The following is a 57671-nucleotide window of genomic DNA, read 5'->3' on the forward strand; positions in this document are numbered from 1 at the left end:
GACCGATGAAACAAAAACGGATTCAACAGTAATTGTTCAGAATGAATTATCTGAATCAAATGATTCGGTTTCTCTTGCTTCGGCTTCTGTCGAAACAGCTGATAATGAAGACGAACCTATTGAAGAAGAAAAAAAAGGGCTTTGGGGAATTTTCTGGCTCGGTGTTTCCGGCGGCTTACTTGCTTTGGTTATGCCTTGTATTTTCCCCATGATTCCACTTACCGTTAGCCTATTCACCAAACAAAGTAATTCGCGTAGTCAGGGAATTTTTAAAGCTTTGATTTACGGACTTTCCATCATCATCATTTTTGTAGGTCTGGCCTTCATTGCTTCAAGATTTTTGGGTCAGTCTGCTCTCAATGAATTTTCAACCAATCCCTGGGTAAATGTAGGATTCTTTGTGATCTTCATTGTTTTTGCCATTTCATTTTTTGGTGCTTTTGAAATTACTTTACCTTCAAAATGGGCAAATTATACAGACAAACAAGCTGATAAAGGCGGATACATCGGCATATTTTTCATGGCACTGACCTTGGTTTTGATTTCATTTTCATGTACAGTTCCCATTATCGCCGGACTGATGGGCGAAGCCGTCAGAACCGGAAATTATATGTCCTTAACCGTAGGTTCTTTAGGATTCTCATTGGCCTTGGCTATCCCATTTGTATTGTTTGCGATATTCCCAAGTTGGCTTACTTCCCTTCCCAAATCTGGTGGATGGATGAACGTGGTAAAAGTTTGCATCGGATTTTTGGAATTGGCTTTTGCCTTTAAATTCCTTTCAAATGCCGATTTGGTTTGGCAGGCACATTGGCTGGAAAGAGAAGTTTTCTTAGCCATTTGGATTGCAATATTTGGATTAATGGGACTTTACCTTTTAGGGAAATTCCGATTAAAAATGGATGCACCGGAAGACAGAATCGGTGTTCCGAGATTGTTTTTTGCGATTCTGACCTTTTCATTTGTGATGTATATGATCCCCGGAATGTGGGGAGCGCCGGTTAATTTACTAAGTGGATTAACACCGCCTATTCATTATGCAGAATCACCCAACGGAGTCGGGAGAGCTTCGGTTGCCGTTGCCGGAGGTGAGTCTGCAGTAGAATTATTACCCGGACAAAAATACGGACCACATCAGATTCCGGCATTTTTGGATATGGCGGATGCCATTGAACATTCCAAAAAGGTGAAAAAACCGATTATGATTGACTTTACCGGTCATGCCTGCGCCAATTGTCGTAAAGTTGAAGAGCGCGTTTGGTCCGATCCGAAAGTTAAAAATCTGCTTTTGAACGATGTTGTTTTGGTTTCTCTGTATGTAGATGAACGCACCGAATTACCCAAAGAAGAACAAGTTTATTCAGAAGCTTTGGGAAGAAACCTGAAAACAATCGGAAATAAATGGACAGCTTTTGAAATTGAAAAATACCATAATAATGCACAACCTTATTACATCATCGTAGATGAAGATTTGAATAATTACAATGAGCCATTGGGTGCAATTTACGATGTGGACGAATACCTGAAATGGATGAAAAAAGGCATCGACGCTTATAATTCAAAAAATAATTAATTTAATGCTGGTGACCTAAAATGGTCAGATAAGCAACCAAAAAGCCCAAAAGGACTGTCAAAACCTTTTGGGCTTTGAATTTATGGCTGTCTGTACTTTCAAATAATATGACGGTTGCAATATGAATAAAAATTCCGGCTACAAATGCCGATGCATAATGTTGGTAATCGGCCAGAATCGTTTTGCCAAAAAGAGCTCCCAATGGGCCTGCCAATGCAAAAGCCAACATGAATCCCCATTTGTAAATACTGGAAATTTTCATCTGAGAAACCGCACCATACAAAACCATGGCGACCGGAATATTGTGAATGAAAATTGCCCAGAGCAGATTATGCGAATGCTGATGCAGTAAAGGCATCCCTTCAAAAAAGGAATGCAAAAACAACCCCAAAAATATACTGAACGGAAAAGATTTGTTATGCGAAAGATGAACATGTCCGTGCTCTGCTCCCTTACTCAGAGATTCTACAATCATCTGAAAAAACAAACCGGCCAGAACAAAAAGTCCGATACTGTGGTCGTGCACCTCGTAAACAGTCGGAAATATTTCTAGAACAGCAGTTGCCAGAAAAAATGCGCCACTGAAGATTAATAAGAATTTTGCCAGATTCTTGTTTCTGATAAAAAAGTGTCCCAGTAAACTCCCGATGAAAACCGAAAGAATTAAAATTAAAATTTCAAACATCTCTGCAAAAATAATTCAACAAAGTTAATTTTTTGACTAAAGGAAAAATAATCGTTAAATTCGTGAGTTTAACACACGTAACATGAGGTCAATTCTATTTTTTATATTATCTGTATTAAGCATTTCTCTATACAGTCAATCGATTGTAGTGAATCCTACGGAAGCTCCGGAATCCGCTCTGGACGCAGAAAATCTCACAAGAGAGGTGCTGATTGATGGTGGTGAATGCTCAGATATCAGTAATTTTGAACTCATAGATAATCCCCAAGCACAATTTCCAAATAATAACAGAAGCTGGGGATATTTTGAAAAAGGAACTTCCGATTTTCCTTTTGAAAGTGGAATTGTTATGACTTCAGGTTTTGCCAGACGTGCAGTCGGCCCCAGCGGAGGTATTGTTTCGGATGGACCTGGCACCGGTTGGGCAGATGGTTCGGCAGGTCAGCCAATGGACCCAGATGCCAGCACTCTTGCCGATTGGGATACAGAAAATACAACCGTTTTTGAATTTGATTTTGTTCCGTTCGGTAATGAAATATCTTTCAATTATATTTTTGCTTCGGAAGAACATCCTACTTTTTCCTGTAGCAGTACTTTCAATGATGCTTTTGGATTTATCATCAGTGGACCGGGCATTACACCTGACCCGGGGTTAAGCGGAAAGAATATTGCAACACTTCCAAACGGCGATTGGGTAACCATTAACAATGTAAACAACCAAGGATGTGGTGATGATACCTATTATGTTCCTGGACCGTTTAATGATATTCAGTATGGCGGGAGAACCACTCCTTTAACAGCTTATTCTGAAGTAATCCCCGGAGAAACATACCATATACGCCTTATTGTTACTGACGCCGGAGATCACCAATATGATTCTGCAGTATTTCTCGAAGCAGGCTCATTCAGTCTGGGTGGAACTATTATTGACATGACCGGAGCCGAAGTCGGTGAAGACGAAACGCTTTGCGATCTGACACAATATTCGCTGATTGTAAATGTTCAGGCTCCGGATGCCGAATTCCAATGGTTTTTCAATGGAGAAGAAATCCCCGGTGCCAATACACAGATTTATAATGCTACCGAAACAGGCTACTATGAAGTTTTGATTACATCCGGTTCATGTTCCACTACCGTGGGTGTAAACCTTGTTTTCAGCAATTCACCTGAAACTGAAAATGTCGAAGATTTCCAATGTACGGAAGATGGAATTTATTTTTATGATTTGTCTTCTTACAATGAAAATATAAGCTCTCCAGAATATATTTACACCTATTACAACACCCTGGAAGGAGCCGAAGAGGAAATTGAACTCGACCAGATTTTAAATTTTGATAATTTTGAAGTCAATTCAGCAGGTGGGCCTGTCACTGTATATGTAAGAGTGGAAAATGAAGACGGTTGTTATGAAATCGCTGAACTTACTTTGGAAGTCGGAATCGGTCCTGAGACTGCTCCCGCCAGCTATCCTGAATGTGACGATGATGGTGATGGTTTTGCAGAATTTAATATGCTGGACTTTGCTCCCAACCTGGTGTTGAGCTCTACCGTGGGGCTCATTTATGAATTTTATCTGGATGAAGCTGGTACCCAACTGATTCCAAATCCGGAAGCCTACACAAACGAAACTGCTTATTTACAGGTAGTTTATGTAAAAATCTATAATCCGGCTTTGGGAGATGAAGCTTGTCCTAAACTGGAAGAACTTTCGCTGGAAGTAGGTGAATTCCCATTATTACAAGCCGATGAACTTATAATTTGTGACAATCTGAATGATAATTCTGAATTTGTGGATTTAACAAACAATGAGATTGTTCAGACAGACGGAATCAATGTTACTTACGAATATTATACAGCTGCAGGAACACTCATAACCAATCCTGCAAATTATGAAGTTACTTCCTCTCCCACTGTCATAACTGTTTTAGTGAAAAACCAGGCAGGAACCTGTGAAGGCAGTCAGACTTTTACAATAGAATTTATACAGTCACCGGAAGCAGTAGATGTAATTATGCCTATCGTAAACTGTAGTCTGAACGAAATCGCTAATTATGATCTAACAACTTTAAATGAGTTTTTAGTTACCGGTTCTACAGCAAATCTGACTTTTACTTACCACTTGACACAGAACGATGCTTTTAACAATACCGGTGCTTTGCCTGAGAATTATACAAACGTGGAACCCGATCAAATCCTCTTTGTACGTATCGAAAATGAAAACGGATGTTTTGATATCGCCAGAATTATGTTGGATACCGAATTGATTCACAATGAACTGGAAGATTCACTTCGTGCATGTGATGATCCTTATGAAATTAGTGATGGTATTACTGTTTTTGATCTGACTTTAATGCATGAGGACGTTGAAAATTCATTAGGCGGAGATAATTATACAATAAAATATTATACAAGTTTTGATGATGCTCTGATGGGGATAAACGAAATCACAAATCCTACTCAGTATCAAAACACAACTTCACCTCAAACAATTTATGCAGTTGCAAGCGACGGAATAAACGGATGTGCTGGCGTCGTGGATTTCCGTATAGAAGTTCTTCCTGTGCCAGAATTTGAATTACCTGAATCAGTGGTTTTCTGTAATTATGATGAAAAAAATTATGAATTCCCGGGTGTATTTACTTCTTACACATGGACAGATTCCGTAGGAAATATTGTGAGCACACAAAACACAGTGAGTTTTGAGTCAGAGGGAACTTATACGCTTGAAGTTATCGGTGATTTAAATGAATGTTCTGCAAAACGCGAAATCGAAGTAATTTTTGATACGCAACCCATCATCACCAATATTGAAGTAAATGAAAATACAGTTATAATATCTGCTACAGGAGCATTGGCACCTTATCAGTACAGCATTGACAATGGTCTGACCTGGAGCAACAATTACATATTGCAAAGCGTTCCGGGTGGAATCTATGATCTGATTGTAAAAAGCAAATACGGATGTATTTCTGAGGCCAAAACTTTCGGAGTTTTGGGTGTGCCCAATCTGATTACGCCAAACGGAGACGGTAAAAATGATGTCTGGGAGATCAGAGCATTGGAAGCTTATCCTGATGCACACATCAGAATTTTTGACCGCTACGGTAAAATGTTTGTGGACAGACCTTTGACAACTGATTTCAAATGGGATGGAAAATACCTTGGCAATCCGGTTCCTTCAGGAGATTATTGGTACATTATCACTGTTGAAGAAGGAAAATCAGTATCAGGTCATATAACAGTTCGCCGGTGATTATAAATTAATTTAAGTACTTAATGATAAAATATTATACCCTCTTGATACCTATTCTGATTTCGGTAAAATCTTTGAGTCAGGATATAGCACTTTATACCCAGTTTTTAGGGAAATATGATTTTACCATGATTGGGAATACATTGAACGATCACGCCAATACAGGAGCAGATTCACAGTGTTATGTGCTCTCTCAATCAAGTGCCACCCTAAATTTATCTCCAACTCAAGAAATTGTAGCCGCTTATTTATATTGGGCCGGATCAGGGTCTCTATCCGAAGGGGATTTGGATGTGAAATTAAATGGAATTGATATGGTCGTGGATAGAACATTCACCACGACTCTTGCAACTAAACCCGTATATGGAGCTTTTTCAGACATAACAGCTTTGGTTCAGACAACAGGAAACGGAACCTATACTTTTTCAGATTTTGATTTATCAGGAGTTATCAATAGTTTAGAATATTGCAATAATGGAACGAATTTCGGAGGTTGGTCAATTTTAATTATTTATACAGAACCGGATTTAACCAATAATTTGGTCAATATTTATGATGGTTTTGAAAGAGTAGACTCAGGGAACCAAGATTTATTAATTGAACTTACAAATTTAAATGTATTACACCTGGTAGGAAACAAAATTGCTTTTCTTGCTTGGGAGGGAGATGCACCATTAGCCTATAATGAAACTTTAAAAATTAATGGTAGTCTGATATCCAACCCACCTCTTAATCCTGCAAATAATGTATTTAACGGAACCAATAGTTTTACCGGAAGTAACCAACTTTACAATATGGATTTGGATTATTTCAATATAAATGATTACACAAATATTGGAGACAATTCATTAATAATTGAGTTACATTCCGGAAATAATTCAAATCCTCCACAGGCAGATGCCATAATTATGAATAATCTGGTCTTAGTTCTCAATTCCGAAGTTCCCGATGCCACCATTTCAGGTAACGCAACTCTGGGCGGCTGCGACGAACGAGACATAATTTTAGATTATACTGTTTACAATACAATTGCGACCGATGTTCTACCGGAGGGAACTCCCATTGCTTTCTATGCAGATGATATCCTGATTGGTACATCCACCACAGATAACGATATCGAGATAGGCGGATCGGAAAACGGAACGATTTCGCTTACAATCCCGGATACGGTGCCCAATGCCTTTACACTCATTCTAAGCGTGGATGATGATGGAACCGGCGAAAGTACCGTAATTGAATTCAACGAAGAAAATAATACTTATGAAATTCCCGTCATCCTTGGTGTTACACCTACCGTAAACCCACATGATAATTTACTTGAAGTATGTGATTCCGACAACAACCAGACAGAAATATTTGATTTGACTCAAATCGGAAATCAGATGGTGGGACTTCAGACTGGTGTGCTGATTCGTTACTATACTTCTGAAGCAGATGCCAATGCGGGAAACACAAATAATATCACGACACCAAATGCATATAATTCGGGTGCTCAGACAATTTTTGTACGAATGGAAGATGTAATCGGTTGTTACATCATTGCACAATTTGAACTGAATCTGCTTGCCGCTTCAGAACTTACACATGAAATTCCAAACCTCGAATATTGTTCTTCAAGCCATATTCTTACAGGAATTCCATTCAATTTATCTGATAATGAAACAGCCATCCTCAACGGAAACAATCCGGCTGATTACACTATAACTTATCATTTAGACAATAACGATGCACTGAGTGGCAACAACGCCATCATCAATGCGACAAACTATGAAAATATTTCTTCGCCTCAAACTATCTGGGTGCGAATGACAGATGCTGAAGGATGCGTTCAGTATGGTTCATTTGATTTAATTGCAATTGCGGCCGGTGAAATGAGCTATGCCCTGCCCGATCTGGAAAACTGTTCCGGGAATCAGATTCTGACTGGCATAGTAACCGATTTGACAGAAAATGAAGAAGCCGTCCTGAATGGAAACGACCCTGCTCAGTTTACAATCACATACCACCTGGATGAAAACGGAGCTATAAACGGAACAGGCGCAATTGGGAATCCTGAAAATTATCCGAACATTTCAGCGCCTCAAACAATTTGGGTGCGTATAGTCAGCCTTCAGGGGTGTGTTCAGTACGGATCTTTCCAACTAATTTATCATGCAGCGCCCGTTGCCAACGATGCCCAAACGGAAGAATGCAGCATGGTAGGGCCTGCAACCTTCAATCTGGAAAACTTAAACGAACTCGTTGTTATAAATACAACCGGACTTGATTTCAATTATTATCTAACAGAAAATGATGCTGAAAACGAAATCAACCCATTGCCGCTTATTTACACACCACCTGCACAGAGTTCAACAGTTTTCGTGCGTATCGAAAACGAATTTGGGTGTTTTACAGTAGTTGAAGTTCAGCTTGAAACCGTTATCAATACGACCGAAATCAATGAGATATACTACGAATGTGATTCGCCCGATGAGCTCAATGACGGATTTACCTTGTTTAATCTGACCAATATCAACAATCAGGTAAATCTTCAGTTGGGATTGACAAATACAACCATCACTTACCATTTAACGCCTCAGGATGCAGCAACAGGAAATAATCCGATTGCGAATCCTACTGATTATACAAATACTACCAGTCCGCAAACCATTTATGCAAGAGCAATTGACATGGATGGCAACTGCGGTGGCGTAGCTGAATTCAGAATCGAAGTAAATCCCGTTCCGGAATTTGTTTTACCTGAATACATCGCATTCTGTAATTATGACACTAAAAATTATCAGTTCTTTGATCCTTTTCAGACATACGCCTGGTTTGACGCAAATGGAAACCATATAAGCAGTCAAAGTACTGTAAATTTTCCTGCTGCCGGCATTTATACGCTTGAAGTTACATCGGCAGATTTGGCTTGTCCGGCGCGGCGCGAAGTGGAAGTAATTTTTGACAATCAGCCTGTTATTACAAATATTGAAGTAAACGAACATACCATTATCATTTCAGCCAATGGAGGACTTCCACCCTATCAGTACAGCTATAACAATGGACTCACCTGGACAGGAGATTACATTATTCACAATGTCCCAGGTGGAATTTATGATTTAATCGTGAAAACTAAGTATGGTTGTATTTCCACTGCGAAATCCTTTGGTGTACTGGGTGTTCCGAATCTTATTTCACCAAACGGAGACGGAAAAAATGATTTCTGGGAAATCAGAGGTTTGGATGCATATCCTGATGCGCATATAAAAATCTTTGACCGTTACGGTAAAATGTTTGTGGACAGACCACTGAACAATTCTTTCAGATGGGATGGAAAGTATCTTGGCAATCCGGTTCCTTCAGGAGATTATTGGTACATTATCACTGTTGAAGAAGGAAAAACCATTTCCGGACATATTTCGGTTCGCTACAGAAATTAAAAACCTTAATTTTGCATAAAATTTAATTTTGGAAAATTTCAGAATGCAAGCCAAAACTTTTTTCGGTTTCGAAACTGTTTTGGCAGAAGAATTAAAGTCATTGGGCGCAGCCGATGTGGAAATCAAAAATCGTTTGGTCGAATTTCACGGTGACATCGGATTTCTTTATAAAGCCAATTACAGTTTATATACTGCACTTCGCATTTTAAAACCAATTCATTCATTTTCAGCTAAAAACGAATTTCAATTATATGATCGATTTAAGAAATTTCCTTGGGAAGATTATCTCGATTTAAACCAAACTTTCATCATAGATTCTACGGTTCATTCAGATTATTTTACGCATTCGCATTATGCTTCCTTAAAAATGAAAGACGCATTGGTAGATCGATTTCAGGAGAAGTTCGGAAAACGCCCAAGCGTGGACAAATTCCAGCCCGATGTATACTTCAACCTGCACATCAGCCATGATAAGATCACACTTTCTCTTGATAGTAGTGGTGAATCTTTACATAAACGCGGCTATAAAACCGAACATGGAAAAGCGCCTATCAATGAGGTTTTGGCGGCAGGTTTATTGAAAATTGCCGGATGGGACGGAAAAGGAAATTTCCTCGATCCCATGTGTGGTTCCGGAACGATTCTGACCGAAGCGGCTTTGATAGCGGCCAATATTCCCCCTCAAATCCATCGGAAAAGATTTGCATTTGAGAATTGGAAGGATTTTGATGGAGAATTATTTGAAAAAATAAAAGAAACAAGATTGAACCGAATCAGGGAATTTAGTGGAAAAATAGTGGGATACGACATCAATCCTACGATGCTGAAAATAGCGGAAGAAAATATCACACACGCTGATTTGGAGGATTTCATCGAAGTCAAAATGAAGGACTTTTTCCAATCGGAAAAGGATTTATTTCCGGTTTTGATTGTTTTTAATCCGCCTTATAACGAACGAATTGAAAGCGATAACGAAGTTTTGTACAAAGCAATCGGCGATACACTAAAAAACCATTATCCCAACACATTTGCGTGGTTTATCACTTCTGATTTATCGGCCAAAAAATTCGTTGGACTCAAACCTTCCAAAAAAGTTAAAGTCTTCAACGGAAAACTCGAATGTGATTTTTTGCGGTATGATATTTATGAAGGAAGTAAAAAAAATTCGAAATCATGAAAATATATTTGATTTTGTTATTAGTGGCAACCGTGCATTTTACATATGCCCAAGAGAGTACAGAAAATCCTTATTTATTGGGTTGTGAAAATGTAAAAAATAAAACCGCCAAAGAATTCTGTAATTCCAAAAGCTTTAGCGAATTGTATGTGGAAGAATTTAGCAAAGTATTGGAAAAATATGGAGATGCTGTCCCTGAAGGTAAAGCCATAATTGAATTTACTATTTTCAAAGATGGGAATTTCGGATTGGTTAAATCCGTGGAGTCAGATAACTCTGATTTTTCACAAATTTCATTAGCTATTCTCAACGATATCCACACTAATTTTAAAAAGTATGGTTTAAAATTTAAGCCTATAACTGATGAAAACGGAGTAGCTATTGATAAAAAGTTAAGATTCGCTAGTGAAAATAGTGGAGCCCAATAAAACAATCTAATTCAAAACCCTAAAAACCGGATACTGCATGAATTCCGGCTCTGTCCATGATGAATTTTCATACACAAACATGAGTTGGGCATAAGCATTTTGCGCAAATTCAGAATCTGAGTTTTTCTTTGCTTCCAGTTTTTTACGCAACTCCGGATTTTCTTTTAAATATTGGGCAGCGATGTCCTCAAAAACATATGGTGAAAAACCTTCTTTTTGTTGCAGAATACCATCAAAAAAGTTCCAGGCAAAATAAGAATCCATCGCTTGAGGTTCTAGTGTTTCCATCAAAAAACGATTGGCTTTTTGGTTCATCGGAATGTACCAATCTCCCTTTCTGAACTGCTTTTTTACCAGAGTTTTGGAAATTTCTACTTTTGAATTGATATGACGTGATTCATAGGCAACTGGCGCAGCTTCATAATTTTCAATTTTATAAACTTCCACTTCTATTTCCGTATCTTTTTCCAATTGTTTCATTTCAACCTGATTCAGTTTTAACAAATCAACGACCTTCCACCAACCTTGCGGAATGATGTAAGCTTGCGGTTTTTTGACAACAATTTCGGCATCAAATTGATTATAAATCGGAATTTGTTTTTCGTAAGGTTTATTTCGGTCATAATACAATCTGTCCAAACCGGAAACTTCACTCTTTTTATATCCGGCTTCAAATCCTTTGAAAAGATAATACTGAAATTTATCCGGATTATGTTTCCAACCGATGGTGAATTCTTTTTGCGAAATTTCCTTTGCAATGGTTTGATTTCGAAGTGATTTTATTTCCTTACTGTTTGCTGAAGTGAATTCTATAAAGGAAACCATCAGTTCGTAAGTCGCATCAACCCGTTGTGCATAAGGTTTCAGCATATGCGTTTCCGGCACGAAACAAAAGCTGCTCCACAGTGTCCCAAAACCGCTCGAATAACGAGGCGAATCGACATACTCATTCCAACCGTTGTCCGGCGTTTTTCCCCAAACATTTACATAAGGAATCAGATCATAACCTTTTTTCTGCATGGATTTATACATAGCAGGCTCAAAAACCCGGTTGATGTACTCACCCATTTCACCGCCCAATTTGCTGTGTTGTGAAGTCAGCAAAGTCATAACATGCTGATAATCCGCTCCGTTGCTGACATGATTATCCACAAAAACGTCCGGGTTTAATTCATGAAATATTTCTGTAAATGAACGCGCATTTTTAGAATCGCACTTAATATAATCACGGTTTAAATCCAGATTCTGACCGTTTCCGCGTGAACCGAATTCATCGGGACCATTTTGATCGACCCGATAGTTTTCGCTGCGGTTCAGCATTCCGCCAATATTATACACCGGAATGATGGCCAAAACGAGGTTATCGGGAAGTTTGAATTTACAATCGGAAATATCTCGTGCGAGCAACATACTGGCGTCGATTCCATCGGGTTCTCCGGGGTGAATTCCATTGTTAATCAGCAAGATGGATTTATTTTCTGATTGAATTTTCTTTAAATCAAATTCGCCTGAATTCGAAATTAAAACCAAATGAAGCGGAAATCCCGAATCGGTCAATCCTTTTTCCGTTATCTGAATTTTCTCCGAATTTTCTGCCAGATTTTTCCAGAAATCAATGGTTTCAAAATAAGTGGAAGTTTGGCTTCCGTCAGATGATTCAAATGGAATTTTCATGTTTTGACTCAAAACGGAATAATGCATAAGCAGCATCATTCCACAAAAAATTATTCTTTTCATAAAACAGCTTTCACCTTATAGCCTTGCTTTCTGAGCAGATTGATCACACCTTTCTCGCCTGCCAGATGCGCTGCACCGACTGCTATTAAACTCGGTGTAGTCTTGATTTCTTTTTCAATTACAGGTATCCAGTTTTCGTTTCTTTTGTCCAGAAAATCTTCTAGATTTCCCTGTGGATATTTCGGGTCTTCAAAGGACTCTTTCGTGAAATTATACAAGGCTTGCACATCCTGATTTCGGTAATATTCCAAAAGTTCCCGAAGTTGTTGCTCAGCTTCATCAAAATTATTGACCAGATAAGAAATAGATTGCATAGCATCTTCGTTGGTCATGGCAAACAAAACATCAATCTGTGCTTCAGGAGTTTCCAACCCTTTCACTTCTCTTTTAAGCGCCTGTGCTTCTGACAAAAGCATCATATCGTAGCCTAAATCCATGGGACAATCAATGGCCAGCATTCCGAGCTGAACAGAGATAGTCGGAAGGTTGAGGTTTTCAAACATTGCCAGACTCATACCCATTTTTGCCGTGATTAGCGAATCTACTTTTGCAGAAAGTTCGTCGCCAAGTTTTTCTGAAACCTTTTTTCCGTCTGTTGCAAGTGAAGCCTGCATCATTTTGGTCATCAAAGACGGTTCGTCCATATCAAGTTCCAGAATGAGTTGTTCGGTTTTATCAAATGCATTCTGAAGTTCAGGACGCATTTCCACTTCGCCCTGACAGGCAATGTGAACGGTTCCGAATAGATAAGAAGGTTGGGATAAACCTTTGCCTGAGATTTCCCAAAGAAGTGATTTTTCTTTGATATCCTGAGAAAGACCGAATTGAAAGACGAAAATAAGGGAAAATGCAAATATTTTTTTCATTATTAATTTTTATATATGTTTTAAATAATTCATTACGAATTAGGCTAAATTAGAAAAATTGAACCATAAAATTGTTTTTAAGTTTCATTTAATCGATAAAATTTAAATCTGACACAAAGCATTTCTACAAGTCAGTGAAAATCTTATTTTTGACAAAAATTTAAACATGAGACTATTTATTTCAATTATTTTATTCTCGGTCGCTGTTTGGGTTACTGCACAGGATTCATTTCAGGTAGGCGATAAAATTCAGGCCGGGACGATTACTTTGGTAAATAATGAAAAGATTTCTTTCTTCAGTCTGGAATTTGATTATGATGATAAAATCACTTTTACAAATGCCCAAAGTCTTGAAAAGGAATTTTTGTATAATTCTTCGGTGAAATCAATAGAAACTGATGATAACTTAACTTATAATCAGGATCAGATTGCTGAAATTCAAATAATTAATAAAGAAAGCAATGAGCCAAAAGAAAAAACTTTTACAACTATTACCTATAAAGACAAAAGCATTGAGCTTGAAAATCCTTCTGAAGGCAAGTCGGTGGTTTATTTTGTCCGGACAAGCAGTACTGCTTATTTAATCAACTTCCGTTATTTCGATTATGATCAATTTATCGGCAAATTTGCCGGCGCGGGTTACATACGTTACGAATGCGATCCGGGCGAGCATGCTTTTTGGATTGGTGCTTCCAATTCTTCTTATGTAACAGCAATGCTTGAAGAAGGAAAAATATACGTAATTGAAACAATTCCTGTGATGGGCATGGCTTATGCAAGGGTTAAAGTTGAAATTCCGGATCGACTGAATCCTAAAAAATATAATAAGCAGAAAAAACGAATTTTCGCCATTTTATCTGACGAAAAATTCGATAAAACCAATCCCAAAGACGTTTTATATGCCACACAATCTGACTATAAAAAGGAAATCGAACGCGGAGTGGAAATTTATCAAAAAAGAGAAGAAAAAGAGCAGGATCATCTGCTTCATCCTTTACAGTATTTTGAATAATCAATTCAGGAACTTTTCCTGTAAATCGGGTGTAGGCAACCAGCAGCTTTCTTGCTTTCCAAACCATCTGTAACGGTTTTGGGAGATGATGTCATACACAAAATCACGAATGAATTTTGGGAAAACAAATAATAATTTCGACCATTTATAAATTCCTTTTAACTCTCTTCCAATGTGCAAAGCAGCATCTGATTTGTTAAAATATTTATTGCCATCTACAAGAATGATAGAATTGAATTCTTCAGTAGACAAATCATTTTTCTTTAAAAATTCCTGTCCGAATTCTGATTGGAGCGAAGCAAATTTAAACTGGTTTTTATAATCGTTTTCAATCACTTTCTGTACTGTGGAATTGCAAAGATTACAAACGCCGTCAAACAATATGATTTTTTGAGAATTCATATCTATTTAATCTCAAAAATCAAACCTCTTTCATAAGAATATAGAAATTCCGGTCAATTCTGAAATTCTTTTCCCAACCATCTTTTAATTTTTCAGTTTTCCATTCAGAATTGGGAAAAAGCCAAATTTCTGAATTCGCAATTTTCACCGGCATATCGAATTTATCCACTACGTTGGTCCAACGATAAGTGATTTCATTCCCATTGATCTTATATTCGAGCGTCGGAATCATGGTTGTACGCAAATATTGATTGAAAAATTCAGTCAGATCTATGCCACTCATTTGGCTCATATAGTCTTCAATGTCTTTTGTAGTAACAGTCTGATGATAAAATTTCTCATTCATTCCGCGTAAAATCTGTCGAAACTTATCATCATCCTCTAACAACTGCCTGAATGTGTGAATCATATTGGCGCCTTTGTAGTAAATATCACCGCTTCCCTCCTGGTTTACTCCGTAAACACCGATCATGGGAATGTCATTCTGAATTTTCCCCCGCGTCCCGATTACGTAATCATTGCCGGCTTCTTTTCCAAATAACTGATGCGTATGAAGCGTTTCCGAATAGGAAGTAAAGGCTTCATGCACCCACATATCAGCCACATCTTTTGTTGTAATGCTGTTTCCAAACCATTCATGACCTGACTCGTGAATCAGAATAAAATCCCATTTCATCCCCCAACCCGACTCCGATAAATCGCGACCCAAATAACCGTTTTCGAAATGATTTCCATAGGCAATCGCACTCTGGTGCTCCATTCCCAAATGTGAGGTCTCCACCAGTTTATAGCCATCTTCATAAAAAGGATAAGGCCCGAACCAATGTTCAAATGACTTCAACATATCTTTTGTCTGAACCAACTGTTTTTCCGCTTTGTCACGGTTAAAATCCAGCACCCAATAATTCAAAGTCAGATCACCTTTTTCGCCTTTGTAGATATCTTTTATTTCGGTAAAATGCCCGATGTAAGGGGTAATATTATAATTATTAATCGGATTTTTCACCTCCCAAACAAACTCCAGTTTATCGCCTATCTGACTCATATCAACCAATCTGCCGTTGCCGATGGCAATAAGATCTTCCGGTACGGTCATTGCCAGACTTGCGCCTTTATCAGGCTCATCTCCCTGATAATCTTTGTTGGGAAACCAAACACTTGCACCCAATCCCTGACAGGCAACCGTCATCCAAGGTCTTCCTTTCGCATCTTTTGTAAAAATCCATCCACCATCCCAAGGTGCATTTTTGGCTACACGCGGATTTCCTGAGAATTCAAGTTCGAGTTTATGTTTAGAATTGGTTTGGAATTTCTGATTCAAATGCAAAAAGTAAACGTTTCCTTCGCGAATAACTTTCTTTACTTCTTTGCCATTGAGCTTAACTTTCCCTAGCTTCATCGGTTCCTGCAAATCAATCTGCATAATTTTTCCCGGATTATTTCCGGTAATTTCAAATTCAATCATGTTTTTTCCCTTAATGAATTTTTTATCAAAATCGGGTTCCACCGAAATGTCATATCGTAAAACATTCCACCAATTTCTAAATTCATTATCGGTTCCCCGAAGAGAATCCTGACGGGTAAATTCTTTTTTATGATTGAGAACCTGAGCGTTAGCAAAAAAACCTGCCAGGAGAAAAATAAAAAACAAATATTTCATTGTGAAGTTTAATTTGAACCCCGAAGTTACAATTTTTTCACCCATATGTTAAAACTTATGAAGTTTAACATTTTATTGACAAAATAACGCAACCTTTAAGTAAATTTCACATCTTGTAATCAAATTCATACCCATGCTGCAAAAACTGACTTTTCTATTTTTTTATTGTTTTTTAATCTTTTTCATCTTATGTGAAAACTTTTTTCAATCCAAAAACGGAAACATCATAAGTGAAATCATGGATTAATTAATAATTAATGTGTTTTTATCAATTTTTAGTTTTTACTAAAAATATAAAAGGAAACCCTAAAAAGGTTTCCTTTTATTATATGTGTAAAGTTAATCTTTAAAATTCGCTCACAAAGTGTAGTTTCACAGATGGATATTTCTCCTGGGTCATCTGAATCGTAAAAGAAGAATCGGCTAGAAACACTAACTGATTAAATTTATCACGTGCCAAATATTTCTGTTTAACTCTTTTAAATTCCTGAAATTCAGCAGATTTTTCGTCTTCTACATCAACCCAGCAAGCCTTGAAAATTGAAATCGGTTCGTAGGTAACTTTTGCACCGTATTCATGTTCCAAACGGTATTGAATCACTTCATATTGAAGTGCCCCAACAGTTCCAATGATTTTACGATTATTCATTTCAAGCGTAAATAATTGTGCAACTCCTTCATCCATTAATTGATCAACGCCCTTCTCTAATTGCTTAGCTTTCATAGGATCTGCATTGTTTATATAACGGAAATGTTCAGGTGAGAAAGACGGGATTCCTTTGAACATCATTTTTTCCCCTTCTGTCAGTGTATCGCCAATTCGGAAGTTCCCTGTGTCGTGTAAACCTACAATGTCACCCGCAAAACTTTCATCCACGATTTCTTTTTTATCGGCAAAAAATGCATTCGGACTACTGAATTTCATGTTTTTATTCTGCCGTACATGCAGATAGTTTTTATTTCGTTCAAATTTACCCGAAACGATTTTCACAAATGCAAGGCGGTCTCTGTGTTTCGGATCCATATTGGCATGAATTTTAAAAACAAAACCTGAAAAATTATTTTCAAATGGCTCAACAATTCTTGTGTCAGTTTCTTTTGATTGTGGATGTGGTGCGATATCCACAAAAGCATCCAATAATTCCCGAACTCCAAAATTATTCAAAGCCGAGCCAAAAAATACAGGCTGTAAACTTCCGCTCATATATTCTTTTTCATCAAAAGCCGGATAAACCTCGGTTACAAGTTCAATTTCATTGCGGAGGTTTTCTGCAAACTTTTCGCCTATAATATTGTCAAGTTCAGTATCTTCCAGATTATCAAATGCAATAGCTTCAGAAATTTTCTGTTTGTTCTCATTTGAAAAAAGCCCGATGTTCTTTTCCCATATATTGTAAATTCCTTTGAAAGTCGCTCCGATTCCGATTGGCCATGAAAGTGGCGTCACACGCAAGCTCAGTTTTTGTTCAATTTCATCCATCAGGTCAAAAGCATCTTTTCCTTCGCGATCCATTTTATTGACAAAAACCAGCATGGGAATATTTCGCATACGGCAAACTTCAACGAGTTTTTCAGTCTGTTCCTCCACGCCTTTTGCGACGTCAACCACTACAATTACGGAATCAACCGCAGTCAGTGTTCGGAAAGTATCTTCGGCAAAATCTTTGTGTCCGGGCGTATCGAGAATGTTGATTTTTTTGTCTTTGTAATCAAATGCCAAAACAGAAGTAGCAACAGAAATACCACGCTGCCGCTCGATCTCCATAAAGTCGGAAGTCGCTCCTTTTTTGATTTTATTGCTTTTTACAGCACCGGCTTCCTGAATCGCCCCACCGAATAGAAGTAATTTTTCAGTTAGCGTTGTTTTCCCGGCATCCGGGTGAGCAACGATACCAAATGTTTTTCTTCGGCTGATTTCTTTTTCTAATGACATACTTAAAATTTGCGGATGCAAAGATAAAAATTAGAAGTTAGAATTCAGGAATTTGATTTAGAACAAAGATTCTGATTCAAAAATTACAGCATCATCACGTCCTCAATTGAAGCAGCAGATTTGTAATAATGTATTACCTGGTCGGCATCCAGAACATAAGTCACCACAGTTACTGAAGTGTATTTACCGGTTTTTGATTCTTTCATTGAAAATTGAGGACGTGCACCATCAAATACACGTTGAACTTCTGCAATGCGTTTATTATCGGTCGGAACTATGAATTTAAAAGTATAATTTGAGGGAAATTCTGTCGTATCATCGAGTCTTTCTTTGAATTTCTTATAGAATTCTTCCTGATTTTTATTCTCTTCCTGCATAATTTATTTTTTCAGTAAATCTTCAAAAACCGTAACCAACTGTTGATTGATTCCGCCTGTTGCATAATCCATTGGTCGCGGTGCATTGTCGTCGATGATTTCTCCGTCTTTTCCGATCAGTAAAAACTTCGGTATGGTTGAAATTTTATAATCCTGATGAAAACTTGTTCTTTTACCTGCAAAAAGTTGAACACCACCCATTTGCTTTTCCTGAACCATTTTCTGCCATTTCGCTTTATCGCGGTCATTATCAACCGAAATACTTACAAATTCTATATTGGTATCTCTGTATTTTTCTTCCAGTTCTTTCATTGCAGGCAACTGTTGCAGACAAGGACGACACCAAGTAGCCCAAACGTCAACATACAGATATTTTCCTTTCAAATCTGAAAGCGAAATTTGATTTCCCTGGATCGAATTAAAGGTAAAGGAAGGCGCATACTCAACAAATGAAGCAAGTTCTTCAGGAGATCGTTCCGTAATGCTTCCCACTTCTATTTCTTCTTTTTTTGAATCACAATTCCAAATTAAGACCAATACAATCAAGGCCGAAAAAAATCTGAATTTCATCTGCATTTAATTTAAGGAAAACAAAAATACATAATCCCTTTCATCCGTCAAACTATTGGCGGAATCTTTATACTTTCAAATTCAGGACAATTTATCTGCAAATCCTGATTCAAAAGAGAACGATTCATCAGTTTACAGAAATGCGGATTACCGTCATAATCCCGAGAATAATGCGAACATGAAAAACACATACGCTGCATGGATATGACACCGGAGTTGTGTAGCGCTTCAATAATCCCAATGAGATTGATAAGCAGATTTTCTTTTTCGCTCTGAGGTAATTTATCAACCGAATTTTCAATCTGACTAAAAAAAACTGACGTTTTGGTGGCTGTTTCCAATCCTTTTGAAGTAAGATGAAGCGTATAACTGCGCGAATCTTTCGGGGCATACTCTTTATCCACAAAAGATTTCCGAAATAGAATTTTGACGGAATCGCTGATGGTGGCTTTGGTTAAGTCAAATTCTTTGGCCAGATAACTGATTTTTCTTTTTTCGCGGCTATGAGTCAGCAGAAAATTCAGAATCTGAATCTGAATGGGACTCAAGCCGAGTTGTTTGCTTTCATTCCACAGCAAAACACGAAACGCCTGTGAAATCCTCTCAAGCGACACAACTATTTTTTGATTTAAATCCATAATCCGACCTATGGAATTAATGACAGTTTTCCATCTCGTAAATATAGTAACCTTTCGAATTAATCTCGCTTTCCCACTCCGGTTTTAATTCTTCAATATGACAGAAACTACATTCTTTTGAACTTAATTCCAGTTCCGAAATATTTTTTGATTTGAGATATTCTTTCCCAAACCTGAAAATGACATTCTCATCTCTTATTTCCTGTGGCGCGATGATATCGAAATGCATAATTTTTCCGTTTTTTAAAGGCACATAGGTATCCCAGACTGCTACTTTCATAATAAATTTAATTAAAAAGAGTTGTTTTTCACTTGAACGAAAAACAACTCTCAAAGTTTAACCTTTCACATCTGCCATTGAGGCGCCAAAATTGATGTGTAATACATGTCCGTTGGGCGTTACCAATGCCGGAACAGATTTTACACCCGCATTTTCTGCTTCTTCAATCCGGGAATTGTCATCTCCCAGATGTACAACTTCAACATTTGATTCTCCTACGAGATTTACAATGTCGTGCTCTGCACTGACGCATACAGGACATCCTGCATGATAAAATACTGATTTAGCCATAAAGATTGATTTTTTTACAAATATAGTTAGGATTCCTAATTAATACTAATTTTTGAATGATTTTCATTAAATGAGAAACATAATTACCATTTCACTTGACAACGCCTGTCGCGAAGGCGTATATTTGCACCAAAATTTTGCGATATGAAAATGAAAACCTCCGATTTTAATTTTAAACTTCCTGAAGAACTTTTAGCAGAACATCCTTCTGAACAAAGAGATGAAGCTAAACTGATGGTTCTGGACAGAAAAACGCAGACCATCGAACACAAATTATTCAAGGATTTAATTGATTATTTTGACGAAGGTGATGTTATGATCATGAACAACACCAAGGTTTTTCCTGCACGTCTGATGGGAAATAAAGAAAAAACCGGAGCCAAAATAGAAGTTTTCTTGCTACGCGAACTCGATGCGGAAACCCGTTTGTGGGACGTATTGGTAGACCCGGCAAGAAAAATCAGAATCGGAAATAAATTATTTTTTGGTGATGATGACAGTCTGGTCGCAGAAGTTGTGGACAATACAACCTCAAGAGGAAGAACTTTGAGATTCCTTTTCGACGGTTCTTATGACGAATTCCGTCGTGCACTTGAAGAATTAGGAGAAACACCTCTTCCAAAGTATATCAAGAGAGAAGTGACAGCTGATGATGCCGAGAGATATCAAACAATTTATGCCAAACATGAAGGTGCCGTTGCTGCTCCCACAGCCGGACTGCATTTCTCAAAGCATTTGCTGAAAAGACTGGAAATTAAAGGAGTGGAATTTGCAGAATTGACACTTCATGTTGGCCTGGGGACTTTTGCTCCTGTGGAAGTTGAAGATCTTTCCAAACATAAAATGGAATCTGAACAAGCCATCATTCCTGAAGAAACCGCTTTGATTGTAAACAAGGCAATAGATGAAAAGAAAAGGGTTTGTGCAGTGGGAACCACTTCTATGCGCGCCATTGAAAGTTCGGTTTCAGCCAGCAATCATTTGAATCCATTCAATGGTTGGACCAATAAATTTATCCATCCGCCGTATGAGTTTGGCGTGGCCAATTGTATGATTACCAATTTCCATACGCCTAAATCGACTCTAATTATGATGGTGAGCGCTTTTGCGGGACATGATTTCCTGATGAAAGCTTATAAGGAAGCCGTAAAAGAAAAATACAAATTTTATTCTTACGGTGATGCGATGTTGATCTTGTAAATCAACTCATTAAGATAAAAAACAATCAATTTTTTTCATACATTCGTTAAAACTTAAAAATTTTAACGAATGTTTTTTTTACTAACTATTGGTGCAATTATCTTAATTATCGCATTCTATTTTATTGCGGTTTATAACAAATTAGTCAAGCTCAGAAACCTTGTACAAGAAGCTTGGAGCGGAATTGATGTTTTCCTGAAAAAACGGTACGATTTAATTCCCAATCTGGTAGAAACGGTAAAAGGCTATGCAACGCATGAAAAAGAAACGTTGGAAAACATTACGCAAGCACGTTCGCGAGCCATGGGAGCCAGCTCGGTTGAAGACAAACAAGCCGCAGAAAAGGATTTAAGCCGTGCGTTGATGAACGTTATGGCGTTGGCAGAAAATTATCCCGATTTAAAGGCCAATACTAACTTCCAACAATTGCAAAGCGAACTTTCCAATTTAGAAGGCGAAATTGAAAAAGCCCGTCGTTATTACAACGGAACTACAAGAGATTACAATATCTTGACGGAATCTTTCCCGAGCAATATAGTGGCCAATTCTTTCAAATTTGAAAAATATCCGTTCTTCGAGATTGAAAATGAAGCCGAAAGAAGTATTCCGAACGTAAAATTCTAATTATGAAACGATTATACCTCTCTACAATCATCTTTTTGGTTTTATTTTTATTGATTTCCAATTGGGGGTTTGCCCAGAATTATAGCAATTATCTGGAGCGGATCATTGATTTCCATACGGAAATAGTTGTAGATACCACTTCCAAAATCACCGTTACCGAAAAGATAAAAGTCAATGCCAACAACAACCAGATTCAGAGAGGAATCTTTCGCACACTGCCTATCAAAAGGAATATCCAAGAAAAATCTTTTTTTGTCAAATACAAGATCAAATCCATAAAAAGGGACAACAAAAAAGAACCTTATCATACGGTTCATGAAAACAATAATTATGTGATTTACATCGGTGATGAAGATGTCTACCTTCAAAGCGGTGTTTACGAATACGAAATCATCTATGAAACCTTCCGACAGATCGGATTTTTTGATGATTTTGACGAATTGTACTGGAACAGCACAGGGAATTATTGGAATTTTCCGATTGAAAATGCATCTGCAACCATCCATCTTCCGGAAGGTGTTGAAATGCTACAAAATGCTTGTTATACAGGACAATACAGAAGTTCTGAAAATAATTGCGAAGTAAAAATTCTTTCGCCAACGAGCATTCAATGGACTGCAAAAAATTTAGGTCCGGGTAACGGACTCACTGTTGCGGTTGGATTTTCCAAAGGAATTGTCCGGGAACCTGAACTTCCTGCGGCACTTAAACCCAATAATCTTTCCAAAATATTGGCCGGCTTTTCCGGATTATTGCTCGCTTTATTTGGCTTTTTATGGTACCGATTTGGAATTGACCCAAAAAAGCCGACAGTTGTTCCTCAATTCGAACCACCCATGAACCAGTCCCCTGCTTCAATTGGTTATCTGAACAACGGCAAATACAATCACAATCTTATTACCGCCACTTTTATAAACTTAGCAGTAAAAGGATTTGTCAAAATCGAAGAAACCTCAAAATCTCAATTTTTTGGATTGACGAAAAGCACTTCATACAAAATTACCAAACTTAAAAATGACTCAACCAATCTCACATCTGAAGAGAGAAATTTGCTCAACAGCATCTCTAGTTCGTTGACCATAGATGGTCAATACGATTCCGGTATCGCTTCGATGGTCAATAAATTCAAAGAAAAGGTTACCGATAAGAATAAGCCGCTGATTCAAAAAGGAAATAACCGGAATAAACTCATCATTCCATTTCTGGTAATTTCAGGAATTTATTGGTTGGTTTTGATCTTTTCTTATCTTAATTTATTCAATATCAATAAATTAATTTTTGGAATATTCTTATACATAGGAATGTTTTTGTATTACATTTTCATCTATGCCACTCCGACTTTACGTTATAAATCATTGTTTTTCTGGATTTGGCCATTATTGCCTTTGGGTGGATTTCTTTTATATTGGAAATTCATTGACAATCAGATAGAACCATTCAATCTGGCTTATATTTTTCTGATTGTCAGTTTCATATTGCTCAGCTTTTTTAAATTTTTCATCGAAAGACCTGACCCTGCATATCTCCAGCAAGTTTCACAGATTGAAGGATTTAAAATGTATTTATCCGCAGCTGAAAATCAACAGATTAAATTCCACAATCCTCCCAAAATGACACCAGAGCTTTTTGAAAAAATGCTTCCTTATGCAATGGTTTTGGGGGTGGACGGCATTTGGGGAGAAAAATTTAACAACTACCTGAAAACCAACAATCAGGAATATAAAAATGAATGGTTTACCGGTGGAATGCATGGCTTTACTTCCAACATCAGCAATTCATTCAGTGACGGATTTTCACGTTCCATCGCTTCTTCTACCATTGCTCCCAGTAGCAGCGGTTCAGGTTCAGGCGGTGGTGGATTTTCCGGCGGTGGCGGTGGTGGCGGCGGCGGCGGTGGCTGGTAATTGATTTTCACCATAGTTGTTTTCTCATTTTTAATTCCGAATTTTGCAAAGAATTTTGAATGCTGAAGTTTTGACTAAAAAGGACATCCGGAAATTATCCCTCAACGATTTGGAATCTCATCTGATTTCGGTAGGTGAAAAACCTTTCCGGGCCAAACAGATTTATGAATGGCTCTGGAAGAAAAACGCCCATACGTTTGAGGATATGACCAATTTATCTAAAAAATTACGTGAAGAATTGAATCAGGAATTCTCCATTCAAAATGCAAGCGTCGATTTATTGCAGAAATCCAATGACGGAACCATCAAAAACGGTGTGAAATTACACGACGGATTGATGGTTGAATCTGTACTCATTCCGACTGAAACCCGCACTACAGCTTGTGTTTCATCGCAAGTAGGATGTTCATTGAACTGCGAATTTTGTGCAACCGCCAAACTAAAACGCATGCGGAATTTGGAAGTTGCCGAAATCGTCGATCAGGTTGCTTTAATCGACAGACAAAGTAAAGAATACTTTGACCGACCGCTTTCCAACATCGTTTTTATGGGAATGGGCGAACCCATGATGAACTATAAAAATGTGGTGGATGCCATACGGAAAATCACGACCGATGAAGGATTGGGCATGTCGGCCAGACGAATTACCGTTTCCACATCTGGAATTCCCAAAATGATTAAAATGTTGGCCGATGAGAAGCTCAAAGTCAAACTGGCACTTTCTCTTCATTCGGCTATTGAGTCAAAACGAAATGACATCATGCCGTTTTCCGAGAAATTCCCATTGACCGAAATCATGGAAAGTTTACAATATTGGTACAAAGAAACCGGTTCGAAAATTACGTTTGAATATTGTGTTTGGGGCGGAATCAATGATGGCGAAGAAGACATAAAAGCCCTCATCAAATATTGTCACCAAGTCCCGTCAAAAGTGAATTTAATCCAATATAATCCCATCGGTGAAGGAAAATTTGACCATCGAAGCATTGAAGCGGAACAACGTTATGTGAGAGAACTTGAAAAAGCCGGAATTACGGTGATGGTCAGAAAAAGCCGCGGAGGTGACATCGATGCGGCTTGTGGACAATTGGCCAATAAAACAGCGGAAGTTTAATCAATTGTTTTGATCCGTAAATCATAAACGAAATCCCTTATTTCCAATAGTTTAAATGCCTTATCCTGAGCCAATGGATTCAGAATGAAATTAAATTCATCTGGAATTACAATCGATGGAATTTGAATGATTGCCGTTCCTTTCTCCAGTAGTTTTGTTCCGAAATCCTTGGTAGAAAACGGAGCTGGAACATCTTTCCAGTCACCCGGCAGTTTCTTGATTTTGATTTCTTTGATTTGACTTTCGTCTATCTCAAAAACACAAATGTTCAATGCCCTCGGAATAAAATCCACATTTACATTGACCGAATATTCCAAAACCGCCAGCGAGCGGCTTGAAGCCGTATAAATACAAGGTGTATCAATGTGATTCCATCGGCCTCCAAATAATTTTGCGCCCGTTCCGCTCAAATCATGGGCGTATTGGGTTTTACTGATTCTGTAAACCAGCATGATTAAGAATAAACACCGTAAGCAATACGACCAATCAAATTACGCACCTCTTCCTTCCCGTAATAGTTATCTATGATGTCAAAAGGAGCCAAACCACCTAATGCTTGGTTGGGGATAAACATCCATTTGTTAAAGTTGTCTTTATCTTCAAACACTTCATAACCAAACGAATACAAATCTGCAAGCGAAACGATTTTCTCACTGATCTGATCGCTGAATTTCTGTGCTCCTTTTTTATTTATAAGCGTAGCGCGAGTTACAGAAAGCGCATTGGCAAGTGAATCATAATCCAGTGAGGCTGCCTTTTTAAAGGTTTCGAGATAGTCTTTTGAGATACCGTTTTTGATGATTCTCATTTTCTGGATGGAAGTCAAATCATTTAATGGAATAGCCGCGTTCCCTTCATAGTACATGGTAGGAGCATCTTTTGCAAAGTTTTGAATTTCTTTTTGTTTATAAGGAACTGACATAATAGTATAATTTTCAACTTTTATTAATTCAAATTTATACATTTTTATTTGGTTTTCCAAACTTATTCAAAAAATGAACTCTTTCAAAGTTCGCTTTTTTTAACCATCAACAAAAAAACCTTGTCAAGGTTTCAAACCCTTGACAAGGTTACTATTTTTATGTTACAGGAAAAGAATCACCCTACTTCCAACACTCAACAAAATCTACATATTCCGTCTGTACTTCCCTCCTACATTGAAAAGCGAATTGGTAATTTCGCCAAGCGAATTAAATTTTACCGCTTCCATAATTTCTTCAAAGAGATTTCCATTGTTCAATGCTACATCCGTTAGCTTTTTCAGACAATTTTCTGAATGCGCTGCATTGGCTTTCTGATAATTTTTCACGGCATCAATTTGGAATTGCTTTTCTTCTTCCGTCGAACGGATGACTTCGTTTGGTGTAACAGTTGGTGAACCATCTGATCCCAAGAAAGTATTTACCCCAATAATCGGGAATTCGCCGGTATGTTTCAAATGTTCATAATACATACTTTCTTCCTGAATTTTACCTCTTTGGTACATCGTTTCCATTGCACCCAAAACGCCTCCTCTATCTGTTAGTCGGTCAAATTCTGCATAAACGGCCTCTTCCACCAAATCGGTTAATTCTTCAATGATAAAAGAACCTTGAATCGGATTTTCATTTTTGGCTAACCCTAATTCTTTGTTGATAATCAACTGAATTGCCATTGCACGACGTACCGATTCTTCGGTCGGTGTTGTGATGGCTTCATCGTAAGCATTGGTATGCAGCGAATTACAATTATCATAAATCGCATAAAGTGCCTGTAAAGTTGTTCGGATATCGTTGAACGCAATTTCTTGTGCATGAAGCGAACGACCTGATGTTTGAATGTGGTATTTCAACATTTGTGAACGTTCGTTTCCGCCGTATTTGTGCTTCATGGCTTTCGCCCAAATCCTTCTTGCCACTCGACCGATTACCGCATATTCCGGATCGATTCCATTGGAGAAGAAGAAAGATAAATTCGGTGCGAAATCATCGATGTGCATTCCTCTTGACAGATAATATTCCACATATGTAAATCCGTTTGCCAAAGTAAACGCCAACTGCGAAATCGGATTGGCGCCGGCTTCTGCTATGTGGTATCCGGAAATTGAAACCGAATAAAAATTTCGTACTTTTTGTTCGATGAAATATTGCTGAACGTCGCCCATCAGTCGAAGAGCAAATTCAGTTGAGAAAATACAGGTGTTTTGTGCTTGATCTTCTTTCAGAATGTCGGCCTGAACCGTTCCACGAACGGTAGCCAGTGTTCGGGCTTTGATATCACTGTAAATATCGGAAGGTAAAACTTCATCGCCCGTTAATCCCAAAAGCATCAATCCCAAACCATCATTTCCTTCCGGCAAAGGTCCATTGTATTCAGGTCGTTTTAAACCCTTATCGTCAAATTTTTCTTTCAATCGGGCTTCCACTTTGGCTTCGAGTCCGTTTTCTTTGATGTATCGCTCGCATTGTTGATCAATCGCGGCGTTCATAAAAAAACCTAACAACATCGGAGCAGGCCCGTTGATGGTCATGGAAACCGAAGTGGTAGGTGCGCAAAGGTCAAATCCTGAATATAATTTTTTGGCATCGTCCAAAGTCGCAATGGAAACTCCGGCATTCCCTATTTTCCCGTAAATATCGGGACGCGTTGCCGGATCCTGTCCGTATAAAGTCACACTATCAAAAGCGGTGGACAAACGAGCTGCCGGCATTCCCAAACTTACATAATGGAAACGACGATTGGTTCTTTCCGGGCCTCCTTCTCCAGCAAACATACGCGTCGGATCTTCTCCCGTTCTTTTAAATGGATAAATTCCAGCGGTATAAGGGAACTCTCCCGGAACATTTTCCTGTAAACTCCATTTCAAAATATCACCCCAAGCTTCGTATCTTGGCAATGAAACTTTTGGAATTTGAAGGTGAGAAAGGGATTCAGTATGGGTTTTAATTTTTATTTCTTTGTCACGAACTTTGAACGAATAAATTTCATCTGAATATTTCTTTTTCTTTTCATTCCATTGGGTAATAAGTGTTTTATTTTCCGGTGTAATTCTTTCTAATTTTTTATTCTTAATTTCTTCTAAATTAGAAGCTTGACCTTCTTCACTTAAAATTTTAGTTGAAATCTCTAAAGCATAAACTTCTTGCGCCAATTTACTTTGTTCTTCGGCCCATTTATCATAATCTTGATTGTTCTCCACAATCTCAGAAAGATAACGAACACGTTTAGGCGGAATAACAGCGGTAACTTGTTCTTTGGCTACTTTGTCAAAAGCAAGATTGGACTCAAAATTACCCTTTGAAAATTCATTCAATTTAGCCATTAAGGCTTTGTAAAGTTGATTGGTACCCGCATCGTTAAATTGCGAAGCACGTGTCGGATAAACCGGCATATTTTCAGGCGATTCGCTAAACCTTTCGTGGTTGCGCTGATAGGTTTTTTTCACATCGCGCAAGGCATCTTCTGCTCCTTTTTTGTCGAATTTATTGATGGCTACGATGTCCGCAAAATCCAGCATATCAATCTTTTCCAATTGAGTTGCTGCTCCGTATTCGGGCGTCATCACGTACATCGGAACGTCGGCGTATTCCATCACTTCCGCTCCGGACTGTCCGATTCCTGAAGTTTCCAAGATGATCAAATCAAATCCGGCGGCTTTCAAAACTTCCAATGCCGGCGCAATGTGTTTGGAGATCGAGGAATTTTCCTGACGCGTCGCCATGGAGCGCATATAAACACGGGGGTTATTGATGGAATTCATTCGGATTCTATCGCCCAAAAGTGCGCCACCTGTTTTGCGTTTGGTGGGATCCACCGAAATAATTCCAATGGTTTTATCGGGGAAATCCAAAAGATATCTGCGCACCAATTCATCTACCAACGAAGATTTTCCGGCGCCTCCGGTTCCCGTCATTCCCAAAATCGGTGGGTTTTTCTGGTCGGCTTTCTTTTTTACTTCATTAAAGAATGATTCGTAAACTTCAAAATTATTTTCAAATGCAGAAATGGTTTGCGCCAAATGGTGGTTGTCTTTTTTCTCAAGTGAATTAATCATTTCTTCGGTCATTTTATCACCTGTCGGGAAATCCGATTTCATCACCAAATCATTGATCATCCCTTGCAAACCCAAATCACGTCCGTCGTCGGGGGAATAAATGCGGCAAATTCCATACTCCATTAAATCTTTGATTTCAGAAGGAAGAATAACACCTCCACCACCACCAAAAATCTTGATATGACCGGCTCCTTTTTCCTGAAGCAAATCATACATATATTTAAAATATTCGTTGTGTCCGCCTTGATAAGAAGTCATGGCAATCGCTTGCGCATCTTCCTGAATGGCGGTATCTACGACTTCTTCTACGCTTCGATCATGCCCAAGATGAATGACCTCCACTCCTGTTCGCTGGATCATTCGTCGCATGATATTGATAGCGGCATCGTGACCGTCAAAAAGGGAAGCGGCCGTAACGACCCGAATGGGATTTTTGGGTTTATAAACGTCTTTACGGATATCGAATTCTTTTTTATCTATTGTTTCTGACATTTTATTGTGTTTTTGTGAATGCGTTTGGGTAAAACGCAAAGAGGTTTCAAAAATACGATAATATTCAGAAGTCTGAAATTTGAAAGTAGATTTTAGAAGTTCGCTTCTAAACTGATTTAATTCAAAAGTTAAATTATATTAATTCGAAGCAAAATCAGAAAGTCAGAAAATTTATTTTAAGTATTCAAATCCTTTTCTAATTAGTCATCTTTGGTCGGACTCTCCCAATACTCCGCATTTTTAATTCCCAATTCTTTGGGGTTGAATTGTGGGTCTTTTCCTTGTTTCTTTTGTGCCCGATAATCTTTGAGTGCTTTTAGGGCGGGTTTTCGAAGAATCAGAATCGCGATTAAGTTGAGCCATGCCATACTTCCTACTCCGATATCTCCCAAAGTCCAGGCAGCATCGGCTGTTTTGACTGCTCCATAATAAGTGGAAAAGAGAACCATGAAGGCTATTACCCATTTTCCGTATTTGAAATAGCGGTTCTTTTTGTCGAGGTAAGCGAAATTGGTTTCGGCCATATAATAATAGGCAATGATGGTGGTAAAGGCAAAACAGAACAAGGCAATCGCCACGAATGCCTTACCTAATGCGGGAAATACAGAAGCAATTGCATATTGGGTAAATGCTGTATAGTCAACGCCGGGGATGTTTTCTATAAGGGCTTCGGATCCGGCGGGCGTTATATTGTATTGACCCGTTATCAAAATCATAAAAGCAGTGGCCGTACAAACCAAAAGTGTATCAACATAAACGGAGAAAGCCTGAACCAATCCTTGTTTGGCCGGATGAGTTATCGCCGCTGCAGAAGCTGCGTGAGGCGCTGTTCCCTGCCCGGCTTCATTGGAATAAATCCCACGTTTGACACCCCAAGAAATTGCCGCACCTATGATTCCGCCAAAGGCTTCTTCGAATCCAAATGCAGATTTAATAATCAAGGAAATCATTGCAGGGATTTGACCGATGTTTAGTCCAATGATAATCAATGCCAATAAAATATAGCCGCCACTCATAATCGGCACCACGATTTCAGAAAACTTTGAAATCCGTTTTATTCCTCCGGAAATAATCAAAATAACCAAAATGACCAATACAATCCCGGTATAATGCGTGGGAATACTGAAAGCTGTTTGAACGCTATTGGAAATACTATTGCTCTGAACACTGGGCAAAAGAAGTCCGGTCGAAATAATGGTTACCAAAGCAAAAAGCATCGCATACCACTTCACTCCCATTCCCTTTTCGATGTAATAGGCAGGTCCACCACGGTATTCGCCGTCTTTCTTTTCTTTGTAAATCTGTCCCAAAGTTGCCTCAATGTAAGCAGTTGCAGATCCGAGAATGGCGATGATCCACATCCAAAAAATGGCTCCCGGTCCACCCATAGCAATGGCCGTTGCCACACCTACAATGTTTCCAGTTCCAATACGTCCGCAAAGTGCTACCGCAAATGCTTGGAATGATGAAACGCCCGAATCGTTGGTTGCCTTGGCAAACAATAATTTGAGCATGTCCTTGAAATTGGTGATTTGAAGGAATTTGGTCGTAATTGAAAAATAGATTCCAGCGCCAATACATAAAAAAATCAATGCGCTACTCCAGATAATATCATTAACGGAATTTAAAAAGTCTGTCATGTGTCGTGTTTAATAACCATTTAAAATGGTTAGACCAAAAATAGAGTTTTTTTTTAAATGCGAAATGAGAAGTTAAATGCTCGATGTATGCATTTTTTAATGAATTTAATTTTGATGTTGCTGTTAATTCAATCAATTACAGATTAATTATAATTGGCAATTATCTACGATGCTAAATGACTACCAATAGGTATTGTTCTTATTTTTCTAATTAATTAAGTTTGAAATACGAATAACTTCAATGTATGAAAAACACTATCTTATTTTTAGTTCTATTTATCTTTTCCATAGGAAATTCACAAGAAATAAAAGAAGGAAGCTATTATGCTTTATTCTCATTAACTAATCATTCTGTATCCAAAACAGAAAATAGGATCCATATAAATACCTGCCAAAACATCTCTAAAGAAAATGCATCTTTCACAAGTTATCTAGACTACCATTTATTGGATGATGGAAAACATTATTGGAATGGGGAAAAAAATCCAAAAATTGCCCTTAATTATGAAACTGAAAAAAATTATTTATACACTTCAAATCCCACAAGTTTTAGTGAAGAATTCTATTTTTATTTGATGCAGGAAAAAGGTGAAAAACCCGCGAGTTTTGTAAAGTCGTATTTAGATGAAACAATAGGCGGCTATTCTTCCGCACGTTATTTGGTTGAGGATAAAACCGATTTGGCAAACCAAGATTGTTTGATTCATACGGCACAAACCGATCAATACAACAGTTTTGTAGTGGGGAATTATATAGAGGAACCTATGGGAATAAGAGTCACTTTAAATGGTGATTTTACGGGATTACTTAATGATTTACCTATTACTTGGTCGTATGTTTCAAATGCACAAGGGAAACCTTTGGCGGTTGATAACGAGGATGTGACCTATTTGTGTATCATGGTGGAATATGTAAATGAAACTCCAATTTGGATAGATCCAGCACCAGGAAAAAAAGTAGGACAGGCTTTCCCATATAAATATTTCAAAAAAGAAAATCAACTAATTTTTGGTGGTGGAGCGGGTGCAATGAAGCAATGATAAGTTTATTTAATCATTGAGCAAAGGTTCTATAATGTATTTATTGTTTTTTTTCAGATCTATTTTTAATTGAAACATTAATTCTATTAATTTATGTAGTTTTCAAATTTCTTATTTTTATAATGTTTTCATATCTAGAATTTTAACATCGATTTTTAATTTAAAAAAAAGTTAATCCTTAAATTAGCAATCATAATCAATATTAAAATCTTATGAAAACCAACTACTTATTTTATTTGATATTGTTGACCAATCATATGGTGTTGGGTCAAGATTTTAGCTCTTTAACGAAAATGAAAGATATAGCACATTCTGTTTATTTTAGTTCGGGAGTTGAAAATCGTGCGAAAAAGATTTATGCGGATGTTGAAAAAGCTGATCAATTTTTTCAAAAAGAATTTAAGGTAACGTCAAATTTTACCCTTTTAATCCTTTCGCCAAAAGATTGGCCAAACTATGCAGCAAAAGGTGCGATATATGGTATTCCTCATTATACTTCAGATAATTTATTGATAGTAGCATCTGATAATAATATGTTTTGGAAACGAAATATTCCGCCTTTGGAATTACTTCCTAAATCTTTGGCTGACCAAATGATCAATATATATTCAGATGAATATGGAGAACTAAATTTAAGTAAAGGATTTGATTTGTTAGCCGTACACGAATTGGCTCATGCTTATCAAAAATCTGCAGGAATGATCAAACAAAGATTATGGCAAAATGAATTGTTTGCCAATATTTTACTTCATGCCTATTTGGCCCAAAATGCACCTGAACAAATTCCAAACATTGGCGTATTCACAAAATCCATTTTAGCTGCAACCCCTCAAGATAAGTTAAAATATACTAGCTTAACTGATTTTGAAAACTATTACAATGATTTAGGAAGAAATTATCCAGATAATTATGGTTGGTATCAATCAAGATTTCACTTAATGGCAGAGGAAATTTATGATGATGGCGGAATGGAGTTAGTTAGAAAACTTTGGGATGCTTTATTGAAACAAACTAAAATATTAGATGAAACTGAATTAATGAATGTTTTAAATAGTACACATCCAGCTTTGGAAAAAGCTCTCAGAAATTGGGATAATTTTAATCCTCCCCAGTAGAACAAACAGAAGCAATAATAAAAGCTGAAAAATTCGTTCACCCAAATAAAAGACGTAAATTTGCGCCCTGAATTTCAAGGGAATTATGCGCACAAAATCCACGGGTAAGAAGAAAATCAATATTGTAACGCTTGGCTGTTCCAAAAATGTTTACGACTCAGAAGTTTTGATGGGGCAACTCAAAGCCAATGGCAAAGAGGTCGTTCATGAAAAACAAGGCGAAATTGTGGTGATCAATACCTGCGGATTTATCGACAATGCCAAGGAAGAAAGCGTGAACACAATTCTGGATTTCGTTCAGCGAAAAGAAGACGGATTGGTGGAGAAGGTTTTCGTGACCGGATGTCTTTCTGAACGATACAAACCCGATTTGGAAAAGGAAATTCCCGATGTGGACCAATATTTCGGAACACGTGATTTGCCTTTATTATTGAAAGCTTTGGGTGCTGATTATAAACACGAATTGGTCGGCGAGCGATTGACCACAACGCCTCGTCATTATGCTTATTTGAAAATTTCGGAAGGCTGTGATCGGCCTTGTTCCTTTTGTGCGATTCCTTTGATGCGTGGTGGACATAAATCCACGCCAATTGAAAACTTGGTGAAAGAAGCGCAAAATCTGGCCAAAAAAGGAACCAAAGAATTGATTTTGATCGCACAGGATTTGACGTATTATGGATTGGACATATACAAAAAAAGAGCTTTGGCCGATTTGCTGAAAGAATTGGTAAAAGTGGAAGGAATTCAGTGGATTCGTCTGCATTATGCTTTCCCAAGCGGATTCCCAGAAGATGTTTTGGATGTAATTCGTGAAGAACCGAAAGTTTGTAACTACATCGACATCCCCTTGCAACATATTTCGACCGATATTTTGAAGTCAATGCGTCGTGGAACTACTTTTGAAAAAACCAATGCTTTGCTAGACAAATTCAGAGAAAAAGTTCCGGGAATGGCGATCCGAACGACTTTGATTTGCGGATATCCGGGCGAGACCGAAGAACAATTTCTGGAAATGAAGGAATGGGTTCAGCAACAACGTTTTGACCGTTTGGGTTGTTTTACGTATTCGCACGAAGAAAATACGCACGCTTTTGGTTTGGTGGACAATGTTCCGGCCGAAGTGAAACAGCGTCGCGTAGATGAAATAATGGAAGTCCAATCGCAGATTTCTTGGGAATTGAATCAAGAGAAAATCGGGAAGCAATTCAAAGTTTTGATCGACCGCAAGGAGGGAAATTATTTCGTAGGAAGAACTGAATTTGATTCGCCCGATGTGGACAATGAGGTTTTGATTCCGGCGGAAGATGTTTATTTGTCGATTGGAGAATTTGTCGATGTAGAAGTCGAATCGGCGGAAGAATTTGATTTGTTTGGTAAACTGATTTAAGTACATTCTTCCTAATTAGAGTTTTGTACCACAAAGAACACCAAGATTCGCACTAAGCTCACAAAGATTTAATAAGTTGAACACAAAGTATTATTTGGCGGTTATATCTGCCTTTATCATTTGGGGATTGTTCAGTTTACCGCTGAAAGCAATTGACCATTATGCTTCGTTGGATATACTTTTGTCGCGGGTTTTGATGGCGAGTGTTTTGATTTTGGCGATTAGTTTTATTTTCCGTCGCAAAGTGAGTTTTGAAAACATTCGAATTTTTAAAAGTTTCTCCAAAAGACATCAACGAAGGTTGATTTTACTGAATTTCATCAGTGCGATTTTGCTGGCGATTAACTGGTATTTGTTCATTTATGTGATGAACCGAATCAGTGTCAATGCGACTTCGCTTGCTTATATGCTCTGCCCGATCATCACTACGGTTTTGGCTTATATTTTCCTGAAAGACCGACTTTCATCTGTACAGTGGATTGCAGTTTCGCTGAGTTTGATGAGTTGTGTTTTGCTGTCGATTGGACATTTTATGGATGTTTTTTACAGTTTTATCATTGCCCTTTCTTATGCGATTTATTTAATTCTACAGAAGAAAAATCATCAGCTTGATCGGTTTTTCACTTTGACTTTTCAAATCGTATTCGGAACGATTATTTTACTACCGCTGTTTAGCCAACAACAAGAATTGCCTGAAAAAGGAACTTACTTTTATGGAATTGTATTTCTGATAGCGGGTGTTTTCACGATACTTCCGATGTTTTTAAATGTTTTTTCGCTCAACAAACTAAATTCCTCCACGGCCGGAATATTCATATATCTAAATCCGGTTTTCAGTTTTTTATTGGCCTTATTTTATTTCAAGGAAGAAATGGAACCGATGAAAATCATTGCTTATTCGGTTGTATTTTTCTCGGTAATTTTATTTAACTCGAGATTGATTTTTCCAATTATTGGGTATAAAAAAAGCCTGACGAAATGAATCGTCAGGCCATCCGTAAATATTTGATAATGGTTTTTACTGGACTGTAATTTTCTTTACGGATTCTTTTAATTCCTTTTGTTTTGGAAGTAAAACTTTAAGAATCCCATCCGCATAAGTTGCCTGCACATTTTCGGTATCCACCAAATCTTTTGGCAAGGCAAAACTTCTTTGGAAGTTGAAATAACTGAATTCCTTTCGGGTATAATTCTCTTTTTCCTCCAAGTTTTCAGCCGTTTTGTTTACACTTAATTTCAAAACATTTTCTTCTACTTCAATATTGAAATCTTCTTTTTTCAAGCCGGGAGCGGCCAATTCGATTTCAAATTCATTCTCGCTATTTTTAATATTAACGGCCGGCATAGAGAATTTGGAAGTCAATTCAGGTTTGAACCAATTGGAATCATTCCATAAATTTTCCATAAGTCCGCCAAATAAATCCTGGTTTCGTTTAATCATTGAATTCATATCTAAGATTTTAAAGATTAATTTGTTACAACTTTAATTTGTCAATTTATATTCCAACACAAAAATCCTTATTCTTATATGTCATTTTGTCTTAATTAATTAAATTAGAGCACATTGAAGTGTCAAAATGTCGCTAAATTTTAAAATTCAAAAATTTCTTATGTAGTCTGAAATTTATACTATAACTTTAGTAACCTAAAACCATAAGAATTTAATTATGAAAAAAACTTTATTATTTTGTTCTGTTTTCATGGCCGGATACTTTACAAATGCGCAAGATATTGTTGCTGCAACCGGTCTTACAAAAGGAAAAATCGAGTTCAATGATTTCCGCAAAATTGATGTTAACAATCTGAATGCTTCCAGCATTTTGCTGACCAAAGCCGATAAAGTGAATTTTGAATCACTGACTGCAGATGTTACCAAAACTTGTAGTTGTGGAAAATACATTGCGGCGATGACAGTTGCGCAAAATGGCGATTTATTTTATTTGCCTATGAACGGAAACAAAGTTTCAATGATCAATACCTCATCAAAAACCGGGACTTTAATTGACGTACCTAACACATTGGTAAACAATAAAAATCAGGGAACCTATTTTGCGAGAATGACGACCGGATCAGACGGATTTATTTATGCGTTGAATAACGATGGGTCTGAATTATTGAAAATTTCATCAAGTGGTTCCATTCAGAATTTAGGTAGCGTGAGCGGAATCGCTGAATTTGCTAAAGCTTCGGGCGTTGAAACTTCAGTTTATGGTGGTGATATGATTGCAGATGCTTTTGGAAATCTTTATGTGATTTCCGCTTCGGCCAATGTTTTTAAATTCAATCCCAATAAATTAAATGCAGAATACATCGGGAAAATCAATGGTTTGGCCAACGGATATACCGTAAACGGCGCGGCAGTGATGAAAGACGGAAATGTACTTTTGGCCACTACTTCTGCACATGGATTGTACGTGTTGGATATGAATACATTGGAAGCGACTTTCAAATCGGATTATTCAGTTCCGGTTTATGATTTGGCAAGTCCTTATTTCCTACGTCAAAGTACTTTGGATGAATTTGCAAATGCCCAATCCAAGTATAGCCTTTATCCTACAATCGTGAAAAACAGTGAATTGAATATAGTTTCTAAATCAACAGAAAATTCCACTTTACATGTTACAGTTTGGAATCTGAATAACAAACAGATTTATTCTAAAAACCTGACTGTAAATTCAATCGGAGATTACAAAGTTAACCTTAGCGGTTCATTACAACCCGGAATCTATGTTTTGAAAGCGACTAACCAAGAAGGCGTTGAAGTAATCAATACCAAATTTACGTTGGTAAGATAATTCAAGGTTTTATAATCCAAACACAGCTCAGTCAGCGAAAACAGACAAAGCGTTCTGTGAAGTTGTCTGAGCTATTTCTTTTTCACTCAATCCGTAAATTTCCGAAAGCTTTTTCACGACATTGAGAACATAGGAAGATTCGTTTCGTTTTCCTCGATGAGGAACGGGTGCGAGATAAGGCGAATCGGTCTCCAAGACAATATGTTCCAAAGGAATTTCATGGAGAAACTGATCAATTTTACCATTTTTAAAGGTCACCACTCCTCCTATTCCTAATTTCATTTGGAAGTCAATTGCGCGCTGGGCTTGTTCTTTCGTTCCGGTGAAACAATGAAAAATTCCGAAAAGTTTTTCGTCTTTTTCTTCTTCTAAAACTTCAAAGATTTCGTCAAAACTTTCACGACCATGAATCACAATCGGCAGTCCTTTTTCTTTGGCCCAATGAATTTGCTTTTTGAATGCAATTTGCTGAATGTTTAAAGTCGTTTTGTCCCAATACAAATCAATCCCGATTTCGCCGACGGCAGAAAAACTGCGCTGATCCAACCATTTCTTAACTTCTTCGAGTTCAAATTCATAGGTTTCAGGCTTTACGTAGGTAGGATGTAACCCCATCATCAGGTGCATATTTGGATATTTCTTTTCCAAATCCAGCATCCTTTCGGTATAAGTTGAATCAATTGCGGGAATGTAAAACTTTTGGATTCCTGCTTCGCGAGCGCGTTGAATCATTTCATCTCGGTCGTTGTCAAATTCTTCGGAATATAAATGGGTGTGCGTATCAATCAGCATTTTTCATTAAATTTTGGAGTAATGATTTTTCGGGTTCAAAGCTATTTTTTGGAAATAAACTTTCAACCGATTCAATCTTCTTGCCGGTTTTGTATAAAAATTCTTTATAGGAAGTCGTCGATGCGTTCAGCGGTCGATGTGCAATCGCTTTTCCGATTTTTTCTGCTATTTTGATTTTCTCATTGGTTTCGGAATCGAAATAAGTGGATGAGAATTTCTCCCAGATATAATCCACCGCCATATCGGAAGGATGTACTAAATCTTTTTTGTAAAACCGATAATCTCGCAAATCGTCCATCATCAGTTCGTAGGCCGGAAAATATTCGACAGTTTCAAATTTCTGTGCGACATCGTATAAATTCGAAATCAGTTTGGATTTACTTAAACTGTTTTCCACGATTCCATCTTTGGTATGCCGTACCGGACTGACGGTTGCGATGATTTGGGCATTGGGATTGATATCCAGAATTAAATTGAAACAATTCTTGAGCGAAGCCTGAATTTGTTTGTCATCCAATAAATATTTATCGAAATTGGAATTGGGGACTTTATGGCAATTCGCTACAAAAATTCCCATTTCTTTGATCCGATACACCCAGGCAGTCCCAAATGTCAAAAGGAAAACATCGGCTTTTTGAATGAAATCATTGGCCAATTCCAGTTCGGAATTGATTTTATTCAAAGTCGCATTGAGTGAAATCTGACTAAAGGATGTATGGTGATCCCAACTGAAAAAGACCTCACCGAATTTAAAAATTTCATCCGGAGTATATTTTGTCAAGGAAAGAATTCTCGCCAATGCGTTTTCAATCGCAAGCGGATGAAACAAAGTCCCGAAAGGATTTGATAAAACCTGAAATTTAGACGATTCAAGCTTCTCCCCGATTGAATCCACAAAACAAGAGCCGATACCCAAAACGGGACGGAAATGCGTAATTTTCCGGTCGGATTCCGGAATATTTAATTCAGTTCTGAATTTCATTAAATCTGTCTGTCAATCAAGGAAGCCGCCAGTTCTTTCAATTGTTCTTTTTTCTCATCTGCCACCAGAATTTTATCCAGGTAACTCATCGCAATATCGGTGTAGTGACCAATTAAAGTCATTACTTCGTAGTCCACTTTGGCCATTCTGAATATTTTTTCCACCGCATAGACTTTGTCGATATTATCGGTTTTCATGCTGTACCAAAATTTCAGTTCGTCTTTGTCTTGTTGAGTAGCCAATTCCAGCGCTTTAATATAAAGGATTGTCTTTTTATTTTCGATGATGTCACCTGCATGAATTTTCCCGAAATCCTGCTGTCCGAACACATCCAGATAATCATCTTTCAGCTGAAAAGCAATTCCTAGATTTCGACCAAATTCATACAAATTCAGATAATCTTCTTCTTTGGCGTCGGCAATCATCGCTCCGATCTGAAGTGAAGCGCCCATCATCACACCGGTTTTAAGCATAATCATTTTTATGTATTCTTCAAAAGAAACCTCTTTCTGGGTCTCAAAATTCATATCGTATTGTTGACCTTCACAGAGTTCCACTGCAGTTTTGGAAAACAACTGAGTTACGGCTTTAAATTTCTCGGCCGGAAGATCTTCAAACATTCTGTAAGCCTGAATCAGCATAGCATCACCAGAGAGAATTCCCGTATTGATGTTGTATTTTAAATGAACGGTTTCTTTTCCTCTTCGCAAAGGTGCCTCGTCCATGATATCATCATGCATCAATGAGAAATTATGGAAATACTCAATTGCGAGTGCCGGTTTTACCACATTTTCAGGATTTCCGTCAAAAACATAAGAACCTAACATCACAATCACAGGCCGGAGTCTTTTTCCGCCGATGCTTAAAATATAGTCACAAGGCTCATACAAACCTTTGGGCTCTACTCCTACAAATGAATTTTTCTCTAATTCCTTACCGATTAATTCCTGATATTGTTCAATTACGCTCATACCTCTTTAGTTCTTTGGCACAAAGATAAGATTTGCCTTCAAGTTGGAGAAACATTCCGAAGTCCTTTGTTGAGAAAAAATCAATGTTTGATTAGATATGAGAATTATCCTGAACCAATCAACAATCATTCATTATATTTGAAAAATTGATAAAATAATTCAAAGTATGACCCAACGCATTTTATTTTTCACGGTATCTTTTTTATTCAGCTTTAGTCTTTTTGCACAAGAAAACATCAGTTTTCAAAAACCACCCAAAGAAATTTTGGATTTGGTGGAATACGAAAGGCCTCCCGGCGTTTTGATGGATTCCGATAAAAATTATATGATTTTAACTTATCGAAACACTTATAAATCCCTCGATGATTTGAATCAGGAAGAATTGCGTCTGGGCGGACTTCGCATCAACCCCGATCATCATATTTCGAGTACGATTACTTATTTGAACAATCTGAAAGTTCGAAAAATTAGCGATAAAAATGAAATTCAAGTCAAAGGGCTTCCCGAAAATCCAAGGATTGCTTATCTGACCTGGTCGCCTGACGAGTCCAAAATCGCCTTTACAAATACCGGTAAAAATGGTTTGGAGCTTTGGATTTTGGATATAAAATCAGCCACAGCAAAGAAAATCTCCACCCAACCACTGAATGCGAATTTAGGAAATCCCATTACTTGGTTTAGTGATAATCAGAATCTTTTGGTTACAACCGTTCAGGATAATTTGAAATTGATTGATCCCGAAAAGGAATTGCCCGAAGGACCGATTGTTTCAGTTTCAGACGGATCGGTTTCTCAAAACAGAACCTATCAGGATTTATTGAAAAATAAAACCGATGAATATAATTTCGAACAAATCACAACGACTCAGATTTACAAAGTCAATTTAAATGGTGATGTAAAGCTTTTTAAGGATAAGGCTATGTATCGAAACATCAGCTTCTCTCCTGACGGAGAATATGTGATGATTTCGACCATTCAAAAACCTTTTTCTTATCTAGTTCCTTTTAGTCGTTTTCCTTCGGAACAAAGCGTTTATACTTCAGAAGGAAATCTGGTAAAACAAGTAAATCAACTGGATTTGGCCGAAGTAATGCCCAAAGGTTTCATGGCGGTTCGTCAGGGAAAAAGATCGATGTATTGGAGATCTGACCTTCCATCAACTTTGGTTTATGTAGAAGCGCTTGACGAAGGCGACCCAGCCAAAGAAGTCGAATTCCGGGATGCGGTTTATACCTGGAAAGCGCCTTTTGATTCTGCTCCGAAATTGCTTACCAAAACCGTACAGCGTTTTGCGGGAATTCAATGGGGAAATGAGAATTATGCAATTTTAATGGATCAATGGTACGATACAAGAAGTTTAAGAACTTACCTTCTCAATCCTTCACAACCCGGTTCTCAACCCAAATTAATTTCCGATAGGAATTATCAGGATATTTACAGTGATCCTGGAAGTTTCGAAACGCGCAAAAATGAATTTGGTCGTTATGTTCTAGCCATTGACGGCACTACAACTTATCTGATTGGTGAAGGATATACACCCGAAGGGCAATTTCCGTTCATTGACAAATTGGATTTGAAAACATTAAAAACCACTCGTTGGTATCAGTCCACTTACAAAGACAAAATAGAAAACATTTTCACGATTACGGACTTCAAAAAAGGAACTGCTTTGGTCAGGATTGAGTCGGCAACGGACTATCCGAATTATTATTTCCGTAATTTAAATCGCAAAGAAAGCATCACCCAACTGACTGATTTCAAAAATCCGTTTGAAAGCATCAAAGATGTTCACAAAGAAGTGATTAAATACCAGAGAAAAGACGGTGTTGAACTATCGGGAACGCTTTATTTACCAGCGGGATATGATAAAAAGAAAAAAGAAAAACTTCCTTTGTTGATATGGGCTTATCCGTCCGAATACAAAGACAAAAACAGTGCGGGACAATCCAGTCACAATCCGAATGAATTTACGTTTCCTTATTATGGAAGCTTTGTGTATTGGGTAACGCGCGGCTACGCTGTTTTGGATGATGCCGCTTTCCCTATCATCGGCGAAGGAGATACGGAACCCAATGATACGTTTGTGGAACAATTGATCTGGAATGCAGAAGCAGCGATTGATGCCGTGGATAAATTGGGTTACATCGACCGAAAAAGAGTCGGTGTTGGCGGACATTCTTATGGCGCCTTTATGACGGCCAATCTTTTGACACATTCCGATTTATTTGCTTGTGGAATTGCCCGAAGCGGTGCTTATAATCGCACATTGACACCGTTTGGTTTCCAAAGAGAACAAAGAAATTATTGGGAAGCGCCAGAAGTTTACAACCGAATGTCACCCTTTATGAATGCTGAAAAAATGAAAACGCCGATGCTTTTGACGCATGGCGAGGCGGATAATAATCCGGGAACATTCACATTGCAAACCGAAAGATACTTCCAAGCTTTGAAAGGCTTGGGTGCACCGGTTCGAATGGTCATTTTACCCAAAGAAAGTCATGGATATGTAGCCAAAGAAAATATTTTGCATTTGCTTTGGGAACAGGATCAGTTTTTAGAAACTTATTTGAAATAATTGAGAGATTATAATAACTACATCAATCAAACCTTCGGATTTCAACTAACCGAAGGTTTTTTTTGATTACTTATAAAAACCATTCAAAAATCCTTAATTTTGCACCTCAAAAAATCATAAAAAATGGGAAGAGCGTTTGAATTCAGAAAAGGCAGAAAAATGAAACGTTGGGCCACGATGGCCAAAACTTTTACCCGAATCGGGAAGGACATCGTAATGGCGGTAAAAGAAGGCGGTCCCAATCCGGAAGCTAACTCCAGATTGAGAGCGGTCATTCAGAACGCCAAGGCTGCCAATATGCCGAAGGAAAACGTAGAACGCGCCATCAAAAAAGCAACCGATAAAGACACGGCTAACTTCAAAGAAGTTTTGTTTGAAGGTTACGGCCCACACGGAATTGCGATTTTGATTGAAACAGCGACCGATAATAATAATCGTACGGTTGCCAACATCCGCAGCTATTTCAATAAATGCAACGGAACGCTCGGAACACAAGGTTCGGTAGAATTCATGTTTGACCATATTTGTAACTTTACTGTGAAAGGCGAAGGTCTCGACATCGAAGAATTGGAACTGGAACTGATTGATTACGGTGCAGAAGAATTGTTTGAAGAAGAAGGAAATCTTGTGGTTTATGCACCTTTTGAAAGTTTTGGTCAGATGCAGAAATATTTCGAGGAAAATAATATTGAAATCATTTCAAGTGGATTTGACCGAATTCCGCAAGTAACCAAAGAGTTAACCGAAGAACAACAAGCCGATTTGGACAAATTGCTGGAAAAAATAGAAGAAGATGATGACGTTCAAAACGTTTTCACCACCATCGCAAATAATTAATTACCCTTCGACAGGCTCAGGGTGATCACAAGTCGTCTTAGTGAGTTTGTCGAACCATTCATATAACATTCAACATTTCAATAATGAATCTTAAGCAAAAAACAACTGAAATCCTCTCCCAAACTATAAATGAACTTTATAATTATAGTCCGGAGCGCCTTGAGATTCAAAATACCCGCAAAGAATTTGAAGGTCAATATACTTTGGTTACTTTCCCATTAATCAAAGAGCTGAAAAAAAATCCGGAAGCACTGGGAAATGAAATCGGAAATGCTTTGCTTTCCAAAAATCTGATTTCGGGATTTAATGTCGTAAAAGGTTTTTTGAATTTAAGTTTTCCAAGTGAATTCTGGTTGAGTAATCTGGTTGAAAATGCTTCAAAAACGAAATTTGGCTTTACAGAAAATCATCCCGAAGCGAAATCGGTAATGGTGGAATATTCTTCACCTAACACCAATAAACCAATTCATTTGGGACATATCCGAAACAATCTTTTGGGTTATTCGGTTGCGAATATTTTCAAAGCAGCGGGACATAAGGTTCAGAAAATCCAAATCATCAACGACCGTGGAATTCATATTTGTAAATCTATGATTGCCTGGGAGAAATTCGGGAACGGCGAAACACCTGAAAGTTCAGGAATGAAAGGCGATCATTTGGTAGGGAAATATTATGTGGAATTCGACAAACATTATCGCGAAGAAATCAAAGATTTAATTTCTCAAGGTCAAAGTGAAGACGAAGCCAAAAAGAATGCATCGCTTTTCAAAGAAGCACAGGAAATGCTGATAAAATGGGAAGCCGGAGAAGAAGAAATCCGAAATCTTTGGGCGAAAATGAACGGTTGGGTTTATGAAGGATTTGGTGAAACTTACAAAAGGTTGGGCGTCGATTTTGACCATTATCAGTACGAAAGCAATACTTATTTGTTAGGTAAAGATTTGATTCAAAAAGGATTGGATTCCGGTGTTTTTTATCAGAAAGAAGACGGTTCGGTTTGGATTGATTTGACTGCTGAAGGATTGGATGAAAAACTGGTTTTACGTTCCGACGGAACTTCGGTTTATATGACGCAGGATTTGGGAACGGCAGTGGAAAGATTTGAAACTTTTGACATTGACAAACTGATTTATGTGGTTGGAAATGAGCAAGATTATCACTTTAAAGTATTGTTTTTAATTCTGAAGAAATTAGGCTACAAATGGGCCGATTCATTGGAACATCTTTCTTATGGCATGGTCAATTTACCGGACGGAAAAATGAAATCCCGCGAAGGAACCGTTGTAGATGCAGACGAATTGATGGAAGACATGTTCCAGACTGCAAAAGAGATTTCGTCTGAATTAGGCAAACTGGACGGTTATTCGGAAGAAGAAAAAAACAGATTGTACGAAATCATCGGGATGGGCGCTTTGAAATATTACATTTTAAAAGTCGATCCGAAAAAAGGAATTTTATTTGACCCCAAAGAAAGTGTGGATTTTAACGGAAATACCGGACCTTTTATTCAATACACTTATGCACGGATTCAATCCATTTTACGAAAAGAAAGTCCGACTGAATTTGATTTGAATTCGATTGAAATCAATGAGGCTGAAACCGAAATCATTCGTCATTTGTACAATTTCGAAGAAGCAATTCAAAAGGCGGCTGAAGAATTAAGTCCGGCTTTGATTGCGAATTATGTTTATGATTTAGTGAAATTATTCAATTCGTTTTATCAGAATCATTCGGTTTTAAAAGCAGAAGAAGAAAATCTAAAAAACTATCGTTTGTGGCTATGCCAATGGGTTTCCTATGCAGTTTCCAATTCTTTGGAATTATTGGGAATTGATTCGCCGGAGAAAATGTAAATAGTCTACACTACTCAGTCTTTTAAAGTAATGTTGACTAATTAAAATAAATATTTTTTTAATCCAAAAATAATTTTTATCTTTGTCAGATGAAAGCTTAATAGCTTTTTCATAGGTTTAGGTTGGTTAAGGTTAGCTCCTCATTCGTAAGATTGAGGAGTTACTTTTTTATATAAACCTTACTTCGTTCAGTCATTCTTTCTTACATTTGTTAGCATTAAATTAGAATTATGACCACAAAATATGAACAGATTCCTTCTGAGTTATTTGTAAAGAACAGAGCTAAATTTTCAAAAGCACTTCTGCCAAAATCATTAGCAGTATTTAATTCCAACGATATTTATCCGGTAAGTGCCGACAGTACGCTTCCTTTTGCGCAACATCGTGATATTTTTTATTTGAGCGGTGTGGACCAGGAAGAAAGTATTTTGGTTATTTTTCCGGATGCTTACGAAGAAAAACACCGTGAAATTCTTTTTTTAAGAGAAACCAATGAGCACATAGCAGTTTGGGAAGGTGAAAAGTTGAGCAAAGCACAAGCCTTTGATGTTTCCGGGATTAAAACCGTTTATTGGTTACAGGATTTTCAAAAAGTTTTCCGGCAGTTGATGAATGAAGCCGAGAATGTTTATGTGAATACGAACGAACATTATCGGGCAACAATTGAAGTGGAAACCCGTGAGGATCGTTTCATCAAAAAAATGAAAAATGATTTTCCGGGACATACTTATTTGCGAAGTAATCCCATTTTGCAAAGACTTCGTTCCATCAAAGAACAAGAAGAAATTGATTTGATTCAGAAAGCTTGTGACATTACGGAGAAAGGTTTCCGAAGAATTCTGGCATTTGTAAAACCGGGCGTTTGGGAATACGAAATCGAAGCTGAATTTGTTCATGAGTTTTTGAGAAACCGTTCCAAAGGATTTGCTTACACACCTATCATCGGGAGTGGCTACAATTCCAATGTACTTCACTATATCCAAAACAATCAGCAATGTAAAGATGGCGATATTTTATTGTTGGATGTAGGTGCGGAATATGCCAATTATGCTTCCGATATGACACGTACAATTCCGGTCAACGGAAGATTCTCTGATCGACAGAAAGAAATTTACAATGCCGTTTTGAATTGTAAAAATGAAGCGGAAAAACTTTTGGTTGCGGGGAATAATTGGTACGATTACCACAAAGAAATGGGAAAAGTTTACACTTCTGCCCTGCTCGATTTGGGATTGATTGACAAAGCCGACGTTCAAAATGAAAATCCGGACTGGCCGGCATACAAAAAATATATGATGCACGGAACTTCCCATCACATGGGACTGGACACGCATGATTATGGAATCCTCTCCGATGATTTTGTAGAAGGAATGGTTTTCACAAATGAACCCGGATTTTATATTCCGGATGAGAATTTAGGCGTTAGAATTGAAGATGATTATGTAATCCAAGCTTCAGGAACACCCAAGAATTTAATGAAAAACATTCCCATTACGGTAGAGGAAATTGAAGAAATTATGAATTCTTAAGAATTTAATTTTTCATAATATTTTAAACCGTTTCTTAATTTATTAAATTAGAAGCGGTTTTTCTTTAAAATTAACACAGAATGAAAAAATTATTTTTCCTATTATTAATAAGCGGTTTTGCATTTTCACAGTATCAAGCAGATTCCATTCAGTTCAAAAAACTTTCAGATGAAATACTCCTGAACGGTATTGCTTATGATAATTTGCGTGAACTTACCAAAGATATCGGCCATCGGCTAAGCGGCTCTGAAAATTATGATAAGGCCACGATTTGGGCCGAAAAGAAACTGAGAGAAGCCGGTGCGGAAAAAGTCTGGCTGCAGGAAGTAATGGTTCCGGTTTGGGTACGTGGAGAAGAAAGTTTAAAAATGAAGACCGACAACGGAAAATGGAAAAATTTGGAATTTCTGTCGTTGGGGAATTCAGAAGGAACCAACGGAAAAGATTTGGAAGCAGAAGTTTTGATGGTAGGTTCGCTTGAGGAGTTCGAAAAACTTCCGGCAGAAAAGGTAAAAGACAAAGCAGTATTTTTCAATTATAAATTCAGAGAAGATTTTGTTCAGACTTTTGAAGGTTATAGCGATGCGTCGAAATACCGAGTAATTACCGCTTCGAAAGTAGCTGAAAAGGGCGGTAAATTTGTAATTATCCGTTCCTTATCGACTTCAGTGGGCGATGTTCCGCATACCGGGGTAATGCGGTATGATGAGAATTTCGCCAAAATTCCTGCGGTAGCAATCGGAAATGTTTCGGCTGATGAACTTTCCAAAACTTTAAAGTCGGAAAAAGTTTGGATGAAATTAAATTCTAATTGCGGAATGAAAGCCGAAAAATTAAACCATAACATCATTGGCGAAATTCCAGGTAAAAAAGACGGAAAAGTCATTGTGGTGGGTGCTCACCTGGATTCCTGGGATGTGGGCGAAGGTGCGCATGATGATGGAGCCGGAATTGTTCAAAGTATCGAAGTTTTAAGAGCTTTCAAAAAATTAGGAATTCAAAATAATCATACCATAAGGATTGTTTGTTTTGCAAACGAAGAAAACGGAACCCGTGGCGGTCTGAAATATGCCGAAACTGCAAAACTGGAAAATGAACCCCATGTGTTTGCCATCGAAAGTGATGCCGGCGGATTTACGCCAAGAGGAATTTCATTGGATATGACCGAATCTAAGATTAAAGAAGTGGAGAAATGGGCACCGCTTTTCCTGCCTTATGGAATTTATGATTTTTCGGGACGATACGGCGGTGTGGACATCAATCCGCTGAAAGTTGAGATTCAAACGCCTTTGGCAGGACTTTCTCCCGATTCTCAACGGTATTTTGATATACACCATACTCCGGAAGATACTTTTGAAAAAGTCAACAAAAGAGAACTTCTGCTGGGCGCTGTTGCCATGGCGCAAATCGTTTATATGATTGATGAATATTGGTGATTTGTGTTGGGTGTTGGGTGTTAAGCGTTTTGAGTTAGGATTATAAAGATTTAAGTTAAATTTTATTGATCCAAATTATGTAGTACGATTTTTGATAATGTTCGGACTATGAAAAATTTATTTCTGGTAATACTGACGGGAATTCTTTTGAGTTGTAACGGCCAAGAATCCCAACCCGTTTTAAAAGTTGTGAATTACGAAGAATTGAAATCGGTGATTCAAAAAGAAGACGGTAAACTTTATGTGGTGAATTTTTGGGCAACTTGGTGCAAACCCTGTATAGAAGAGCTCCCAGCTTTTATGACGGTAAACGAAGAATACAAAGATAATCCTGATTTTAAAATGATTTTGGTTTCCATGGACAGCAAAAAGCAATTGGACACCAAAGTCAAAAAATTCATCGAAAAAAATAATATGAATGTGGATGTTTACCTTTTGGATGACAACAAAAGGATGAACGAGTGGATTCCCGCTACAGATTCGACTTGGAGCGGAGCTATTCCGGCTACAGTATTTTATAAAAATGGAAAAAAAGTTTTTTTCAAAGAACTTCAAATGACCCAATATGAATTGGAAGATTTAATAATCGATAATCTTTAAATATGAAAAACTTGGTCTTTTTATTGGGTATGGCACTCTGGACGACGGCATGCCAAAACAATACAGAAAATGGTACTTTGGAAGTTGCGCTAACAGACGTTATAGAGTCTACAGCCGCAGAAAACTTAAATCTAAACGGATATAAAATTGGTGATCAAGCAACTGATTTCAAACTGGAAAATATCGACGGAAAAATGGTTTCGCTTGCTGATTACAAAGATGCCAATGGATTTATCGTGATTTTCACGTGCAATCATTGTCCGTATGCGATTGCTTACGAAGATCGGATCATTGCATTGGACAAAAAATACAAACCGCTGGGTTATCCGGTAATTGCCATCAATCCAAATGACCCTGAAGTTCAACCGGAAGACAGTATGGAAGCCATGAAAAAACGCGCTTTAGAAAAGGGCTTTACTTTCCCCTATCTATTGGACGAAGGTCAAGCAATTTATCCGCAATACGGCGCAACTAAAACGCCTCATGTATTTTTACTGAACAAGGAAGAAGGTAAAAACATTGTGAAATACATCGGGACGATTGACAATAATTATGAAGACGCAGATGACGCGGATGTTCACTATGTGCAAGATGCGGTAGATTCTCTATTAGCGGGAAATCCGATTGAAACAGAAACTACCGTGGCAATTGGATGTACGATTAAGGTGAAAAAGTAATTAGATCCGTATTTTTATTGACTAATTTCCTGGAGTTTAACCATATTTCTGAATACAGGTGATTTCTCCATAAGCTCTTCAAAAGAACCCGATTCAATAATCTTTCCCTTTTTCATCAAAATTATTTTATCAATATTCTTTATGGTTGAAAGTCTGTGTGCAATTACAATCAAAGTCGTTTTCCCTCTGATAATGTCAATATTAGCCTGAACTTCTTTTTCTGTTTCAGAGTCCAGTGCAGAAGTAGCTTCGTCCAGAATTAATATTTCTGCATTTTTATATATTTCTCTGGCTATTGAAATCCTCTGTCGTTGTCCTCCGCTCAAATTTATTCCGTTATTACCCAACTTGGTATCTTCCTTTTCTGATAATTCATTCACGAAACCTGCGATTGAAGCAGCTTCCAGAGCACTTTGAAATTTTTGAAAATTTTCCGGTGTTTTTTCACTCCAGAAAGTAATATTATTAAAAATAGTATCGTTAAAAATCACCGATTCTTGAGTGATATATCCGATTTTTTCGCGGTATTCCTTAATCTTTAGGTTCTCAATATTTTGACCATCAACTAATAGTTCTCCCGAACTTGGTCTAAACATACCCGCTATAACGTTGGCGAGCGTTGTTTTACCGCTTCCACTTTCTCCTACCAATGCCACACTTTCTTTTGACAGAATAGTCAGACTAATGTCATCTAGAACTTTTGACTCCGGCGAATATGAAAAAGCGATATTCTTTAATTCAATTTTATCCTTAAAACTTTGAAAATCTAATTCATTATAAAATTCTTCTTTTCCTGTGTTCAATTCATCAAGTAAACTGAAAATATTATTGAGAGAACCATGGCTCGCTAGGTAGTTATTATAAGCATTTTGCATTACCATCAGATAACCAAACGCACGGTAGAAAAAAACAAGACTTAAAAGAATTGTGGAAATAGAACCACCTATTACCGAAATCTGAATCACAATTATGATGCTGACTAGTATAATCAGCGAAGGTTCCCTCAAGGCCGTAACAATCCCTCCTAGCTGCCCTATTTTTCTTCCGTTTTTTTCAACTCCATATACATTTTGAATAAGAATTTTAGAATAATCAATGATTCGTCCAGTTGCTTTTAAATATTTATAATTCCCAATATATTGTAAAACAAACCCCTGAAATGAATGGTTTTTTTTGGTAAGTGCATTTGCTTCCCTTTTTGTATATTTAAAAATCCTGCTGAATAAAAGATTGGTTGCTAAGCCACCCACCACAACCAACAATGCGAATTTCAAATCAATCACAAAAACACAAATCATATAAATAACCACAAAAATTAAATTTTGCAACATACTGAAATAGTTCATATATGAATTGGCTATTCTGTCAATTTCACCAGTGAGTGAGTTTTGAACTCTCCCTACATCTGATGAAACAAATTTTTCATAGGAATAATCATTAATCTGATTTATTAATTTAATCCTCAAATTTCTGATGAATCCTTGTCTTACATTGGTAAAATAAATTATATAAATATATTGTGCTGCGCCTTTGAGAATGAAAAATATAGACAATAATACCAATACATTTGTGAGATTAATCTCCAAATGAATGAAATTAAAAAAAGCTTCCAAATATTGATAAATACTAGAACTCCCTTCGATACCTGATTTTCCATCATTACTTACAATCTCCAAAATTGGAAAAAACATAGACAAACCCAAACTATCCAGTACACTGATAGAAACACTTAACAGCATTTGAACAATCAGTTTGTATCCTAAATGATGGTAATAAAATTTTAATGTAGAAAAATCAAAAATTTTCATCAATCTATAATCAAACTTCTCAGATATTCCCCATACCCGCTTTTTCCATACTTCTCAGCCGATTTCAGTAATTGATCTTGGTCTATAAATCCAAGTCGATAAGCGATTTCTTCAATACAGCTTACTTTAAATCCTTGTCGTTTTTCAATGATTTTCACAAATTCACTTGCTTCGTGAAGTGAATCAAAAGTTCCGGTGTCAAGCCAGGCAGTTCCACGCCCCATAATTCCAACTTCCAATTCACCCAATTCCAAATAAATCTTGTTGATATCGGTAATTTCTAATTCGCCACGGTCAGAAGGTTTCAGATTTTTGGCTAACTCAACCACGCGGTTATCATAGAAATACAAACCGGGAACAGCGTAATTGGATTTCGGTTTCAATGGTTTCTCTTCAATTGATAAAGCCTTAAAGTTCTTGTCGAACTCAACCACACCATATCGCTCAGGATCAGAAACCTGATAGGCAAAAACACAACCGCCTTTCACTTGGATTTTGCTTTGAAGTAAATCCTTCAATCCGGTTCCGTAAAAGATATTATCGCCCAAAACCAAAGCAACGGAATCCTCTCCTATAAATTCTTCGCCAATGATAAATGCCTGCGCCAAACCATCGGGACTTGGCTGAATTTTATATTCGATTTTACATCCGATTTGCGAACCGTCACCCAAAAGTTTTTGAAAAGAATCGGAATCCTGTGGTGTTGTAATGATCAAAATATCACGAATTCCTGCCAGCATCAAAGTGGAAAGCGGATAATAAATCATGGGTTTATCATAAATCGGCATCAGCTGTTTACTCACAGAAATCGTAAGCGGATAAAGTCTCGTCCCGGAGCCACCGGCTAATATTATTCCTTTCATTTATAAGTGTTTAAGTATTTGAGTGATGAGTTATTGAGTATTGCTGAATGTCCATTTTCCTGAATCTTTCGACATTTTTACTAAAATAGCCAATATTTCATCGTATTTCATATACAATTCGTTATATATTTCTTTATCAATATAACTGCAAGCTAAAGAAAAATCCAGCCAATTTGGTGTCTCGGCGGCTTCTCCTTCTGAATCAATTAATTTATTGATAAATAATTTTTCATATCTTCTTTTTCTTCAAGCTTCGGAAATATTTCCACATACTGATCTGGAAGAACGCCGGATTTGATCCGTTAATGAATATTTTTCTTCAACGGGAAATGATTTACTCAAAGCATAGATTTGCATTGCTGAATCAAATGCTTTTTGGTAAACTATTAAATCTTTATGATATTTTATTAAACTCATCTCTCAATTATTTAATTGTTCAACCATTCAACTACTCAACCATTCAACTACTCAACCACTCAACCACTCAACCACTCAGTCACTCAACCACTCAACCACTCAGTCACTCAATTATACTGTTTGTCATAGTACTTCTGATAATCGCCACTCGTCACATGATCCAGCCATTCCTGATTGGACAAAAACCAGTCAATCGTTAGGCTCAAACCTTCTTCAAAAGTCACAGTTGGCTTCCAGCCTAATTCTTTGTTGATCTTCGTCGCATCAATTGCATAACGCAAATCATGTCCCGGACGGTCTTTTACGAAAGTAATTAATTTCTCACTTTCGCCTTTTTCACGACCAAGTTTTTCATCCATCTGACGACAAAGTTCCTTTACCAAATCGATGTTCTGCCATTCGTTGAAACCGCCAATGTTGTATGTTTCTCCATTTTCCGCTTGGTGAAAAACCAAATCAATCGCAATGGCGTGATCAATTACATACAACCAATCCCGCGTGTATTTTCCATCACCGTAAATCGGTAAAGGTTTATTGTTTAGAATATTATGAATACAAAGCGGAATTAATTTTTCCGGAAAATGATGAGGGCCGTAATTATTTGAACAATTCGTTACCACAATCGGCATTCCATAAGTATCAGAATAAGCTCTTACAAAATGATCGGAACTCGCTTTGGAAGCCGAATAAGGCGAATGTGGATCGTAACTGGTTTCTTCGGTAAAAAATCCGGTATCTCCCAAAGCCCCGTAAACTTCATCGGTCGAAACATGGTGAAAGCGCTTTCCTTCCCAGTTTCCATTCCACAGTTTTTTGGCGGCATTCAACAAATTCACCGCTCCTAAAACATTGGTTTTCACGAATTCCAACGGCGAACTGATCGATCTGTCCACATGGGATTCAGCCGCCAGATGAATTACGCCGTCCGGCTGATATTCCTGAAAAATTTCGTCCATTCGTTCTTCGTCTGTAATATCGGCTTTGATGAAAACATAATTAGGTTCATTTTCGATATCTTTCAAATTTTCAAGATTTCCGGCATAGGTCAAAGCATCGAGATTGATGATTTTATAGTTGGGATAATTTTTCACAAATTGTCTGACAACGTGCGAACCAATAAATCCGGCACCGCCGGTAATCAAAATCGTTTTCATAATTTTCTCTTAGTCTTTACCAAATAAATCGCGTGTGTAAACTTTCTCTTTCACATCCGACAATTCTTCTGTAAATCGATTGGTGATGATCACATCCGATTCTTGTTTAAATTTATCCAAATCACGTTCTACCTTGGAACCAAAAAATAAATCTTCCTCCAAAACAGGCTCATAAACCACCACTTCTATTCCTTTTGCTTTGATTCTCTTCATCACGCCCTGAATGGCCGAAGCCCGGAAATTATCGGAACCGGATTTCATAACCAAACGATAAACTCCTACTTTTTGAGGTTTCAATTCCAAAATCGAATCAGCAATAAAATCCTTACGAGTACGATTGGCATCTACGACAGCACGAATCAAATTATTGGGAACCGAATCATAATTCGCCAGCAATTGCTTGGTGTCTTTTGGTAAACAATAGCCGCCGTATCCAAACGATGGATTATTGTAATGATTTCCAATTCTCGGATCCAAGCCCACGCCTTCGATGATTTGTCGGCTGTCAAGGTTGTAAATTTGCGCATAGCTGTCCAATTCATTGAAATAAGCCACGCGCATCGCTAAATAAGTATTGGAAAATAATTTTATCGCTTCAGCTTCCGTAGGATTGGTAAACAAAGTATTGATATCCTTTTTCACTGCTCCTTCCATCAGCAATTCCGCAAATTTTTCAGCTCTTTCTGATTTCTCACCGATGATAATTCGTGATGGATATAAATTATCGTACAAAGCTTTTCCTTCTCTTAAAAATTCGGGAGAAAAAATGATATTCTGAAAGTCTAATCTGTTTTTTAATTCTTCGGTAAACCCGACCGGAACCGTTGATTTTACAATTACCACCGCCTTGGGATTGATTTGCATCACGTCATGAATGACTGTTTCAACACTGCTTGTATCGAAATAATTTGTTTTTGGATCGTAATCGGTAGGCGTTGCAACAATTATAAATTCGGCATTTTCGTAAGCTTCTTTTTTATCCAAAGTGGCTTTAAAGTTCAATTCCTTATTCTCAAGAAAATCAGAAATCTCTGCGTCTTCAATGGGTGATTTCTTTTGATTTAATAAGTCAACTTTTTCTTTAATAACATCCAAAGCTATGACTTCATTGTGCTGAGCCAGAAGGATTGCGTTTGACAAACCTACATATCCTGTGCCGACAACTGCTACTTTCATACGTTAAATTTTGGCATCGCAAAAATAAGCAATTACAACCAATTAACCCTATCTTAGCGGAAAATTAGAGTTATATGTCCATTAACAAAGAAATAAAAAGAATTACTACTGAAACCATCCGAAACATGAAAGGTAAGGAGAAAATCTCTATGCTTACCTCCTATGATTTCACCATTGCTCAAATGGTGGATGCAGGTGGTGTTGATGCGATTTTAGTAGGTGACTCTGCTTCCAATGTGATGGCCGGACATGAAACTACGCTTCCCATCACGCTGGATCAAATGATTTACCATGCGCAATCTGTTGTACGTGGTGTTTCAAAAGCCTTGGTTGTGGTCGATTTGCCTTTTGGTTGCTATCAATCCGATCCGCAACGCGCTTTGGACTCTGCCATTCGGATTATGAAAGAATCCGGTGCGCACGCCGTAAAATTGGAAGGCGGAATTGAAATTGAAAAATCAGTCAAACGAATTGTAAAAGCAGGGATCCCAGTGATGGGACATTTGGGTTTAACGCCCCAATCGATTTACCAATTCGGAACTTATAAAGTCAGGGCAAAAGAAGAAGCGGAAGCCGAAAAGCTTATCGAAGACGCAAAATTCCTGGAAGAAGCAGGTGCTTTCTCGGTAGTAATGGAAAAAATCCCTGCTGCATTGGCCAAAAAAGTTACCGAAAGCATCAACATTCCAACGATTGGAATCGGTGCCGGACCACACTGCGACGGGCAAGTTTTAGTAGTGCACGATATGCTCGGAATGACCCACGAATTCAGCCCGAAATTCCTTCGTCGTTACCTGAATCTTTACGATGAAATTACTTCTGCTGTCCAGAATTATGTGAAAGATGTTAAGTCTGTGGATTTCCCGAATGAAAATGAACAATATTAAGCCTCCCCTAACCCCTCCAAAGGAGGGGAATTAATTGTGAATGAAAAATAAAATCAATTCAAATAAACATCTCAACCCTTCTTCTTTCGATTCTTTACGAGTGGAAAGAGTTGAAAAGGAAATTCTTTTCGAAGACAATCATTTGCTGATTATCAACAAAAAACCGGGCGAACTGTCGCAAGGTGACAACACAGGCGATATTTCATTGATTGAATCTCTGAAAGAATTTATTAAAATCCGTGACCAAAAACTCGGAAATGTGTTTTTGGGACTAATTCATCGGCTCGATCGACCCACAAGTGGAATTCTGGTTTTTGCCAAAACAAGCAAAGCCCTGTCTCGAATGAATGATTTATTCAAAACACGTGAAGTAAAAAAAGCTTATTGGGCAATCGTAGAAGGAAAACCGGAAAGTCAATCGGGACGTTTGGAGCATTATCTGAAAAAAAATCCGAAGAACAATAAAGTTACGGTTTATACAAAACCTACACAGGAGGCGAAATTGGCGATACTCGAATACAAATTTTTAGGAAATCTGGATAATTATTCTTTATTGGAAGTTGATTTATTTACCGGCCGCTCCCATCAAATCCGTTCGCAATTGAGTTTCATGGGGCATGCGATAAAAGGCGATTTGAAATATGGAGCCAAACGTTCCAATCCGGACGGAAGCATTTCGCTTCATGCCCGAAAAATCAGTTTCATCCATCCGGTTAAAAAAGAAGAAATCAACATCATTGCACCACCACCAAATGAAAAGATTTGGCAGGATTGTCTTAAATTTGCCGACTAAACGAATTAGAAAATGAACCGAGTATTTTACGGATTACTGTATGCCTTTTCCTTATTGCCCTTGCGGATTTTATACGGTATTTCTTGGTTGATTTATGTTTTGCTTCATTATCTGATCGGCTATCGCCGAAAGGTCATTTCCACCAATTTAAAAAATTCGTTTCCTGAAAAATCTGAATCTGAAATTAAATCCATTCAGAAAAAATTCTATAAAAACTTCGCCGACTATTTGGTAGAAACGCTGAAAAGTTTTTCCATTTCTCAGGAAGAATTGGACAGAAGACATACCTATTCCAATTTGGAGATTTTTAGAGACTGTGAAGTAGCTCAAAAAGATGTCATCCTCATGGCCGGACATGTTTTCAATTGGGAATGGTTTGTAGGTTTGGCACCTAATCTTCTAACCGAAAAGACCGTTGCCGTTTATCATAAAGTAAAAAATAATTTCTGGAATGACCGGATCAATGAAATTCGTGGGAAATTTGGAACCATTCCGCTTGACATGAAAAAGATTCCGAGATATATGATGAATACGCCCAACAATGGCGAACATGCCTATCTTTTTGTGGCAGATCAAAGTCCAAAAAAATCGGCCATTCATTATGATTTGGAATTTTTAAATCAAAATACGCCGGTTTTTGTCGGATTTGACAAGATTGCCATAAAAAAAGAAATGG

Annotated in this window: 48 protein-coding genes and 1 pseudogene (2 of these 49 running past the window's edge); 25 read left to right on the plus strand and 24 right to left on the minus strand. The window is 37.6% G+C overall.

Annotation, left to right across the window (positions count from 1 at the left end):
- Positions 1–1573 carry the 3' portion of a cytochrome c biogenesis protein CcdA gene (locus tag WBF63_RS03705; protein WP_424368350.1) on the plus strand. Its footprint begins 515 nt before the window's first position, so 1573 of the gene's 2088 nt are visible here — the last part of the coding sequence; its start codon lies beyond the left edge, outside the window; the stop codon is at positions 1571–1573.
- Between the two features lies 1 nt (position 1574).
- On the opposite strand, the gene WBF63_RS03710 is transcribed toward WBF63_RS03705, so the two are convergent.
- Positions 1575–2258 (minus strand): ZIP family metal transporter, encoded by a 684-nt coding sequence (locus WBF63_RS03710; protein ID WP_424368351.1) that lies wholly within the window; start codon positions 2256–2258, stop codon positions 1575–1577.
- Positions 2259–2340: 82 nt separating this feature from the next.
- Here WBF63_RS03710 and WBF63_RS03715 point away from each other — a divergent pair, with 82 nt between their 5' ends.
- Genes WBF63_RS03715 through WBF63_RS03730 form a run of 4 tightly spaced genes read left to right on the plus strand, consistent with a single transcriptional unit; the run spans position 2341 to position 10535 of the window.
- Positions 2341–5511: a choice-of-anchor L domain-containing protein gene (locus WBF63_RS03715; RefSeq protein WP_424368352.1), complete on the plus strand. Its 3171-nt coding sequence runs from the start codon at positions 2341–2343 to the stop codon at positions 5509–5511.
- Between the two features lie 23 nt (positions 5512–5534).
- Positions 5535–8930 carry a T9SS type B sorting domain-containing protein gene (locus WBF63_RS03720; RefSeq protein ID WP_424368353.1) on the plus strand — a complete coding sequence of 1132 codons (3396 nt, stop codon included), beginning with the start codon at positions 5535–5537 and terminating at the stop codon, positions 8928–8930.
- A 43-nt stretch (positions 8931–8973) separates the two neighbouring features.
- Positions 8974–10107 carry a THUMP domain-containing class I SAM-dependent RNA methyltransferase gene (locus WBF63_RS03725; protein WP_424368404.1) on the plus strand — a complete coding sequence of 378 codons (1134 nt, stop codon included), beginning with the start codon at positions 8974–8976 and terminating at the stop codon, positions 10105–10107.
- On the plus strand, positions 10104–10535 hold the full coding sequence (locus tag WBF63_RS03730) for a hypothetical protein (protein WP_424368354.1): 432 nt from the start codon (positions 10104–10106) through the stop codon (positions 10533–10535). The genes WBF63_RS03725 and WBF63_RS03730 overlap by 4 nt, the downstream gene beginning before the upstream one ends.
- A 6-nt stretch (positions 10536–10541) precedes the next feature.
- On the opposite strand, the gene WBF63_RS03735 is transcribed toward WBF63_RS03730, so the two are convergent.
- Complete coding sequence (locus WBF63_RS03735; protein ID WP_424368355.1) at positions 10542–12272, minus strand: M14 family metallopeptidase; 1731 nt, start codon at positions 12270–12272, stop codon at positions 10542–10544.
- Complete coding sequence (locus tag WBF63_RS03740) at positions 12269–13138, minus strand: TraB/GumN family protein (RefSeq protein ID WP_424368356.1); 870 nt, start codon at positions 13136–13138, stop codon at positions 12269–12271. Before WBF63_RS03740 ends, WBF63_RS03735 begins: the two co-directional genes overlap by 4 nt.
- A 166-nt stretch (positions 13139–13304) precedes the next feature.
- Here WBF63_RS03740 and WBF63_RS03745 point away from each other — a divergent pair, with 166 nt between their 5' ends.
- Positions 13305–14150, plus strand: a complete 846-nt coding sequence (locus tag WBF63_RS03745) for a hypothetical protein (protein WP_424368357.1) — start codon at positions 13305–13307, stop codon at positions 14148–14150.
- Here the strand turns inward: WBF63_RS03745 and WBF63_RS03750 are convergent, their stop codons facing one another.
- From WBF63_RS03750 to WBF63_RS03785, 8 genes are all read right to left on the minus strand, one after another.
- A complete protein-coding gene (locus tag WBF63_RS03750) occupies positions 14151–14552 on the minus strand; it encodes a thiol-disulfide oxidoreductase DCC family protein (protein WP_424368358.1) in 402 nt (133 codons plus the stop codon).
- Between the two features lie 19 nt (positions 14553–14571).
- Complete coding sequence (locus WBF63_RS03755; RefSeq protein WP_424368359.1) at positions 14572–16212, minus strand: M1 family metallopeptidase; 1641 nt, start codon at positions 16210–16212, stop codon at positions 14572–14574.
- Between the two features lie 346 nt (positions 16213–16558).
- Positions 16559–18145 (minus strand): peptide chain release factor 3, encoded by a 1587-nt coding sequence (locus WBF63_RS03760; protein WP_424368360.1) that lies wholly within the window; start codon positions 18143–18145, stop codon positions 16559–16561.
- Between the two features lie 83 nt (positions 18146–18228).
- On the minus strand, positions 18229–18522 hold the full coding sequence (locus WBF63_RS03765; protein WP_424368361.1) for a DUF493 domain-containing protein: 294 nt from the start codon (positions 18520–18522) through the stop codon (positions 18229–18231).
- A gap of 3 nt (positions 18523–18525) precedes the next feature.
- Positions 18526–19092: a TlpA family protein disulfide reductase gene (locus WBF63_RS03770; protein ID WP_424368362.1), complete on the minus strand. Its 567-nt coding sequence runs from the start codon at positions 19090–19092 to the stop codon at positions 18526–18528.
- A 47-nt stretch (positions 19093–19139) separates the two neighbouring features.
- Positions 19140–19730 carry a MarR family winged helix-turn-helix transcriptional regulator gene (locus WBF63_RS03775; protein WP_424368363.1) on the minus strand — a complete coding sequence of 197 codons (591 nt, stop codon included), beginning with the start codon at positions 19728–19730 and terminating at the stop codon, positions 19140–19142.
- 16 nt (positions 19731–19746) lie between these two features.
- The gene (locus WBF63_RS03780; protein WP_424368364.1) at positions 19747–20010 is read right to left on the minus strand and encodes a DUF2024 family protein; all 264 of its coding nucleotides are present in this window, start codon (positions 20008–20010) and stop codon (positions 19747–19749) included.
- Positions 20011–20067: 57 nt separating this feature from the next.
- Positions 20068–20301 (minus strand): thioredoxin family protein, encoded by a 234-nt coding sequence (locus WBF63_RS03785; protein WP_424368365.1) that lies wholly within the window; start codon positions 20299–20301, stop codon positions 20068–20070.
- 150 nt (positions 20302–20451) lie between these two features.
- Here WBF63_RS03785 and queA point away from each other — a divergent pair, with 150 nt between their 5' ends.
- The 4 genes from queA to rlmN all read left to right on the plus strand — a co-directional run bounded on the left by queA (position 20452) and on the right by rlmN (position 25143).
- Positions 20452–21501 carry a tRNA preQ1(34) S-adenosylmethionine ribosyltransferase-isomerase QueA gene (gene queA / locus WBF63_RS03790; RefSeq protein WP_424368405.1) on the plus strand — a complete coding sequence of 350 codons (1050 nt, stop codon included), beginning with the start codon at positions 20452–20454 and terminating at the stop codon, positions 21499–21501.
- A 69-nt stretch (positions 21502–21570) separates the two neighbouring features.
- Entirely contained in the window at positions 21571–22125 is a 555-nt protein-coding gene (locus WBF63_RS03795) for a LemA family protein (protein WP_424368366.1), read from the plus strand.
- Between the two features lie 2 nt (positions 22126–22127).
- Entirely contained in the window at positions 22128–24029 is a 1902-nt protein-coding gene (locus tag WBF63_RS03800; protein ID WP_424368367.1) for a DUF2207 domain-containing protein, read from the plus strand.
- Positions 24030–24072: 43 nt separating this feature from the next.
- Positions 24073–25143, plus strand: a complete 1071-nt coding sequence (gene rlmN / locus WBF63_RS03805) for a 23S rRNA (adenine(2503)-C(2))-methyltransferase RlmN (RefSeq protein WP_424368368.1) — start codon at positions 24073–24075, stop codon at positions 25141–25143.
- On the opposite strand, the gene WBF63_RS03810 is transcribed toward rlmN, so the two are convergent.
- The 4 genes from WBF63_RS03810 to WBF63_RS03825 form a co-directional block, all read right to left on the minus strand.
- A complete protein-coding gene (locus WBF63_RS03810) occupies positions 25140–25595 on the minus strand; it encodes an RES family NAD+ phosphorylase (RefSeq protein WP_424368369.1) in 456 nt (151 codons plus the stop codon). The two genes, rlmN and WBF63_RS03810, sit on opposite strands and share 4 nt — an antisense overlap.
- Positions 25596–25597: 2 nt before the next feature.
- Positions 25598–26065 carry a type II RES/Xre toxin-antitoxin system antitoxin gene (parS, locus tag WBF63_RS03815; protein WP_424368370.1) on the minus strand — a complete coding sequence of 156 codons (468 nt, stop codon included), beginning with the start codon at positions 26063–26065 and terminating at the stop codon, positions 25598–25600.
- A gap of 204 nt (positions 26066–26269) precedes the next feature.
- Positions 26270–29668, minus strand: coding sequence for a methylmalonyl-CoA mutase family protein (locus WBF63_RS03820; RefSeq protein ID WP_424368371.1), 3399 nt, complete (start codon positions 29666–29668; stop codon positions 26270–26272).
- Between the two features lie 200 nt (positions 29669–29868).
- Positions 29869–31308, minus strand: coding sequence for an alanine/glycine:cation symporter family protein (locus WBF63_RS03825; RefSeq protein ID WP_424368372.1), 1440 nt, complete (start codon positions 31306–31308; stop codon positions 29869–29871).
- Between the two features lie 245 nt (positions 31309–31553).
- On the opposite strand from WBF63_RS03825, the gene WBF63_RS03830 reads away from it, so the two are divergent.
- The 4 genes from WBF63_RS03830 (at position 31554) to WBF63_RS03845 (ending at position 35832) form a co-directional block, all read left to right on the plus strand.
- Positions 31554–32348: a hypothetical protein gene (locus tag WBF63_RS03830; protein WP_424368373.1), complete on the plus strand. Its 795-nt coding sequence runs from the start codon at positions 31554–31556 to the stop codon at positions 32346–32348.
- Positions 32349–32560: 212 nt separating this feature from the next.
- Positions 32561–33463: a hypothetical protein gene (locus tag WBF63_RS03835; RefSeq protein WP_424368374.1), complete on the plus strand. Its 903-nt coding sequence runs from the start codon at positions 32561–32563 to the stop codon at positions 33461–33463.
- 85 nt (positions 33464–33548) lie between these two features.
- On the plus strand, positions 33549–34850 hold the full coding sequence (rimO, locus tag WBF63_RS03840; protein WP_424368375.1) for a 30S ribosomal protein S12 methylthiotransferase RimO: 1302 nt from the start codon (positions 33549–33551) through the stop codon (positions 34848–34850).
- A 76-nt stretch (positions 34851–34926) separates the two neighbouring features.
- Entirely contained in the window at positions 34927–35832 is a 906-nt protein-coding gene (locus WBF63_RS03845; protein ID WP_424368376.1) for an EamA family transporter, read from the plus strand.
- A 36-nt stretch (positions 35833–35868) separates the two neighbouring features.
- Here the strand turns inward: WBF63_RS03845 and WBF63_RS03850 are convergent, their stop codons facing one another.
- Positions 35869–36300 carry an Hsp20/alpha crystallin family protein gene (locus WBF63_RS03850; RefSeq protein ID WP_424368377.1) on the minus strand — a complete coding sequence of 144 codons (432 nt, stop codon included), beginning with the start codon at positions 36298–36300 and terminating at the stop codon, positions 35869–35871.
- A gap of 217 nt (positions 36301–36517) precedes the next feature.
- Between WBF63_RS03850 and WBF63_RS03855 the strand changes: the two genes are divergently transcribed.
- Positions 36518–37645: a hypothetical protein gene (locus WBF63_RS03855; RefSeq protein ID WP_424368378.1), complete on the plus strand. Its 1128-nt coding sequence runs from the start codon at positions 36518–36520 to the stop codon at positions 37643–37645.
- Positions 37646–37672: 27 nt separating this feature from the next.
- Here the strand turns inward: WBF63_RS03855 and WBF63_RS03860 are convergent, their stop codons facing one another.
- The 3 genes from WBF63_RS03860 to WBF63_RS03870 are packed head-to-tail and all read right to left on the minus strand — an operon-like array spanning position 37673 to position 40390.
- Positions 37673–38437, minus strand: coding sequence for a TatD family hydrolase (locus tag WBF63_RS03860; protein WP_424368379.1), 765 nt, complete (start codon positions 38435–38437; stop codon positions 37673–37675).
- Positions 38427–39419, minus strand: a complete 993-nt coding sequence (locus WBF63_RS03865; protein WP_424368380.1) for a GSCFA domain-containing protein — start codon at positions 39417–39419, stop codon at positions 38427–38429. The genes WBF63_RS03860 and WBF63_RS03865 overlap by 11 nt, the downstream gene beginning before the upstream one ends.
- Complete coding sequence (locus tag WBF63_RS03870; RefSeq protein ID WP_424368381.1) at positions 39419–40390, minus strand: polyprenyl synthetase family protein; 972 nt, start codon at positions 40388–40390, stop codon at positions 39419–39421. The genes WBF63_RS03865 and WBF63_RS03870 overlap by 1 nt, the downstream gene beginning before the upstream one ends.
- 166 nt (positions 40391–40556) lie before the next feature.
- On the opposite strand from WBF63_RS03870, the gene WBF63_RS03875 reads away from it, so the two are divergent.
- From WBF63_RS03875 to WBF63_RS03905, 7 genes are all read left to right on the plus strand, one after another.
- Positions 40557–42965, plus strand: a complete 2409-nt coding sequence (locus WBF63_RS03875) for a prolyl oligopeptidase family serine peptidase (RefSeq protein ID WP_424368382.1) — start codon at positions 40557–40559, stop codon at positions 42963–42965.
- Between the two features lie 123 nt (positions 42966–43088).
- On the plus strand, positions 43089–43802 hold the full coding sequence (locus WBF63_RS03880; protein WP_424368383.1) for a YebC/PmpR family DNA-binding transcriptional regulator: 714 nt from the start codon (positions 43089–43091) through the stop codon (positions 43800–43802).
- A gap of 83 nt (positions 43803–43885) precedes the next feature.
- Entirely contained in the window at positions 43886–45655 is a 1770-nt protein-coding gene (argS, locus tag WBF63_RS03885; protein WP_424368384.1) for an arginine--tRNA ligase, read from the plus strand.
- Between the two features lie 230 nt (positions 45656–45885).
- Positions 45886–47184 (plus strand): aminopeptidase P family protein, encoded by a 1299-nt coding sequence (locus WBF63_RS03890; protein ID WP_424368385.1) that lies wholly within the window; start codon positions 45886–45888, stop codon positions 47182–47184.
- Between the two features lie 80 nt (positions 47185–47264).
- Positions 47265–48620 carry a M20/M25/M40 family metallo-hydrolase gene (locus WBF63_RS03895; RefSeq protein WP_424368386.1) on the plus strand — a complete coding sequence of 452 codons (1356 nt, stop codon included), beginning with the start codon at positions 47265–47267 and terminating at the stop codon, positions 48618–48620.
- Positions 48621–48728: 108 nt separating this feature from the next.
- Complete coding sequence (locus WBF63_RS03900) at positions 48729–49220, plus strand: TlpA family protein disulfide reductase (protein ID WP_424368387.1); 492 nt, start codon at positions 48729–48731, stop codon at positions 49218–49220.
- A gap of 2 nt (positions 49221–49222) precedes the next feature.
- Positions 49223–49897 (plus strand): thioredoxin family protein, encoded by a 675-nt coding sequence (locus WBF63_RS03905; RefSeq protein ID WP_424368388.1) that lies wholly within the window; start codon positions 49223–49225, stop codon positions 49895–49897.
- A 14-nt stretch (positions 49898–49911) separates the two neighbouring features.
- Here WBF63_RS03905 and WBF63_RS03910 read toward each other — a convergent pair whose 3' ends face one another.
- The 5 genes and pseudogenes from WBF63_RS03910 to WBF63_RS03930 all read right to left on the minus strand — a co-directional run bounded on the left by WBF63_RS03910 (position 49912) and on the right by WBF63_RS03930 (position 55315).
- Complete coding sequence (locus WBF63_RS03910) at positions 49912–51705, minus strand: ABC transporter ATP-binding protein (protein WP_424368389.1); 1794 nt, start codon at positions 51703–51705, stop codon at positions 49912–49914.
- Positions 51705–52568, minus strand: a complete 864-nt coding sequence (gene rfbA / locus WBF63_RS03915; protein WP_424368390.1) for a glucose-1-phosphate thymidylyltransferase RfbA — start codon at positions 52566–52568, stop codon at positions 51705–51707. The genes WBF63_RS03910 and rfbA overlap by 1 nt, the downstream gene beginning before the upstream one ends.
- 30 nt (positions 52569–52598) lie before the next feature.
- Positions 52599–52985, minus strand: a pseudogene (locus tag WBF63_RS03920) (four helix bundle protein).
- A 107-nt stretch (positions 52986–53092) separates the two neighbouring features.
- Positions 53093–54139, minus strand: coding sequence for a dTDP-glucose 4,6-dehydratase (gene rfbB / locus WBF63_RS03925; protein WP_424368391.1), 1047 nt, complete (start codon positions 54137–54139; stop codon positions 53093–53095).
- A 9-nt stretch (positions 54140–54148) separates the two neighbouring features.
- Complete coding sequence (locus tag WBF63_RS03930; RefSeq protein ID WP_424368392.1) at positions 54149–55315, minus strand: nucleotide sugar dehydrogenase; 1167 nt, start codon at positions 55313–55315, stop codon at positions 54149–54151.
- Between the two features lie 74 nt (positions 55316–55389).
- Between WBF63_RS03930 and panB the strand changes: the two genes are divergently transcribed.
- The 3 genes in view from panB to WBF63_RS03945 are tightly spaced (at most 40 nt apart) and all read left to right on the plus strand, a layout consistent with a single transcriptional unit that may run on beyond the window.
- Positions 55390–56202: a 3-methyl-2-oxobutanoate hydroxymethyltransferase gene (gene panB, locus WBF63_RS03935; RefSeq protein ID WP_424368393.1), complete on the plus strand. Its 813-nt coding sequence runs from the start codon at positions 55390–55392 to the stop codon at positions 56200–56202.
- A gap of 40 nt (positions 56203–56242) precedes the next feature.
- Entirely contained in the window at positions 56243–56995 is a 753-nt protein-coding gene (locus WBF63_RS03940) for an RluA family pseudouridine synthase (RefSeq protein ID WP_424368394.1), read from the plus strand.
- Positions 56996–57007: 12 nt separating this feature from the next.
- Positions 57008–57671, plus strand: partial view of a lysophospholipid acyltransferase family protein gene (locus WBF63_RS03945; RefSeq protein ID WP_424368395.1) — the 5' portion only. The gene runs 206 nt beyond the window's last position; only the first 664 of its 870 coding nucleotides appear in the window; the start codon lies at positions 57008–57010; its stop codon lies beyond the right edge, outside the window.

Origin of the sequence: Moheibacter sp., from assembly GCF_049672845.1 — a bacterium.
Classification (GTDB): domain Bacteria; phylum Bacteroidota; class Bacteroidia; order Flavobacteriales; family Weeksellaceae; genus Moheibacter.

What these genes read in the sequence shown, in the direction of transcription:
- WBF63_RS03930 (WP_424368392.1), bottom strand. Translation starts at nt 55,315, where the DNA reads ATGAAAGTAGCAGTTGTCGGCACAGGATATGTAGGTTTGTCAAACGCA.
- WBF63_RS03880 (WP_424368383.1), top strand. Translation starts at nt 43,089, where the DNA reads ATGGGAAGAGCGTTTGAATTCAGAAAAGGCAGAAAAATGAAACGTTGG.
- WBF63_RS03865 (WP_424368380.1), bottom strand. Translation starts at nt 39,419, where the DNA reads ATGAAATTCAGAACTGAATTAAATATTCCGGAATCCGACCGGAAAATT.
- WBF63_RS03860 (WP_424368379.1), bottom strand. Translation starts at nt 38,437, where the DNA reads ATGCTGATTGATACGCACACCCATTTATATTCCGAAGAATTTGACAAC.
- argS (WP_424368384.1), top strand. Translation starts at nt 43,886, where the DNA reads ATGAATCTTAAGCAAAAAACAACTGAAATCCTCTCCCAAACTATAAAT.
- WBF63_RS03850 (WP_424368377.1), bottom strand. Translation starts at nt 36,300, where the DNA reads ATGAATTCAATGATTAAACGAAACCAGGATTTATTTGGCGGACTTATG.
- WBF63_RS03750 (WP_424368358.1), bottom strand. Translation starts at nt 14,552, where the DNA reads ATGAATTCTCAAAAAATCATATTGTTTGACGGCGTTTGTAATCTTTGC.
- WBF63_RS03730 (WP_424368354.1), top strand. Translation starts at nt 10,104, where the DNA reads ATGAAAATATATTTGATTTTGTTATTAGTGGCAACCGTGCATTTTACA.
- WBF63_RS03710 (WP_424368351.1), bottom strand. Translation starts at nt 2,258, where the DNA reads ATGTTTGAAATTTTAATTTTAATTCTTTCGGTTTTCATCGGGAGTTTA.
- WBF63_RS03905 (WP_424368388.1), top strand. Translation starts at nt 49,223, where the DNA reads ATGAAAAACTTGGTCTTTTTATTGGGTATGGCACTCTGGACGACGGCA.
- WBF63_RS03875 (WP_424368382.1), top strand. Translation starts at nt 40,557, where the DNA reads ATGACCCAACGCATTTTATTTTTCACGGTATCTTTTTTATTCAGCTTT.
- WBF63_RS03900 (WP_424368387.1), top strand. Translation starts at nt 48,729, where the DNA reads ATGAAAAATTTATTTCTGGTAATACTGACGGGAATTCTTTTGAGTTGT.
- WBF63_RS03820 (WP_424368371.1), bottom strand. Translation starts at nt 29,668, where the DNA reads ATGTCAGAAACAATAGATAAAAAAGAATTCGATATCCGTAAAGACGTT.
- WBF63_RS03770 (WP_424368362.1), bottom strand. Translation starts at nt 19,092, where the DNA reads ATGAAATTCAGATTTTTTTCGGCCTTGATTGTATTGGTCTTAATTTGG.
- WBF63_RS03855 (WP_424368378.1), top strand. Translation starts at nt 36,518, where the DNA reads ATGAAAAAAACTTTATTATTTTGTTCTGTTTTCATGGCCGGATACTTT.
- WBF63_RS03890 (WP_424368385.1), top strand. Translation starts at nt 45,886, where the DNA reads ATGACCACAAAATATGAACAGATTCCTTCTGAGTTATTTGTAAAGAAC.
- WBF63_RS03910 (WP_424368389.1), bottom strand. Translation starts at nt 51,705, where the DNA reads ATGAAAATTTTTGATTTTTCTACATTAAAATTTTATTACCATCATTTA.
- rfbA (WP_424368390.1), bottom strand. Translation starts at nt 52,568, where the DNA reads ATGAAAGGAATAATATTAGCCGGTGGCTCCGGGACGAGACTTTATCCG.
- queA (WP_424368405.1), top strand. Translation starts at nt 20,452, where the DNA reads ATGAAAACCTCCGATTTTAATTTTAAACTTCCTGAAGAACTTTTAGCA.
- WBF63_RS03830 (WP_424368373.1), top strand. Translation starts at nt 31,554, where the DNA reads ATGAAAAACACTATCTTATTTTTAGTTCTATTTATCTTTTCCATAGGA.
- WBF63_RS03720 (WP_424368353.1), top strand. Translation starts at nt 5,535, where the DNA reads ATGATAAAATATTATACCCTCTTGATACCTATTCTGATTTCGGTAAAA.
- WBF63_RS03725 (WP_424368404.1), top strand. Translation starts at nt 8,974, where the DNA reads ATGCAAGCCAAAACTTTTTTCGGTTTCGAAACTGTTTTGGCAGAAGAA.
- WBF63_RS03825 (WP_424368372.1), bottom strand. Translation starts at nt 31,308, where the DNA reads ATGACAGACTTTTTAAATTCCGTTAATGATATTATCTGGAGTAGCGCA.
- WBF63_RS03740 (WP_424368356.1), bottom strand. Translation starts at nt 13,138, where the DNA reads ATGAAAAAAATATTTGCATTTTCCCTTATTTTCGTCTTTCAATTCGGT.
- WBF63_RS03835 (WP_424368374.1), top strand. Translation starts at nt 32,561, where the DNA reads ATGAAAACCAACTACTTATTTTATTTGATATTGTTGACCAATCATATG.
- WBF63_RS03795 (WP_424368366.1), top strand. Translation starts at nt 21,571, where the DNA reads ATGTTTTTTTTACTAACTATTGGTGCAATTATCTTAATTATCGCATTC.
- WBF63_RS03800 (WP_424368367.1), top strand. Translation starts at nt 22,128, where the DNA reads ATGAAACGATTATACCTCTCTACAATCATCTTTTTGGTTTTATTTTTA.
- WBF63_RS03940 (WP_424368394.1), top strand. Translation starts at nt 56,243, where the DNA reads ATGAAAAATAAAATCAATTCAAATAAACATCTCAACCCTTCTTCTTTC.
- WBF63_RS03745 (WP_424368357.1), top strand. Translation starts at nt 13,305, where the DNA reads ATGAGACTATTTATTTCAATTATTTTATTCTCGGTCGCTGTTTGGGTT.
- WBF63_RS03785 (WP_424368365.1), bottom strand. Translation starts at nt 20,301, where the DNA reads ATGGCTAAATCAGTATTTTATCATGCAGGATGTCCTGTATGCGTCAGT.
- WBF63_RS03765 (WP_424368361.1), bottom strand. Translation starts at nt 18,522, where the DNA reads ATGCAGGAAGAGAATAAAAATCAGGAAGAATTCTATAAGAAATTCAAA.
- WBF63_RS03755 (WP_424368359.1), bottom strand. Translation starts at nt 16,212, where the DNA reads ATGAAATATTTGTTTTTTATTTTTCTCCTGGCAGGTTTTTTTGCTAAC.
- WBF63_RS03735 (WP_424368355.1), bottom strand. Translation starts at nt 12,272, where the DNA reads ATGAAAAGAATAATTTTTTGTGGAATGATGCTGCTTATGCATTATTCC.
- WBF63_RS03895 (WP_424368386.1), top strand. Translation starts at nt 47,265, where the DNA reads ATGAAAAAATTATTTTTCCTATTATTAATAAGCGGTTTTGCATTTTCA.
- WBF63_RS03775 (WP_424368363.1), bottom strand. Translation starts at nt 19,730, where the DNA reads ATGGATTTAAATCAAAAAATAGTTGTGTCGCTTGAGAGGATTTCACAG.
- WBF63_RS03780 (WP_424368364.1), bottom strand. Translation starts at nt 20,010, where the DNA reads ATGAAAGTAGCAGTCTGGGATACCTATGTGCCTTTAAAAAACGGAAAA.
- rimO (WP_424368375.1), top strand. Translation starts at nt 33,549, where the DNA reads ATGCGCACAAAATCCACGGGTAAGAAGAAAATCAATATTGTAACGCTT.
- WBF63_RS03715 (WP_424368352.1), top strand. Translation starts at nt 2,341, where the DNA reads ATGAGGTCAATTCTATTTTTTATATTATCTGTATTAAGCATTTCTCTA.
- WBF63_RS03870 (WP_424368381.1), bottom strand. Translation starts at nt 40,390, where the DNA reads ATGAGCGTAATTGAACAATATCAGGAATTAATCGGTAAGGAATTAGAG.
- rfbB (WP_424368391.1), bottom strand. Translation starts at nt 54,139, where the DNA reads ATGAAAACGATTTTGATTACCGGCGGTGCCGGATTTATTGGTTCGCAC.
- panB (WP_424368393.1), top strand. Translation starts at nt 55,390, where the DNA reads ATGTCCATTAACAAAGAAATAAAAAGAATTACTACTGAAACCATCCGA.
- WBF63_RS03760 (WP_424368360.1), bottom strand. Translation starts at nt 18,145, where the DNA reads ATGTCATTAGAAAAAGAAATCAGCCGAAGAAAAACATTTGGTATCGTT.
- WBF63_RS03810 (WP_424368369.1), bottom strand. Translation starts at nt 25,595, where the DNA reads ATGCTGGTTTACAGAATCAGTAAAACCCAATACGCCCATGATTTGAGC.
- parS (WP_424368370.1), bottom strand. Translation starts at nt 26,065, where the DNA reads ATGTCAGTTCCTTATAAACAAAAAGAAATTCAAAACTTTGCAAAAGAT.